The sequence below is a fragment of the Terrabacter aeriphilus genome (genome assembly GCF_039542985.1).
GTDB classification, from domain to species: Bacteria; Actinomycetota; Actinomycetes; order Actinomycetales; family Dermatophilaceae; genus Terrabacter; species Terrabacter aeriphilus.
The window spans coordinates 114426-171948 of the sequence record NZ_BAABIW010000009.1 but is presented as its reverse complement, the minus strand read 5'-3'; the positions used below and the strand labels follow the sequence as shown (position 1 = coordinate 171948).

The window sequence follows — 57523 nt, the reverse complement described above, 5'->3', positions numbered from 1 at the left end:
GTCCGTGCCGGCCGCGATCGGGAACGTCCACCGCATCTCGTTGGCGTCGCCCGGGTCCCACCGCTCGCTGTCGAAGATCGACGACGGGGTCGAGCTCGGCACGGACGGGTCGAGGGCCGCACCGCTGCCCCAGCCGGCCGCGTTGCTGCCGTCGTTGTGCAGCGGGCTCGAGCCGCTGTCGTCGGCCCAGTCGGGACCGTTGTCTAGGGCGGCGATCGCGCCGCCACCGGCGTTGACGCGGTAGAGCACGTTGGTGCTCGTGGCGCCGCCGACCGGACCACCCATGAAGACGCTGCCCGGGAGGGCGCCGACGTTCGTCTGTGCGAGCGCCACGCCGCCGGCATATGGGAACAGGGCGATCTTCTTGCGGAGGTACTTGCGGTTGCCGACCCAGTCGGTGTTGGAGCCGACCCACAGCCCCTCAGCCGTGGCCAGGACGGCGTAGACCGCCTTTCCCGGAGGATTGCGCCCGGGGTTCCACTGCAACGGGCGGCCGCTCACGGGGTCGAGAGCAACGAGGCCGGGGCGCGGCACGGCGCCTGGACCAGCGTAATCGCTGCCGTACGGGTTGTTGCCCCAGCGCTGGTGGCCGCCGACGTACACCGCGTTGTCGGTGACCTCCGTGCCCCACATGGTGTCGCCGCCTGTCTCGCTGACCCACGTCGGCTGGATGTCCGCGCCCGTCGCGTACGTCTCGAAGCGCGCTGCCGCGTCGCAGAGGGTGTCGCGCACACCACCACCCGTCGCCGCGACGACGAAGTACGAGCCATCGGGCGAGTAGGAGACGCCGCGAACGTAGGAGTCGAAGGCTCCGTTGAAGCAGTAGGGGTTATAGCGGTTGGTGTTCCAGTCCGGCGTGACGACGGCGGTCGCGCCGGTCGTCGTGATCTGCGCGACCTGGTCTCGGTCGAGGCCGTCGGCCGTGCGGAAGTTGCCGATCGCGACGATGCGGTCGCCCGATGGGCTGACATCGAGGTTCCACGGTCCGACCGGGCCCTGCGCGCCGCTGCCGGTGTTGTTGTGGTGTCCCGCGAACTGGATGTTCATCCACGTGTGGTCGACGGCGCCGGTAGTGGCGTCGAGGGCAGCGATGCCCGCGTGGGCCCGTCCCGCGACCTTGCCGAACGTGCCGGCGATGACGAGCCGGTTGCCCACCTTGACCATGTCGTTGACGACACCGCTGGGAATGGCAGGCGACGTGAACGAGGTGACGAGGGCACCCGAGCTCAGGTTGACGAGCGCCACGTTCTTGACGGCGGACGTGCCCACCTGCGTGAAGCTGCCGCCGACGTATGCCGTGTCGGTCGTCGGGCCGGGCACGATCGTGTCAACCTCGCCGTTGAAGGCGAGGTTGAAGCCGGAGAGGGCACCGGTGCTCGGGTTGAAGACGGCCACCCGGCTGCGGGCCTGGCCGTTCACGCTCGTGAAGTTGCCGCCCATCACCATCGTGGAGCCCACCTTGGCGATGGCGCGGACGTCACCGTCGTCGACGGACGGCGTGTTGGCCGCCGGGACGGCATTGACCATGGAGCTCGGCGTCGGTGGCGGCGCCGGCGGCTGCACGGCCACCGCGGCCGGACCTCCCGGGGCCACGAGGCCGATGGCCACGCCGACCACGGCAGCGGCCATGTTACGCAGTTTGTGCATCTGTACTCCCCCTCTAGGCGAACCCGGGCGGGACTGATGCCGCCCGGTGTCAGGGGTGGCCACGCGATGTCGCGGCCGACTCCCCCGAGCCGCCCGACGTCCCCCATCCCGCACTTCCCCAAGCGCAATGTAATCCGTCCGGAGCGTCCCTGTTCGGGCTTTGCGCAGTTGGGTCCGCGACGGGGGCAGCTGACGCAAACCGTGCACATCGCCGAGGCCCGCGTGGCACTGTAAGGCGACGAAACAGCTCGCGCCCACGTCGGCGCACGGAGACGGCGGGGGAAGCACACGTGGAGGACAGTCGCTCGAACGAGGCTCTGCAAGAATCGGATTCGGATCGCCGACCGAGTGTCGGTGTCGTCGTCGCCACGCGTGACCGTCCTGGTCCGCTCCGCTCGGCCCTTGCCTCGATCCTCGAGCAGGACTACGCCGGTGACATCGAGGTGGTCGTCGTCTTCGACCAGAGCGAGCCCGACCTGTCGCTCGAACGGGCGGACGGCGCCCGCCGTGTCCGAGTCGTCACGAATGTCCGGACTCCCGGCCTCGCGGGCGGCCGCAACACCGGCATCCTCGAGCTCGACACGCCCTACCTCGCCTTCTGCGACGACGACGACGAGTGGCTGCCCGGCAAGCTCGAGGCACAGGTCGCCCTGCTCGAGTCACGGCCCGACGCGGTCTTCTGCACGACGGCCATGCGGGTGACCTGGCAGGGCCAGACGACCGACCGGCTCGCCGGTGTCGACGAGGTGACCCTCGACCACCTCGCGCGCTCGCGCATGGCGATGCTGCACTCGTCGGCCTTCGTCTTCCGACGCGACGCGGCGCTCGAGCAGTTCGGGCTCGTCGACGAGACCCTGCCCAAGAGCATGGCCGAGGACTGGGACCTGCTCATCCGCGCGGCTCGGGTGTGCCCGGTGCTGCACATCGACGTGCCCTACGTCCTCGTCGTCTGGGGTGCCAGCTCGTACTTCAACGACGCCTGGTTCGACCGCAACGAGGCGCACCAGTGGCTCATCGCCCACCACCCCGAGTTCTCGGCGTCGGCGACCGGTCTCGGGCTCATGCACGGCAAGCTCGCGTTCGGCAACGCGGCCGTCGGGCAGCGTCGCCGTGCCCTGCAGCACGCGGGCGTGGCGCTCCGCGCCAACTGGCACGAGCCGCGCGCCTACCTCGCGCTCGCCGTCGCCGCCGGGGTGCCGGCACGGGTCGTGACCGAGACGCTCAACAAGCGAGGACACGGCATCTGAGCGCCGCCCCCGACACGTGAGGGGTGGCCCGCGACACGTGAGGGGTGGCCCGCGCCTGCCGGCCGCCCCTCACGTGCTGGGCGTCGGGCCGTGCCTCAGTTCGACCGCGTGGCAGTGGTAGTCGCCTTGGCGGCGGCGGCTGCCTTCGCCTGGGCGGCCGCTTTGGCCTTGGCCTTCGCGGCAGCCCTGGCCTTGGCCCTGGCGGCGGCCTTCGCCTGGGCGGCGGCGGCTGCCTTCGCCTTGGCCTGGGCAGCCGCGGCCGCCCGGGCCGCCACCCGGGCGGCCTTGGCGCGGGCGCGCGCCTCCGCCTTGGCCCGAGCGTTCGCCGCGGCCTTGGCCTGGGCCGCCGCCTTGGCCTTCTCGTTGGCGATCTGCTGCGCCGTCTTCTCCTCGCGGCCGCCACCCAGCCGGAACGCGACGCTCTTCGTCGCGAGCTCGTCGCGGCACGGCCGGAGCACCAGCTCGAGGGTGGCGCGCTCGCGGGCATCGACACTCAGGCCGTACTTCGCCTTCACCGTGATCTGGCGGGCGGCGAGGGCGCACCGGAGCGCCGTGGTCGGAGGCTGCCACGTGAGCGGCTCGCTCGCCCGCTTCCGCGCCGCTGCGGCGTCGACCGCCAGCACGGCGAGCGAGTCGTTCGCGAACGCGGCCCGCTTGGTGTCCGACCATCCCGCGGCGCCGGATCGCCAGACCTCGCTCAGGGGCACCGTGTAGTCCACCAGCACCGCCTTCGACGTCTGCGGACCGCGGACGTAGCTGATGGTCCTGCCGGTGTAGGGGTCGCGCAGGCTGCCCCGGAGCACCGCGCACCCGTTGCTCTTGGCGGCCAGGACGAGCTTGGTCATGTCACGCCGCAGCACGTCGTTGCGCGTGTCGCAGCCGTTCCCGTCGACGTCGAGGTCGACCTTGCCGAAGCGGGCGCGTGAGAAGCCGGTGGCAGGCCCCGGCTCGGCGGTCCGAAGGCGTGCGAGCAGCGCGAGCGCCGAGCCGGCCCTGGGCGGAGGCACCGGGGACGTCGACACGTCGCCGGTCACCGTCTGGCTCGGGACCACGGTGGGGGTCCACGACGTCGGTGGGACGTACGTCTGCCCGGACGGGATGTCCGGGGAGGCGCCCGGACTGGCCGCGGTGCAACCGGCGACGGCGACGAGAGACCCGCCCACAGCCGCCAGGACCAGACGGCCGGCCAAGCCCCCGTTGGCAGTTCGTCGCACGTGCTCCCCCACTTCGTCGCAGCGACTTCGAGCGTACGACAAGGCCCGTGGTGTCGAGGGCGAAATGGCGACTACCGCCCACGCTCAGGACGGTTGGCGGGACGTGGTCTCGTCGGCGGGGTCGTCGAGGACGAAGCGCGCCGCCTCCAGCCTCGCGCGCACGTCGCTCGTCACGGCCTCGATCGTCTCCAGCTCTCCGGACGAGAGCTGAGCACGCCAGGAGTCTGCGACCTCGCTCGGTCTGCGGTGCAGGTTGTGCAGCTCCCCCGAGTCGACGGCGCCCGTCTCCTGCTGCAGCTCCGCCTCCGACTGCTCCGACCACTCGAGCCCCAGCTCGGTGAAGAGCCGGCGCGCGGCGCGCTCGCCGCCGGCTGCGAGCTCGGCGTGCGACACGACGAGCAGGCCCGGCACGCGTCCGGCGTCGTTGAGCGCCATCCCGTAGAGGGCGTTCCAGAAGCGACCCATGGCCTCGGGCTCCCCGACCTGGCCCGCACGTGGCTGCTCGTCGACCGGGTGGCTGCGGGTGCGTGCCTCGTTGTGCGCCCTCACCACCGGTGCCAGCTCGTCGAGGTCGGGCTGCCACCCCATCCGCCGGTAGCTCGCCAGGGCCGCCCCCGGGTGTCGGTAGACGAGCACCGCGGAGGCGCCGGTGGTACGCGCCACGGCCGGCAGCGACAGCATGGCGAACGGGTCCTTGAGGATGTTGCGGGTGCGCGGAAGCACTGCGGCCCACTGGCGCCGGCCGTACCTGCTGTAGACCCACGGATTGGTGCCGCGATAGGCCGACCGGAGCGCCCGCGTCTGTCGCGGCGTCAAGGAGTCGAGGCTCGACCAGCCGGTCAGGGTGCGCGCCAGCGCGTACTGGCGTCCGCGGGGGTTCATCGGCTCACGCCCGGTGAGCGCCGTTCCCGGCGCCGTCGCCAGCAACCGGGCCACCCACGTGTTGCCCGATCGTGGCATCCCACTCACGAGGATCGCGGTGTTGCGGCTCATTCGACACCCCCCAGTCCCATGTTCTCGTCACACGCCTCTCCGGCCGGCCCCACGACGTCCTCGCCCTCGGCTACTCGCCCCGCCCTCGTCGACGCCCGCTCGCGTCCCGCCTGCGGGCGCGAGCGCACCGCGGTCCGCATCGCCCGCGACAGGTGCTCGACCGTGAGCTCCTCCGAGCCGCACGAGACGGCGATGGAGCGGTCGGCCAGAGCCTGCGCGATGTAGAGCTGGTGGTCGTCCACGTGCTCGCCCCGAGCCGCGCGGCGGGGCAACAGGACGGGGCACAGCCCTGCATCGAGCGCCGACAGTGCGGACCCGACGCCCGCGTGGGCGATGACGAGGTCGGCTGTCTCGACGGCCTGCCGCATCTCGTCGGCGGGCACCGACGACCGCGCGACGATCGGGAGGTCGGAGACGTCCGTGCACCCCACCTGCCAGAGCACCTCGGCATCGGGGGCCAGCACCTCCGGCAACGTCGCGAGGAGCGCGTCCACCGCAGAGCGGAACTCATAGGTCCGCATCGTCCCCAGGGTCACCACGACGCGCCGAGCCCGGCTTCGTGGCTCACTCACGTCCTCGGCCACGTAGGCGTCGAAGAGCGAGACCCCGGGCTGCCACCGTCGGCCCGACCAGCCGGAGTACTGCGTGTGGAGCCGGACGCCGGGGATCCGCGACACGATCCGCCCGGTGACGCTGGGCCCCTGGGAGCGGGCCGCGCTCTCGACGTAGTGCGAGGTGCGCCCCAGGGCCCGCGCGGCGCCGAGAAAGGGCACGGCGATGGCCGAGCCGGTCGAGACGACGAGGTCGAAACGCCCTCGGCGCACGATGCGCAGGGCGTCACGGCCGACGCTCAGTGTCGCGGCGAGGTCGCGCGGCGCGATGTAGCGCACGTGGTGCACCGTCTCGCCGGCCAGCAGCGACCGTGACTGGGGGTCGTCGAACGTCGCCCACTCGACCGCTCCGAGCGAAGCCATGTGGTGCCGCAGCCGCACGAGCTCCTCGAGGTGGCCACCCGTCGAAGCGACGAGCAGCGTGCGTCGAGGGGCAGGGCGTCGCCGCCACCTCCGGCGGATCGCGCCGTGCCACAGTTCCACGCCCGTCACCGGACTGCCTCTCCCCCGGATGTCATCGCCTCAACGGTAGAGGAGGGCACGTCACAAATCGGCGAAACCGCTGAGAGCGCATGCTCCCTCGCCTATATTTCTCATCACTGGTGGTGGAGCCGGGGGGCCCGCTTCGCGTCGTCCGTCCTCTTCAGACCGACCGACGTCGCGACAGGAACGAACCATGCAGCTGAGAACCCTTGTGCCCGAGCCGCTCCACGAGCTGAGCCGGGCGACCTACTCCCGGGTGAGCCAAGCCACTCGCTCCCTCCGCGCTCTCCCCGACTTCATCGTCATCGGCGGACAACGGTGCGGCACGACGTCGCTCTTCAAGAACATCGCCGAGCACCCGCAGGTGCTACGTCCGGGGATCGAGAAGGGGGTCGACTACTACTCGCTCTATCCCCAGCGCGGAATCGACTGGTACCGCGGCAATTTCCCGATCAGGGCCCTGGCCAGGCTGCGGACGGCGCGACATGGCGAGCCACAGGTGTTCGAGGCCTGCACGTACTACATGTTCCACCCCTTCGCGATCGAGCGGATCGCCCGGGACCTGCCGGACGTCAAGCTCGTCGCGATGCTGCGCGACCCGGTGGAACGCGCCTTCTCCGCCTACAAGCACGAGTTCGCGCGCGGCTTCGAGACCGAACCGGACTTCGTGCGCGCGCTCGACCTCGAGGACAGCCGGCTCGCCGGAGAGGTCGAGCGGATGGCGGCGGACCCGACCTACGAGAGCCACGCCCACCGTCACCACGCCTACCGCGCGCGGGGTCAGTACGCCGAGCAGCTGGAGCGCGTGTTCGCACACTTCCCCCGCGAGCAGGTCTTCGTCTGCGACAGCGAGTCGTACTTCGCGCAGCCCGCAGAGCAGTATCGCGAGCTCACCCGATTCCTCGGCCTCGAGGACTACCTGCCCGCGCGGTTCGACCAGTTCAACGCGCGTCCGAGCAAGCCCATGCCCGAGGAGGCGCGCGCTCGACTGGTCGAGTACTACGCCCCCCACGACCGCGCTCTCACGGAGCTGCTGGGGCGTCAGCCGGGGTGGATCTCCGTCTGACGCCCCGGCGTTCCGGCGAACGCCGTGTCAGCGGGCCACCGGCGCGCTGACCCGGCGTTCGTCGTCACGGGACGCACGCTCGCCCGTGATCCGGCCGGCCCCACCGGGGACGTCTCGGTCCAGGACGTGCACGACACCGACCATCGTCGCGAGCAGCAGGCCGCCGAAGAGCAGGCCAGCGAACACGTCGGTGATCCAGTGCTCGAGGTTGAACGTCCGCGCGTAGGCCTGGATGACGGCACACAGCCCGACGAACGACCAGCCGGCCGCCCACCAGCGGCGGCCCGGTGAGCGCCAGCGAAGGACGAGGAACACGATGAGGCCGTAGATGAGCACGACCCTCGCGCACCCGCCGCTCGGGAAGGAGCCGAGCGTGGTCGGGGGGTGCCCACGGTCCACCACGAGCTTGAGAAGGTCCTGCAGGGTCTTCTCCAGGACGTAGGCCACCGGCAGGACGAGCACGGGCACCCACCACCGGCGGGCCCGCCAGCAGACGGCCAGCACGAGGGCCCCGGCGACGGTGAGGAACTGGGTCTGGCTCAGCCCTCCGATGTTCGTCAGCAACCGCCACGAGCGACTCCACCACGCGGCGGCGGTCTCGTGCTGTGCCTGGAACCACTCGAAGACAGGAACGTCGAAATGCTTCTCGGTGAGCTTGATCGGCCACCCGACGGCCCACAGCACGGCGATGGTGAGACCCACGCCGGCGAAGAGGACCACAGCCGCCGTCGACACCCTGCCCACCTGCTCGACACCCGTGCGCGCCACGACGCTCCATCGCTGCCCGATCCGGGCGACTGCCGCCGGGGCACGCCACCGCTCGGCCGTCCTGATCAGGACCACTCCGACGGCTGACGCGACGAGCAGCAGCCCCACACCCAGACCCATGACCGCATTCACGATCCGTCCCCTCCCACTGATCTGTACCCGCCCCGTGGCCGGCCTCGAGCCGACCGGTCATCGGCCGTGCTCCGTCATCTTCACGACCGTCGACACGACAGACCGCTCAGCGCGGCTCCGCGTCGAACAGCTTCGCCACGGGAGCGACGACCCCCGGGTCGCCGCTGAACCGGTAGTCGCACGCGCCGTTGCCCGTACGATCCCACAACGTCACCGCCTTGATCTCGGGAAACGTCCGAAGGACGTCCGGGATCTCGGCGTACCACTGGACGCGTCGCGTCGGGTCGGTGGGATCGGCCACGCTGCCGACCTCGCTCAGCATCATCGGCTTGGACAGGTCGATGTCCAGGTCCGCCGAGCGCTGCGTCAGCCACGAGCGGAAGACGGACATGGACTCCGCGAACGTGCGCCACCGCTTGGGCTCGAATGTGCCCGTCCGGCATCCGGCGGCGTTGTAGACGTCCCAGCTGATCCAGTCGACGGCGTCGTTGCCCGGCCACATCGTCGCCGCTCTCGGGAGACCGGCCTCGGTGCCGATCATGACCCACACCCACACCGCGTTGGACGCACCCTCCGCACGGTAGAGGTCGCGGACGTGCCTCCAGGCGGCGACGAACTCCGCCCCGGACCCGCGGGCGAGCTCGGCGGGGTTGTCGGCCTCGTGCTCGAACGTGACCCACACCGGCTTCTTAAGGGCGGCGAGCCCACGTGCCTGCGCTCTCAGCTGCACGTCGAACCGCCCGGACACCACGGAGGCCCACGTGTCGTCGGGGCCGAGGTCGATGCTGACGTGCAACAGCCGACCCGCGCGCACCAGGGCCTTCTCGTCCTCGGAGGGCACGACGTCGGTGATCCGGTGGAAGCGATAGATGAAGTCGAAGGGTCGCGCCAGCGCGGCCTCGGACTGGGCCAGCGAGTCGGCGTTGGGCTTCGCGCTCGTCACGCCGACGAGCAGCCCACAGGCCGGCACGAGCAGCGGACCGACCGGGCACGCTGGGCTGGAGGTGCCCGGGGCAGGCACGGACGACACCCGCGCCGTGGTGCGGGGCGCGGGCGGCCCCGACGAGCAGCCGGCGAGGATCCCGACGATGCACGCCATCGCCGCCAGCCGCCCACGGCGCCCACCGCCACGAGGCGTCCGAGGTGTCCGAGGTGTCCGCATCGTCCGCGTCGTCCCGGCCGTCGGGCTCTGTTCGGTCGTCGTGGTCACCACGTCAGCCCCTCCCGTCGAGGCGGGCGGACGGGGCGCCCGTGCCCTCGAGGACACCGAGGCTCGACAGGTCGTAGCCGAAGCCCTGGATGCGTTCGCCGTAGCGCTCCTCCACGACCCGCCGGCGTCGACGACGCAGCACGGACCCGGTGCGCATCTGCTCCCAGGTCCTCACGTAGGAGCCGCTGCGACCCGGCCTGATGCCGGTGGCCGGGATGGGGCCCGTGAGGTCGAGGAAGGCGCGCACCCGCTCCAGCTGCTGCTCGGGTGCCTCGACCAGGTCCTCGTACCTCAGGACGAGGAGGTTGGAGAGGCGGCTCTCGTCCTCCATGAGGATCTCGTGCGCGCGGATCCAGTGGCGTATGTAGCCCTCGAAACCCACCCGCCGGCGTCCCTTGCGGTTGACGACCAACGGGTCCCATTTGGCCATGGCCAGCGCCACCACCACGGGATGGCGCATCACCATGACGAAGCGCGCGGACGGGAAGCTCGCCTGCAGGAACCTGCTCATGACGATGTTGTTGGGGGACTTCTCGACCAGTACCGGGCGACTCAGGTCCCAGTACGGCGACCAGGCAGCCATGAGCCGACCGGCGCTCGCACCGCCCGCCAGCGGCGAGTCCTCGGTGAGGTGCGCGTCGGGGTTGAAGGCGAAGCGGCCCATGCCCCCCAGCGCGCGGAGCTGGGGGTAGACGTCCTGGAGGTAGATGCCCTCGTTCTCGACGACCCCGGTGCCCGTCAGGCCGCTCACGTCGGGGTGCTCGGCGAGCACTGCGGCGAGGGGAGTCGTTCCGCTGCGGTGCAATCCACCCACGAACACCATCTGGTGGTCACCCACAGTGACTCGTCTCCTTCGAGCACAGTCCCCACTCCCCCGGTGAGCGGGTCGACTGATCGTCACTGTAACGACAGCCGTGCACTGCCACGGGTGAATGTCGGTGATGACACCGAATGCGACGAACTTTCTCCAAGCCCGTCCGGGGACGCCCGGGGTCACCTACCATTTCGTCAGAGGCGCAGTCGCGCCGAGTCTGCTTTCACGACGTGCGTCGGGGAATGCCGGACAGGCCCTGGTGGGGACCATGTGGCCGATGGGAAGCGCATCGACGCATGGCTTGGGGGTGGCGTGCAGGACTTGGGGTTCTCGTCGGGTGTGGACGAGATGAGATCGACGAGAACGCGAACGGCCTGGATCCGTCGGCCCGGTAACGCCCTCCTGGCGGTCACCTTCGGGTTCCTCGGCTGGTGGGTGGTCGGCCTCAGCGCCGCCATCTTCCTGCTGGCCGCGGTCCTGATGGGCATCGAGCTGGCGCACCGGCGCCGCATCCTCGTGCCCCGGGGTTTCGGGGCCTGGCTGCTCTTCCTCGCCTGGGTCGTGTGTGGGGTGATCGTCCTCAACGTCGACGCGCCCGGCGCCGTCCCGGGTGACTCGAGCAGTCGCTACATGACGTGGGCCTATCGCCTGGCCTGGTACGTCGCCGCCACGGTGGCCATGCTGTACGTCGGGAACCTGCGACGGGAGCTGTCCCTGCTCCGGGTCTCCCGCATCATGTCGTGGATGTTCATCGCCACCGCCGTCGGCGGATGGCTCGGTGTCCTCGTCCCGCACCTCGAGTTCACCTCCCTGCTCGAGCACGTCCTCCCGGGCGGCCTGCTCCAGTCCGACTTCGTGACCTTCCTCGTCCACCCGCAGGTCGTGCAGCTGTATGCCGGCGCGGCCACCGACACGGCTCGGCCGAGCGCGCCCTTTCCGTACAGCAACATCTGGGGTCTCAACTTCGCCTGCTTCCTGCCCTTCTTCGTCCATGCGTGGATGACCCGCGACGCGGGGTGGCGTCGCCCCGTCGCCCCCGTCGTGCTCGCCCTCGCCCTCGTCCCGGCGATCCAGTCGCTGAACCGTGGACTCTGGGTGGCGCTGATCGCCTCGGCCGTCGTCGTGGTCGTCCGGTCGGTGCTGGCGGGACGCATCAAGCTGCTCGTCGTCAGCGTAGGCGGCGCGGCCCTCCTCGCCGCGGTGCTCGCGGGCACCCACTTCGCCGACCTGATCATCCACCGACTCGACAACCCCACGAGCAACGACACCCGCACCAGCCTCGGCGTCGCCACCGTGGAGAGCGTCGTCGAGGGGTCGCCCATCGTCGGTTTCGGCACGACCCGCGACGTGCAGGGAACCTTCACCTCGATCGCCGGCGGCGCCACGACCGAGTGCCCGCAGTGCAGCCCGCCGGCGCTCGGCACCCAAGGGCATCTCTGGCTCGTGGTCTTCAGCCAGGGCCTCGTCGGCGCCGGGCTGTACCTCAGCTTCTACCTCCGCGCGCTCTGGCGCACACGCAGGATCCTGTCGAGCGAGGTCACCGTCGGGGTCGTCGCCATCGGAGCCCACCTGACCACCATGTTCGTCTACGACTCGATCGGCATGTCGATGGTCGCCGTGGGGGTCGGCATGGCCTACCTGTGGCGCGAGGAGGTCCGTGCGGCGCCGGATGCCGTCGAGGTCACCCTCGGCGCCTACCTCGGCCTCGTGCGGCGGCACTGGGTCGTCGTCACCGTCTGCGTCGCACTCGGACTCGGTGCCGCGTACGGCGTCCAGTCCCGGCAGGGTCGGGCCTCCGGCGCGACGGTGTCCCTCTTCGTCCCGGCCGACCCGCCGGCTCTCGTCGACCGAGGGCTCGGGACGTCGATGGACACCGAGGGCGCGTACGCCCATTCCGCCGAGGTGCTCGCTGCCATGAGCGCAGAGGTGGGACATCCCGTCACGACCGACGAGGTCTTCGTGTCGGCCGACCCCAACTCCCGCATCCTCAACCTCCGCTTCGTCGGACCCGGCGCCCCGCGTACGCGCAGCGCCCTCAATGCCGCCGCCGACGTGGTCATCAGTCAGCGCAACGCGCGTCTCGAGGCAGCCGTGGCCACCGTCAGGAACGAGCTGTCGTCCCGGGCCGCCGCCCGGACGGCTGCCTATCTCGCCGTGGACCGGGTCTACACGCTCGTCGACGTGCTCCGACCCGCCGGGAGCTCGATCCAGCAGACCGCCCTGCGCCAGCAGCGCACCGCCGCCCGCGCCCAGATCACCGACATCGAGATGCACCTGTCGCGGCTCGACGCCACCGAGGTCTCACCCGCGGTCGTCGTGACGCCACCACGGCCCACCCGGCACCGCGACGGGTGGATCATCGGCCTGACCGGGGGCGGCATGCTCGGGCTGCTGGTCGGCCTCGGACTGGCCTACTACCGCGACGCGCTCGGCGCCCGCGCCCGCAGGAGCGACGAGCTGGCGCGACGCGTGCAGGCACCGGTGCTCTGGAGCGGAGACCCGCGGCGGCAGGGCTCGGAGCTCTCCGCCGCGGTACGTGGCTACGGTGCCGCCACCTTCGTCGCCGCGAGTCCCTCGCCGGACGCGCGGGAGCTCGCGCGCACCCTCGGCCGTCAGTCGCACTCCGCCACCGGAACGGTTGGGCCACACGGCGTTCCGGCGGACCACGCCGGCACGGCGACGATCATCGTGGTCGACGGCCGGACTCGGATCCGCGTCGCCGACACCGCGGCGAAGCGGCTGAGAATGGGCGGCCACAGCGTCGCCGGAGTCCTCGTCGACAGTAGGCGGCCGGAGGGGCCGCTGCTCGACCGCATCCAAGCCATCGGCACCGGCCGATCCACGCGAAGTGAAAGGTGAAGACATGGAGACCATTCCCCCCACGGAGGTGACTCCCCATCTCGTCCGTCAGGCGCTGCGGCACCACTGGATCCTCGTCCTGGTCCCCGTCGTGCTGCTGGCGGCGGTCGGCACGCTCCTGTCGCGCGGACAGCAGCCGGACTACACCTCGGTCACCTCGATCATGCTCAAGCCGACGCTAGGCAACCCGCTCTCCCAGGACTCGGCGAAGAGCTCGCCGCAGATCACCGTGGCGATGAGCACGGAGGCCGGCCTGGTCACGTCGCCGCAGGTGACCGACCTGGTGAACGCGAAGCTCGGAACCGACCTGCCCGCGTCGAGCACCGCCATCTCGGCGCAGGTCCCGGCCAATAGCCAGATCCTGCAGATCTCCGCATCGGGTGCGAGCCCGGAAGCCGCCCAGTCGCTGGCCGCGGCCTTCGGCCAGTCCTACCTCGAGTTCCGGGCGGCCCAGTCCAAGAAGCTCGTCGACGCCCAGGTCGCGGATCTGACGGCGCAGGAGAAGGCGGCGTCCGACGGCCTCAAGAAGGCGACCACCGACGCGGACAGCCTCAACCCGCCGGCGGACGCCGTCGCACGGCTCCAGCTCTTCAGCAACCGCGTCGCGACCCTTCAGGACGCGTTGACGTCGATCAAGACGACCGACAGCGGCCCCGGGCTCTTGGTGGCCCCGGCAACGGCACCGACGTCCTCGGACGGCATCCCCGCGTGGGCCTTCACCGTCGCCGGCGGCGCCCTCGGTCTCGGTCTCGGCTTCGTGCTCGCGCTGTGGCGTCAGCGCACCGATCGTCGCATCCGCTTCGACGAGGCCGCGTCGGTCGCCGGCCTCCCCGTGCTCGCCGCGACCACGTCCGGTGACGAGCTCGACCCCGAGGCCGTCCGGATGCTGAGGTCGTCGGTCGCGCGGCTGTCGCCCGCCCCCGCGGTCGTGGGGGTCGTCCCGGTGGACGCCGAGCAGGGGTCCGCCGTCTCCGTCACGGCGGCGGGGCACCTCGCCCGATCGCTCGTCTCGGCGGGCTACCGTGTCGCCCTGCTCGATGCCACGCAGGAGGCGGACGGGTCGCGCCCGGGGCTCAGTGACTGGCTGCTCGACCTCACCGCGTCGTCCACCCTGCGTGAGCTGACCGAGGACACCGAGGGCGTGCTGCGCGTGGGGGCCGGCACCCGCCCGGCCGACGCCCAGGACCTGCTCGCCGGCCACCGATTCGTCGCGGCCGTCGAGGTCCTCGCGAGCAGCGTCGACTACGTCATCGTCGCCGGGTCGTCCGTGCTCGGCGGGGGTTCGGGCGGGGACCTCGCTCTCGTCACGACCGGCGCCCTGGCAGTCTGCACCGACCGGTTGACGACGATCGAGCAGGTCGAGTGGATGGCGCGCGCTGCCGCGCGGACGGGGCCGGCGCTGCTGGGGCTCGTGGCGCTGCCGCGAGGAAGTGCCACGGTCGCACGACGCGCCGCGCGCGGTTCCGGCAGCTCCGGGAGCTCCGGAGGCTCTGAGGCGCACCGCGACCCGGGCCGTGGTGACGGCGCGCCCCGCCGGACGAGGACGGCCGACGGGGGGCCCCCGCGGCGCCCGGTCGTGTCCGCACCCGAAGAGCTGCGCTCACCGACCGAGAGCCTCCTCGCCGAGACGTCCGATGATGCCGTCGTGCGCACCGCCACATGAGCTCGCCCGACGTGGCGGCTCCCCCCGAGCGCCGCACGGCCCAGGAGGTCGCCGACCAGCTGCACCAGCTGTGGCCGGACGCCGCAGGCGTCGTCGTCCGGTCACGGCGGGCGGCGCGGTCGCACGCCGTGAGCTTCGTCCCGCTGCCGAGCGCGTCCCGACCCAGGCTGTTGACGCCCGCGACGCCGCACCGCGTGGCTGCCGCCGCGGTGCGCAGCACCACGACGCCGACGGGCCTGCGTGACCGAGCCGTGCTGGCCGTGGCCGGTGCCGCGGCGCGCTGGGGCCTGCTCCGCCTGCACCCGCACCGGGTCGTCGTCGACGGCAACGACGCCGCGCTGGCCGGCTCGCTGCCGAGCCGACTCGGTCGCCAGCTCGGCGCCGACCTCGTGCCGTCGTTCTACGTCGGGCCCGTCCGGGCCGTGCAGAAGCCGGTCATCCGCCTGCACCGCGCCGACGGGTCGAGCGCGGCGTTCGCCAAGGTCGGGTCGAGCGACTTCACCGACGCCCTCGTCGCTCGTGAGGCTGCTGCCCTCCGCGTCCTGGGGGATGTCCCGTGGACGACGTTGAGGGTCCCCCGCCTGCTGGCCCACCAGCGCTGGAACGGCCACGACGTCCTCGTGCAGACGGCGTTGAGCAGCGACGGACCGGCTGACCTCGACCTCTCCCTGCGCGCCCTGCGGGAGCTGGTGCAGGCCGGGGAGGTCGTGCGGACGTCGCTGGCCGACTCGGTCTGGTGGCACGAGCTCGGCCGCCGCACGGCCTGCCTGCCCGACCACCCCGCGGCCGACGTCCTGCGCCGGGCGGTCGAGGCCCTCGAGGCCCTGGCCCCCACGCTGCACGTCTCGCAGGGACGGGCCCACCTCGACTGGGCCCCGTGGAACATGGGCAGGTCAGGTGACGTCCTCTCGGTGTGGGACTGGGAACAGTTCAGCGAGGGAGTCCCGGTCGGCTACGACGCCGTCCACTACGCGGTCCAGGACCTCGTCGTGCTGGAGCAGGCGCATCCGGTGGCCGCGTTCGCGACCGTGCGGCGCCAGGCACCGCGCCTGGTGGAGCGCCTCGGCCTGTCGCCGGCGGAGGGCGACCTGGTGGTCCTCCTCTACGTCCTCGACCTGGCCAGCAGGTACCTCGAGGACGGTGAGACCGGGACCCGGCTCAGCCGGCTGGACGGCTGGCTGGCGACGGTCCTCTCATCGTTCCCCCTGACGGCGGCCGCCGCGTCATGAGCAGTCCACCGAAACAGCTGACCGGGCCCGGCTCGAACGCGGTCGGCGCGGTCGCCCGTGGTGGCATGGCCAACCTCGGTGGCGCCGTCGTGTCGGCAGCCGCACAGTTCGCGCTCACCCTGATCGTGACCCGGTCGCTCGAGCGCGCCGACGCCGGCGTGTTCTTCACCACCACCTCGATCTTCCTGGTGCTCGTGGTCATCGCCAACTTCGGCGCCAACACCGGACTGGTCTACTTCCTCGCGCGCCTCAGGGCCGGCGACGACCAGTGGTCGGCCCACCGGGTGCTGCGGGCGGCCTTCGGTCCCACATCGATCTTCTCGGTGCTACTGGCATCCGCGGCGTTCGTCCTCGCCGACCCCATCGCGCGGCAGGTGGCCCCCGACCAGCACGCGACGGCGCAGCTCTACGTCCAGGGCCTGGCCCTCTTCATCCCGCTCGCCTCGTGCGAGAGCCTCGCCGTCGCCGCCAGCCGGGGCGCGGGCTCGATGCGTCCCACGGTGCTGCTGACGATGGTCGGCCGCCCCGTGGTCCAGGTCGTCTGCGTGGCCGTCGCCCTCCTCGTCGGGACGTCCGGGCTGCTCACGCCGGGGTGGGCGCTGCCGTACCTGCCGGCCGCGCTCGCCGCGCTCTGGTGGATGAACCGGCACGTGAACGCGCGTCTGGCGTCCCGGCGGGGTGCTGGTGCCTCCCAGCACGACGCCCCGACGCGTGTCGAGCCGACGCGCGCGGAGCCGACCCGACACGGGCTGCTGCGCTCGTTCTGGGCGTTCAGCTCGGCCCGCGCGGCGACGAGCATCATGCAGATCGCCATGCAGCGGCTCGACATCGTCCTCGTCGCGGTGCTGGCCTCACCCGCTGACGCAGCGCTCTACACCGCGGCGACGCGCTTCGTCGTCGTCGGTCAGATGGCGACGAACGCGCTGATGCTGGCGACGCAGCCGCGCCTCGCCGTGGCGCTCACCCGCGGTGACCTCCACCAGGTCCGTGACCTCTACCAGGTGTCCACCTCGTGGCTGATCGCCCTGGCCTGGCCGCTCTACCTACTGCTCATGGTCTTCGGTTCGAGCCTGCTCGCGGTCTTCGGGCCCGGCTACTCCGAGGGCGGCGTGGTCCTCACGGTCGTCGCCCTCGCCATGCTGCTCTCGACCGCCTTCGGCATGGTCGACACCGTGCTGACGATGTCCGGGCGGGCCAGCCTCAACATGGCCAACACCGCCGTCGGCCTCGGGGTCCAGGTGGCGCTCGACCTCGCCCTCATCCCGCGCCTCGGGATCGCCGGCGCGGCGATCGGGTGGGCCGCGTCGATCCTCGTCCGCAACGTCCTGGGCCTGACCATGGTGTTCCGCGTGGTGCACGTCCTGCCCTTCTCGCGGGCGGGCGTCGCGACGATGGCCGTGGCCGTCGTGACGTGCGGTTCCCTGCCACTCGCCGTCGAACAGGTGGCGGGTGGCGGCTGGCTCACGCTCACCACGGTCGCACTCGTCGCCGGCGCGCTGCACCTGCTCGGGCTGCTCCGGCTGCGTCGTGCGCTGCGCCTGGACGAGCTCTGGGCGTCGGTGCGACGGGGCCGGGCGACCACCTGACCGCACGTCGGCGCGAGGCCGACGACGAGAGGTCCCGCCCGTCGTCGTGACGGGCGGGACCTCTCGCGGGGTGGCTGTCGACGTCGTCGACGGTCAGACGGCCTCGGTGATCATGCCGGCGGCGACCGTGCGGTTCGTCGCCTCGTCGATCAGCACGAAGCCTCCGGTGCTCCGGTTGCGGCTGTACTCGTCGCACATGAGCGGCACGGTCGTACGCAGACGCACGCGGCCGATCTCGTTGAGCGTCAAGGTGGTTGCCGCCTCGTCGCGGTGCAGCGAGTTGATGTCGAGCCGGTAGTTGAGGTCCTTGACGATCGTACGGGCCGTGCGCGTCGTGTGCTTGATCGCATACTTCGCGCCGACCCGGAACGGCGTCGTCTCGTCCATCCAGCAGATCATCGCGTCGACGTCCTGGGCGACGTGGGGACGGTTCTGCGGGCGGCAGATCATGTCGCCGCGCGAGACGTCGATGTCGTCCTCGAGACGGATGGTCACCGACATCGGTGGGTACGCCTCGTCGATCTCGCCGTCGGCCGTCTCGACCGCCTTGACCTTGGTCGTGAAGCCCGAGGGCAGCACCATGACGTCGTCGCCCTTGCGGATCGAGCCGCCGGCCACCGTCCCGGCGTAGCCGCGGTAGTCGTGCCACTCGTCGGACTGCGGCCGGATGACGTACTGGACGGGGAACCGCACGTCGATGAGGTTGCGGTCGCTCGCCACGTGGACGTTCTCCAGGTGGTGCAGCAGGCTCGGGCCGTCGTACCACGGCATGTTCTCCGAGCGCGTCACGACGTTCTCGCCGTGGATCGCCGAGACGGGGATCACCGTGAGGTCGGGCACCCGGAGCTTGGCCGCGAACGCGGTGAACTCCTCGTGGATGCGCTGGTAGACCTCTTCGGAGTAGTCGACGAGGTCCATCTTGTTGACGCACAGCACGATGTGCGGCACCTGGAGCAGGGTCGCGAGGAACGCGTGCCGCCGGCTCTGCTCGACGATGCCCTTGCGGGCGTCGACGAGCACGAGGGCCAGGTCGGCCGTCGAGGCCCCCGTCACCATGTTGCGCGTGTACTGCACGTGCCCCGGGGTGTCGGCGATGATGAACTTGCGCTTGGGCGTCGCGAAGTAGCGGTAGGCGACGTCGATGGTGATGCCCTGCTCCCGCTCGGCCCGGAGGCCGTCGGTCAGCAGCGCGAGGTTGACGTGCTCGTCGCCGCGCTCACGGCTGACCTTCTCGACCGCGTCGATCTGGTCGGAGAACGCCGTCTTGGTGTCGTAGAGCAGGCGCCCGATGAGCGTGGACTTGCCGTCGTCGACCGAGCCGGCCGTGGCGAAACGCAGGATGTCCATCAGAAGTACCCCTCACGCTTGCGATCTTCCATCGCAGCCTCGCTGAACTTGTCGTCGCCGCGGGTCGCGCCGCGCTCGGTCACCCGGGTGGTCGCGATCTCCTCGATGACCTTCTCCACCGTGTCCGCGTCGGAGACGACGGCGGCGGTGAGGCTCGCGTCGCCGACCGTGCGGTAGCGCACGCGGACGGTGGAGACCTCCTCGCCCGGGCGGGGCTGCTTGTGCTCGTGGACGGCGTAGAGCATGCCGTCCCGCTCGAAGCACTCGCGGTCGTGGGCGAAGTAGATCGAGGGCAGGTCGATACCCTCCTCGCGGATGTAGTGCCAGATGTCGAGCTCGGTCCAGTTCGAGAGCGGGAAGACCCGGATGCTCTCCCCCGAGCCGATGCGCCCGTTGAAGAGGTTCCACAGCTCGGGCCGCTGGTTCTTCGGGTCCCACTGGCCGAACTCGTCGCGGAAGGAGAAGATCCGCTCCTTGGCCCGCGCCTTGTCCTCGTCGCGCCGGGCGCCGCCGAAGATCGCCGTGAAGGCGTGCTTCTCGAGGGCCTCCAGCAGCACGGGGGTCTGGATGCGGTTGCGCGTGCCGTCGCGCGGTGCGACGACGCTGCCGTTCTCGATGGCCTCCTCGACGCTCGCGACGATGAGCTGGATCCCGAGCTCGCTGACGCGTCGGTCGCGGAACTCGAGCACCTCGTCGAAGTTGTGTCCCGTGTCGACGTGCATGACCGGGAAGGGGATCCGCGCCGGGTAGAACGCCTTCTGCGCGAGGCGCAGCATGACGATGGAGTCCTTGCCCCCCGAGAAGAGCAGGACCGGCCGCTCGAACTCGGCGACCACCTCCCGCATGATGTGGATGGCCTCGGCCTCGAGGACCCTCAGCTGGCTCAGCTGGTAGTCGGGTGTCTCCCGAATCACTGCTCTTCCCCCTTGGTCAGCTCGTCGATGACGGTCAGCAGGTGCTCCGCGTGCTCCGGCCGGCAGACGACCAGGTCGGGCAGTCGCGGGTCGGACTGGTTGTAGCGCAGGGGCGACCCGTCGATGCGGCTCGTGTGCAGGCCCGCGCTGCGGGCCACGGCGACCGGAGCCGCCGAGTCCCACTCGAACTGGCCGCCCGCGTGGACGTAGGCATCGACCGTGCCGTCGAGGACGGCCGTGGCCTTGACGCCCGCCGAACCCATGGGTACGAGCTCCGCACCGAGCCGCTCGGCCAGGGCGGTCACGAACGCCGGCGGACGGGTTCGACTGACGGCCAGGCGGATCGGGCCGTCAACCGGTGCGGGCACCGTCGGTGGCTCGTCGGTGGCCAGGGTGTCGCCCATCGCGGGCCGCGACACGGCGCCGGCGACGAGCTCGCCGTCCTGCCAGAGCGCGACGTGCACGGCCCAGTCCTCACGCGGGATCTCCGAGAACTCCCGGGTGCCGTCGAGCGGGTCGATGATCCAGACGCGGTCGGCCCCCAGCCGGCTCGCGTCGTCGGCCGCCTCCTCGCTCAGCACCGCGTCCGTGGGACGGTGGCGCTCGAGCTCGGCGGCCAGGTGCTGCTGCGACCGCTCGTCACCGGCCGCCTTGAGCGCGGCCGGCTCGAGGTCGGCCTGCTCACGCCGAAGCTCGAGCAGCACTCGCCCGGCCGACTCGGCGAGTCGACGAGCGAGCCTCGCGTCGTCGAGCCGTTCGGCGACCCCGCCCCCCGGCGACGTCGTGTCTGGTGGCGCGCTGTCCGTGCGCCCTTCCGTGAACCCCATCTGTGCCCCCCGCACGTCCGAATCTGGACACGGAGGATCGACGACACCGGCACCGTCGGCTGTGACGGTGTCCACGTGTTCGGCGGCCCCCCCGCGCATGGTCCGGCGGCACTCCGTGATGGCGCCCCGCCGTGCATTGGCTTCATGCTACGGCGGCCCCGCAGGCGTGTCCGGCGAATGGGCAAAGGTGCGGTTTGCGCGGTTGCGAACCGCGTCCGGCCCCAGATCGCCTGTCGCCCAGACGAATCCCGCGGACCCGGCCGCCGCGCACGAGGAGGCCGGTCAGCGAGGGGCGTGGAAGCGCTGCTGGGCGTCGAGCAGACCGACGTCGACGAGCGCCTCGACGGCGTCGGCGCCCTCGTCGAGCAGGAACGGGAGCACGTCGGCGCGCTCGGCCTTGGAGAAGTCCTTGAGCACGAAGTCGGCGGGGTCCTGGCGACCCGGCGGCCGGCCGATGCCGAGGCGCACCCGGAGGTAGTCACGGGTGCCGATCGAGCGGGAGACCGACCGCAGGCCGTTGTGGCCGCCCTCGCCGCCGCCCAGCTTGAGCCGCACCAGACCCGCGTCGATGTCGAGCTCGTCGTGCAGCACGATGACGCGCTCCGGCGGCACGTCGTAGTACTTCGAGAGGCCGGCGACCGCCGAGCCGGACTCGTTCATGTAGAGCGAGGGCACCGCGAGCACGACCTTGGGGCCGCCGACGCGCAGGCGGGTCTCGGCGACCCGAGCCCGGGCGGCCTTGTGCGCCTTGAACGACGCGCGTCCACCGAGGGCACGGCCCGCGAGCTCGTCGACGGCCATGGCGCCGACGTTGTGCCGGTTGCCGGCATACCCCGGCCCCGGGTTGCCGAGCCCGATGACGAGCCAGGTGTCCATGGGGTGTCCGATCGGTGGGAGGTGTCGGTGGTCGGCCGGCGCAGAGGGCCGGAGCGGGCACGGGCCCCGCCGAGCCGGAGCTCGGGCGGGACCCGTGGACGCAGGAGGTGGCGCGGGGCGCCACCGCCGGGGTGGTGCGAGCGCTCAGGCGTCGTCGCCCTCGGCCTTGGCCTCGTCGCCCTCGGACTCGCCCTCGGCGGCCTCGGCGGCGTCCTCGTCGGACTCCTCGCGCTCGATGCCGGCCTCGGCCTCGGCCTCGGCGAGCTCGGCCTCGAGCTCCTCGGCGGAGATGGCCTGCGTCACGTTGACGACGAGCGCCTCCTCGTCGGTGACGAGCGTCGCGCCCTCGGGCAGCTCGACGGCGCCGGCGAGGATCTGGGTGCCGGCCTGCAGGCCCTCGACCGAGATGACGACGTTCTCGGGGATGTTCGTGGCGAGCGCCTCGACCTGGAGGGTGTTGTTGTCGAGCGTGACGACCGTCTCGGGAGCGGCCTCGCCCTCGAGGTGCACGGCGACGTCGACGACGACCTTCTCGCCCTTGCGGACGACGACGAGGTCGACGTGGTCGATGACCGGCTTGATGGCGTCGCGCTGCACGTCCTTGGCGAGCGCGAGCTGCTCCTTGCCGTCGATGACGATCGTCAGCAGGGCGTTGGCCTGCTTGAGCGCCATCATCGTGTCGTGGCCGGGGAGCGAGATGTGCACGGGCTCGGTGCCGTGGCCGTACATGACGGCGGGGATGTTGCCGGAGCGGCGGATCTTGCGGGCGGCGCCCTTGCCGAAGTCGGTGCGCTTCTCGGCGACGAGCGTGGTCTTGTCGGACACGGGATCTCCTGGGGTCGAAGAGGATGAGGCGGTCGGTGGCGGCCTCGACGCGGGACACCGCACGGGTGTCGGCAGGAGTGGTCCGGGTGACCAGGGGGTCCGCGCGCAGAGGCGGACCCGTCGGCGGAGATCTCCACCGTCGGTCCACCGCGTCGATCACGGACCCCGTCACGTCCACCGAAGCGGCCGTGCACCGTCCCTCGCCGAGGCAACTTCTCGATCCTACGCGACGAGCACCCGGCGGGTGAAATCGCGCGCGCCGCGCGGACGGCGCCCAGCCCGCCGACCACTCCACCGTCTACCCCGCCGACCGCCCCGCCGTCTACCCCGCCGACTGCCCCACCGTCGGCTCCGCCACCGGCAGCGCCTCGGGCCCGGGCAGCGCGCGGGACTCGTCGGCCCGCACCGCGATCAGCCCGGCCACGATGAGCGCGCCGCCGACGAGCTGCACCGGGGTCGGCAGCTCGGCGAGGACGAGCCAGGCGAAGACGACGGCGAAGAGCACCTCCGTGAGGGCGACGAACGAGGCCACCTTGGCCCCGAGCAGCCGCACGGCCGCGATGCCCGTGACGTAGGCGAACGCCGCCGCGACGAGGGCGATGACGAGCAGCGGCACCCACCAGGGCACGACGTGCCCGCCGAGCGGGACGTCCGCGGCGCCCCGCGACATCCGGAGCACCCCCACGCCCGCGGCGAGCCAGAGCGAGACGGCGCCGACGACGAGGCCGCCACCGGCGAGCGCGAGCGGCGGCACGTCCTCCCCGACGTGCTCGGCGAGGAGGAAGTAGAGCACGAGGCACACCGCGGCTGCGAGGCCCCAGAGCACCCCGACGAGGCTGACGCTCGCGCCGCCGACGACGTCGAGCACGAGGAAGAGCCCCACGAGCGCGAGGACGACCCCGGCGACCGTGAGCCGCCGCGGGGCCCGGCGGTGGCGCAGCCACAGCCAGCCCACGATGAGCACGGGCGCGAGGTACTCGAGCAGCAGCGCCACCCCGACCGACAGGTGCGTCACCGCGTTGAAGTAGGCGAGCTGGCAGCCCGCGACCCCGGTGAGCCCGTAGCCGACCACCACCCAGGCGCGGCGGCGCAGCGCGCCCCACCGGCCCCGAAGCGACCAGAGGGCCGGGACGAGCAGCACGAGGGCCGCGACGGTGATCCGCAGCGTCACGACGAGGCCGGGCGACCACTCGCCGACGAGCAGCGCCTTGCCGAACGCGCCGGACGTGGCGAAGGCCGCGGCCGACACGAGCGCCACGCCGAGACCGACGAGCGGGTGCCGCCCCGGGCGAGGCACCCGCGGCGTCCCTGGCCGCGGGCCCGGTCCGGGCACCGCCGGGGCGACCACGCCCGTGTCCGTCGAGGCGCCGCCGTCCTGCACGTCCTGACCCACCGGCTCACCCATCCGCTCCACCACCCTGCCGGGCGCCCTGTCAGCACCCATCACGACTTAGACTCCTGACGGTAGCGATCACTCGCGTCAGGAGTCAACGTGCTTTTCACCCATGACACCGATCTCGCGCTGGCCGGCGCCGCCGCCCTCGTCAACACGCTGCCCGGCTCACGTCCCGGCGACCACGACCCCGACACGCTGACGACGCCCGACGACCTCGCCCGGCTCTTCGCCGAGCACGGGTGGACCGGGCGCTTCGACCGCGACCCGGCCGAGCTCGAAGCCGTGCGGGCCCTGCGGCCACGCCTGCGCGCACTCTGGGAGCTCGACGAGCCCGGCGTCGTCGAGCTCGTCAACCGGCTGCTCGCCGAGTCCCGCGCCGTGCCACAGCTCGTCGACCACGACGGGGTCGGCTGGCACGTGCACGCGACCGCGCCCGACGCACCCCTCGCCACCCGGATGGCCGTCGAGGCGGCCATCGCCGTCATCGACGTCGTGCGCGCCGGGGAGCTGCGCCGCCTGCGGCTCTGCGAGGCGGACGACTGCGACGACGTCGTCGTCGACCTGTCGCGCAACCGCTCGCGCCGGTTCTGCGACGGCGGCTGCGCGGCGCGAGCGCACACGGCCGCCTACCGCGAGCGCAGCCGGAGGGCCTCGACGCGGGTATGACCCAGCCGTGACACGACGGTGGCTGTTCGCCGACCAGCTCGGACCGCACTTCTCCCCCGCGGGCGAGCGGCGCGAGGGCGTGCTGCTCGTCGAGAGCCGCGCGGCCCTCGGCCGCCGCCGCTACCACCGCCAGAAGCTGCACCTCGTGCTCTCGGCGCTGCGGCACCGCGCCGCGGACCTCGGCGACTCCGCCGTGCTGCTGCGCACCGACACCTACGGCGAGGCGCTCGCCGAGCTCGGTGAGCCCGTCCGCGTGCACGAGCCGACCTCGTATGCCGCCGACGCCTTCGTGCGCCGCCGGCTGGCGACCGGTGAGGTCGAGGGCATCGACCCCACCCCGGGCTACAGCCTCCCCCGGGCCGAGTTCGCGCAGTGGGCGGGCTCGCGGCGCCGGCTGCGGATGGACGACTTCTACCGCTTCCAGCGCCAGCGACTCGACCTGCTCGTCGAGGGCGAGCACCCGGTGGGCGGGCGCTGGTCGTTCGACGACGAGAACCGCGAGCCACCGCCGAAGGGCGCGCGCACGCTCGAGGTGCCCCCGGCATACGCCCCCCGGGAGAGCGACGTCGACGCCGAGGTGCGCGACGACCTCGACCGCTGGACCCGCGACGAGGGGCTCGAGACCGTCGGGGAGGACGGGCCGCGGCTCTTCGCGGTGACCCGGCGCGAGGCGCTCGCGGCGCTGGAGCGGTTCGTCACGCACCGCCTCGGGGCCTTCGGGCCGCACGAGGACGCGATGCTGCGCGGCGACTGGGCGATGGCGCACAGCCTCCTCTCGGTGCCGCTCAACCTCGGGCTGCTCAGCCCCGTCGAGGTGGCCGAGCGTGCCGTGCAGGCCCTGCACGACGGCGACGCGCCGCTCGCCTCGGTCGAGGGGTTCGTGCGCCAGGTGATCGGTTGGCGCGAGTACGTCTGGCACACCTACTGGCACTTCGGCCCGGCCTACCGGCGGCGCAACGGCTTGGGCGCCGACGCGCCGCTGCCCGCGTGGTTCGACGACCTCGACGCCGACCGGGTCGACGCCGCGTGCCTCTCCGACGTGCTCGCCGGCGTGCGCGACCGCGGCTGGGTGCACCACATCCCGCGCCTCATGGTGCTCGGGAACTGGGCCGCCCAGCGCGGCTACCAGCCCGAGGCCCTCACCGAGTGGTTCCAGACCCGCTTCGTCGACGGCTACGACTGGGTCATGCCGCCCAACGTCGTCGGCATGAGCCAGCACGCCGACGGCGGCGCCATGGCGACCAAGCCCTACGTCTCCGGCGGGGCGTACGTCAACCGGATGAGTGACTACTGCGGCGGCTGCCGGTACGACCCGAAGAAGCGGGTGGGCGAGGACGCCTGCCCCTTCACCGCCGGCTACTGGGCCTACCTCGATCGCAACGCCGAGCGCCTCGAGGGCAACCACCGGATGGCGCGCCCGCTGCAGGGGCGCCACCGGCTCGCCGACCTCGAGCAGCTCGTCGAGCAGGAGCGGGCCCGCGGCGACGACCCGCCGTGAGGCCCGCTCTCAGGCCTTGCCGTCGAAGAGGCTCGTGACCGACCCGTCCTCGAAGACCTCACGGATCGCCATCGACACGAGCGGCGCGATGGAGAGCACCTCGAGCTTGTCGAACCGGCGGTCGTCGGGGATGGGCAGCGTGTTGGTGACGATGACCTCCTCGACGCGGCAGGCCTTGAGCCGGTCGACGGCCGGGCCGGAGAGGATGGCGTGCGTGGCCGCGATGATGACGGCGGCGGCCCCCTGCTCCATGAGCGCGTCCGCGGCCTTCGTGATGGTGCCCGCGGTGTCGATCATGTCGTCGACGAGCACGCAGACGCGGCCCTTGATCTCGCCCACGACGCGGTTGGCGACGACCTCGTTGGGCCGGTTGATGTCGCGCGTCTTGTGGATGAAGGCGAGCGGCGCGCCGCCGAGGCGCGAGCTCCAGTCCTCGGCGACCTTGATGCGGCCGGCGTCGGGCGAGACGACCGCGAGGTCGAGGTGGCCGTACTTCTGCCCGACGTAGTCGGCGAGGATCGGCATCGCCATGAGGTGGTCGACCGGGCCGTCGAAGAAGCCCTGGATCTGCGCCGTGTGCAGGTCGATCGCCATGAGCCGGTCGGCGCCGGCCGTCTTGAAGAGGTCGGCCATGAGGCGGGCCGAGATCGGCTCGCGACCGCGGTGCTTCTTGTCCTGGCGGGCGTAGCCGTAGAAGGGCAGCACCACCGTGATGCGCTTGGCCGAGGCGCGCTTCAGCGCGTCGATCATGATGAGCTGCTCCATGATCCACTCGTTGATCGGCGCGGTGTGGCTCTGGATGACGAAGGCGTCCGAGCCGCGCACCGACTCCTCGTAGCGCACGTAGATCTCGCCGTTGGCGAAGTCGTAGGCGCTCGTCGGGACGAGGTCGGTGCCGAGCGCGGCGGCGACCTCCTGCGCGAGCTGCGGGTGGGCCCGGCCGGAGAAGACCATGAGGTGCTTCTCGGTCGTCTTGTTGATGCCGCTCATCGCTGGGCGTCCTTCGTCTCGGAGGTCGCGGCCTGCGCCGCCTCGTCGGTCTTCGTGCCGGCGCGTCGGCGCGCGACCCACCCGTCGATGTTGCGCTGCTGGGCGCGGGTCACCGCGAGCTGGCCGGGGGCCACGTCGCTGACGACCGCCGAGCCGGCCGCGACGTAGGCGCCGTCGGCGATGGTGCGCGGCGCCACGATGACCGAGTTGCTGCCGACGAAGCTGTGCGCCCCGACGTTCGTGTGGCCCTTGGTGACGCCGTCGTAGTTGGCGAAGATCGTGCCCGCCCCGATGTTCGCGCCGGCGCCGATCGTGGCGTCGCCGCAGTAGGTCAGGTGCGGCACCTTGGCACCCTCGCCGATGTCGGCGTTCTTCGTCTCGACGAAGCCGCCGATCTTGCCCCGCGCGCCGAGTCGCGTGCCGGGCCGCAGGTAGGAGAAGGGGCCGACGGTGGCCTCCGGGCCGATGACGGCGAGCTCGGCCTGGGTGCGCACGACGCTCGCGCCGTCGCCGACCTCGACGTCGGTCAGGGTCGTGTCGGGCCCGATGACGCAGTCGCGCCCGATCGTGCTCGCCCCGAGCAGCTGGGTGCCGGGCCGCACGACGGTGTCGGGCCCGATCGTCACGTCGGCGTCGATCCACGTGGTCGCGGGGTCGATGACGATGGCGCCCTCACGCATGGCGGCCTCGACGGTGCGCCGGTTGAGCTCGGCGCCGAGGCGCGCGAGCTGCACCTTGTCGTTGACGCCCTCGGTCTGCCACAGGTCGGCGACGAGGTGCGCGCGCACCGCGAGGCCGCGACCGCGGGCGATGGCGATGACGTCGGTCAGGTACTTCTCGCCCTGCGCGTTGTCGGTGCCCACCTCGGCGAGCGCCTCGCGCAGGACCGCGGCGTCGAACGCATACAGCCCGCTGTTGACCTCGCGGATGGCGCGCTGGGCCTCGTCGGCGTCCTTCTGCTCGACGATGGCGACGACGGCACCCTGATCGTCGCGCACGACGCGGCCGTAGCCGGTGGGGTCGGCCAGCGTCGCCGTGATGACGGTGACCGCGTTGTCCTCGCCCTCGTGCGCGGCGACGAGCCCGTGCAGGGTCTCGGTCGTCAGCAGCGGCACGTCGCCGTACGTGACGACGACGGTGCCCGCGAGGTCGGCGGGCAGCACCTCGAGCGCGCACTCGACGGCGCGCCCCGTGCCCTTGACGTCGTCCTGGTCGGCGACGAGCGCCTCCGGGTCGACCTCGGCGACGTGCGCGGCCACCCGGTCGCGCTCGTGCCGGACGACGACGGCGAGGTGCTGCGGGCGGGTGCCCCGGGCGGCCCGGATCGCGTGGCCCACGAGACTGCGGCCGCCGATCGTGTGCAGGACCTTGGGGGTCGTGGACTTCATGCGTGTGCCCTCACCGGCGGCGAGGACGATCACGGCGGTCGGCCGTCGATCGCTCACGGGGTGCAGCTCCTTTTCGGATCGGGGTGCACTCGGGTGCGTAGGACCCCGGCCCGCACGGGCGCCGGGGTGCGCCGCAGCCATGCTACTCGCGGCCGGGGGTGCCGCCTCGCCGCCCGTGGGGCGACCGTGACCCCGCTCACAGCCCGGGCCCCCGAGGCCGTATGCCGGGTGCTCCCGACCGCTCCCACCCTCGGCCCCGGCATGGTGGTCACGGGTGGCCGGTCGCGACGAGCGAGCTCCCCGGGCAGGAGTCGAACCTGCGTCGCTTGTCCTGATTCAAAGTCAGGCGGGCCCTACCGGCAGACCAACCGGGGATCGTCGTCGGACGGGTCACAGGGTAGTGCAGCCGGCCGGCGCGGCCGAACGGCGACCGCAGGGCCGACGGGCGGCGTCGACGGTCGGCCGGGGCCTCAGGATGACGGGGTCGCGGCCGGGTCCGCGGACCCGCCCGTCGGCTCGGTCGTCGGCTCGGTCGTCGGGCTCGCGTCCGAGGCCACCACCGTCGTCGTGCCCGTCGTCGTGCCCGTCGTCGTGTCCGTCGTCGTGGTGGTCGTCGTGGTGGACGACCCGCCCGAGTCCGACGTGCCGGCCGGCTGGGCGGGCACCGTGTCCACGGGCGCGTCCGTGGGGACGGGGTCGGGGCTGGTCCGGGACGAGGAGCCGGAGGTCGGGTCGGCGTCCGTGCCCGGGTCGGTCGACACGGGGTCGGGCACGGAGCCGTCGGAGCCGGTCGGGGAAGGGTCGGTCGTGGAGCTGTCCGTCGGCTGCGGGTCGACCGGCTGCGGGTCCACCGGCTGCGGGTCGACCGGCTGCGGGTCCACGGGCTGCGGGTCCACGGGCTGCGGGTCCACGGGCTGCGGGTCGACCGGCTGCGGGTCGACCGGCTGCGGGTCCACCGGCTGCGGGTCCACCGGCTGCGCGACGCCCGGCTGCGGGTCGGGGGTCGTGACCGGGACGTCCGGCGTGGCGCCGCCCGAGGAGGGGCCGGCATCCGTGCCCGCGGTCGATCCCGTCGTCGATCCCGTCGTGGCACCGGCCGCCGGACCGATGTCCGTGGCGCCCGACCCCGTGGACGGCCCGAGCTGGACCGGCACGACGGCGGGCGCGCCACCGGGCACCGGGAGCACGAGGGCCTGCGCGAGGGAGGCCGCGGTCGGGTCCGCGGTCGCCGACGGGGACAGCCCGGAGAGGCCGCTCGCGGCACCCGCGACGCCCGGCCGTCCCGAACCGGCGTCGACCCCGAGCCGCGCCCCGACGGTCTGCACCGCGGGCACGGGCGGGAGCGGTGCAGCCGTCGCCGGCGCGGCCGAGACACCCAGGCCCACGACGAGTCCGGCCATGGCGGTCGCGAGGGGCGGGCCGAGCGCGGAGCCCGCGAGCAGGGCCGACCCGCCGGCCGCGGCGGCCACGGGCACCGCGGCGGCGAGGGGCGCGGCGGCCGCCACGACGAGCGGCGCACCGACGGCGGAGACGCCGACCGCACCGGCTGCGGCACCACCGGCCGAGGCGCCGACGGCGGTCGCCCCGGCTGCCGACGCGCCCGCGGTGGCCCCGAGGGCCGTGGCACCGGCGGCCGACGTGCCGGCCGCGGAGACACCCGCGACCGTCACCCCACCCGCCGAGACGGCGGCGGTCGCGCCGACGGGCGCGGCGGTCGCGACCGTCGCCGTGGTGACCGTGGTCGCCGCGGACGTCGCCGCGCTCGTCGCGGTCGCCGTGGTCACTCCGGCGGTGGTGGCCGTCGCGGCAGTGGTGGCGGTGGCAGTGGTGGCGGTGGCAGTGGTGGCGGTGGCAGTGGTGGCGGTGGCAGTGGTGGCGGTGGCAGTGGTCGCGGTGGTTGCCGTCACGGTCGCCGTGGTGCCGGCGGCGCTGCCGGCGCCGGCGGCGGACGACGTGAGTCCCGGCGCGGCCGAGGACCCGAGGAGGCCGGCCAGCGAGCCGTGGCCCACGGCGGCGGCGGTGCCGGCGACGAGGACGAGCGGGCCGGTGAACCCGCGGAACCCCTCGTGCACCCGGACGAGGTCGGCCGCGAGGCGCGCATCACTCGCGCACGTCTCGAGGTGCGTCACGGCGCGCAGCTGCTGGCGGGCCGTGAGTCGGCCGCGGACGTAGCCACTGAGGTGGTCGAGCACCCAGCGGCACTCCGGGCCGGCGCAGGTGTGGGGCCGGCGCTGCAGCCAGGCGTCGAGGTAGGCGGTGCGCAGCGCGTCGCGCGCCCGCATGGCCCGTGCGCTCACGACGTTGGCCGAGACCCCGAGCTCCGGGGCGACGGCACGCGGTGCGGCACCTTCGACCATGGTGCGCCAGAGCAGGTCCTGGTCGCTCTGGGGCAGCCCGAGGAAGGCCTCGCGCACGATCTCGGCGTCGATGCCCAGCTCGCCGACGGTCACCGCTTCGGGGCCGGGCTGGGTGCCGGGCAGCAGGTCGAGGTCCTCGGTCGTGGTCGGCAGCACGGTGATCGCACCGCGCACGGCGTCGACCCCGATCGAGCGCACGGCCGAGACGAAGTAGGCGCGGAAGTTCTCGGTGGGGCCCTGGCCCTGGCGCACGAGGCGGAGCACCCGGGCGGAGGCCTCGGCGACGAGGTCCTCGGCCGACACCCGACCACGGAACCGGGCCGCGGCGGCATACGCGGCCGGCAGGTGACGGTGCCAGAGCGCGGCGAACGCGACGTCGTCGCCGTCACGGGCCCGGTCGAGCAGCCCGGCGTCGCTCATCCCGTCGAGCTCGAGCTCGAGGGCCTCCTCGCGGTCGATGCGGTCGATGTGCTCGGGGTGCTCGAGGTGCTGAGTGGGCTCGAGGTGGACGGGCTCGACCGGCGCGCGAGGCGCTAGAGACTGAGCAGACACCGCTGGCCCTCCCGGATGGCATGGGACACCAGTGTGCGCCAGCGACGGCGTCGATGGGGCCCGATTCGCGCACTCGCCCGCCCGAGCGGTGGAGCGGCTCGGTGGGCGGAGGGTGGGCGAGGGGTGGACGGGGTGAAGAGGTCGGCCGCGGCAACCTCCCCAGGTACTCGCCGCGACCGACCCCGCTCTCGGTTCCGTGCCCCTCGTGTCCCCCAGACCGAGCGGCCGAACCGGATCCCCCCAACACGACGTAGACGAGCAGGGAGGCGTTTCATGACGGGATTCTCGAGATCGATCGACACGGATCCGCCAGGGCGGGGCGGCGGCCGCACGTCGGCGCCGCCGCGCCCGGCACAATGGCGACGTGACCGCTGACCGCGCCGACCGCGCCGACCGTTCCCGACCACGGGCCCGCATGACGGGACCGGAGCGGCGCGAGCAGCTCATCGACGTGGGGCGCAAGCTCTTCGCGGACAAGGGTTTCGAGGCCACCACCGTCGAAGAGGTGGCCTCGCGGGCGAACGTCAGCAAGCCGGTCGTCTACGAGCACTTCGGCGGCAAGGAGGGCCTCTACGCCGTCGTCGTCGACCGCGAGATCCAAGCCCTGCTCGGCGGCATCTCGGCCGCGCTCGAGGAGCCGGAGGGCGCACGGGTCATGCTCGAGCGGGCCACGCTGGCGCTGCTCGACTACGTCGAGAGCGACCCCGCAGGCTTCCGCATCCTCGTGCGCGACTCACCGCCGGGGCAGGCCACCGGGTCGTTCGCCAGCGTGCTCGGCGACGTCGCCGGCCAGGTCGAGCACCTGCTCGCGGCGGAGTTCAAGCAGCGCGGCCTCGACCCGAAGTCGGCCCCCATCCACGCGCAGATGCTCGTCGGCATGGTGGCGCTCACGGGCCAGTGGTGGCTCGACCGGCGCAAGTTCAAGAAGGACCAGGTCGCGGCGCACCTGGTGAACCTGGCCTGGAACGGCCTCTCCGGCCTCGACCGGTCACCGCGGCTCGTCACCGTGCCTCGCTCGTGAGCGGGCCGGTTGGCAGGTTTCGTCCTTCCACTTGATCCCCTCCACGAAACCACGCGGAAGGACGAAACCTGGCGACAGCACCGGCGGCGGCCAACGGGCAGCCACTCCCTCCCCTGACCTAGCGGGAGACTGCCCACGCACCGACCGTCGATGACGTGCCATGACCTATTTCATGACACTTTTTCCCGGAACGGGGGGAAATGCGGCAAATAGCCATACTTATTTTTCCGGGCACCGCGCTCAGGCAGGCATCCGGGCCACGGCGAAGGTCCGCGTGAAGGGGAAGAGCACCCCGAAGTCACGCCGAGGATAGGCCATCTCGAGCGCCTGCTCGTAGTCGGACAGGAAGATCTCCCGTTCCGCCCCCTCGAGCACCCCGAGGACCGGCCGCAGGCCGGTCCCGCGCACCCACTCGAGCACCGGGTGCGGCCCGTCCGGGTCGGCCGCCAGCACGTGCTCGTAGGTCGTCTGCCACACGTCGACGTGTGGCGTCCGCTCGAGGAGCAGGGCGGCATACGTCTCGGGCCGTGCCACCGCCTGGGCGCGGTCGAGTCCCGGCGCGAGGTCGGCGGCACGCGGGTGACGGGCGGCGACCTCGCGCATCAGCCGGTGCGAGGGCGCGTCGAAGTTCGCGGGCACCTGCAGGGCGAAGGTGCCGCCCGGGGCGAGCGCGGCGAGCCAGGTCGGCACGAGGCGCAGGTGGCTCGGCACCCACTGGAGCGTCGCATTCGTGACGAGCACGTCGATGCCGGCCGGGCCGGCCGGGCCGGCCGGGCCGGCCGACGTCGCGTCCCAGTCCTCGGCGGCCGCCTGCTGCCACCGCACGCGGCCCCCGGTGTCGAGGGTCCGGGCCCGCTCGAGCATCTGCGGAGAGCTGTCGATGCCGACGACCTGCGCGTCGGGCCACCGGTCCGCGAGGCCCAGGGTCAGCTCGCCGGGACCGCAGCCGAGGTCGACGACGAGGCCCGGCCGGTCGGCCTCGACGCGCGCGAGCAGGTCGGCGAAGGGACGGCCGCGCGGGCCGGCGAACACGGCATACTGCCTCGGGTCCCACGCCGCGTCGGACGGACGGCCGGGTGCGGCGCCGGGAGGTGGTGCGTCGGTCATGTGACCCTCGCTTTCATTCGATGTCAAGACTCTTGACGGCGACTACAGTTGCCGCATGACCGCGCCCCGCCCACCGGCCGACGACGTCGACGCCATCGTCGCGGCCTGGCGCCGTGAGCGGCCCGACCTCGACGTGTCGCCACTCGAGGTGCTCTCGCGGGTCTCGCGCCTCGCCCGCCGCCTCGACCTCGCGCGCGGCTCGGCCTTCTCGGTGCACCAGCTCGAGGGCTGGGCGTTCGACGTGCTGTCGGCGCTGCGCCGCGCCGGTGAGCCCTACGAGCTCTCCCCCGGCCAGCTCGTGCAGCAGACGCTCGTCACCTCGGGCACCATGACCAACCGCGTCGACCGCCTCGTGCGCACGGGGCTCGTCGAGCGACGTCCTGACCCGGGCGACCGCCGCGGCGTGCTCGTGCGCCTCACCACCGCCGGTCGCGACGTCGTCGACTCCGCCATGGCCGACCTCATCGAGCAGGAGAAGTCGCTGCTGTCGGAGCTCTCGCCGACTGAGCGGTCCGAGCTCGCGACGCTGCTGCGCCGGATGCTCGCGCCGCTCGAGACCCGACCCGACACCCGCACCGACACCCGCACCGACACCCGCACCGAGACACGGGGCGAGACCCGCCCCGCCGCCGCGGCGGACTGAGCACCGGCGGCGCCCCACCCGGGCCGTCACGCGGTCGCGGCCTGCTGGAACTCGAGCCGGTTGCCCACCGGGTCATTCGTGTGGAAGCGGCGCAGCCCGGGGATCGCGTCGTCCCAGGCCACCGGGGCGCCGGCCGCCTCGACCGCGCGCGCGAGCGCGTCGACGTCGGTGACCGCGATGCCCGGGTGCGCCTTGCGGGCCGGGACGAAGCCGTCCTCGATGCCGACGTGCAGCTCGGCCGCGCCGGCCCGGAACCACGCGCCACCCCGGGCGCGCAGCCGCTCGGGCTTGGTGACCTCGACCATGCCGAGGACGCCGACGTAGAAGCCGCGCATGGCCTCCTCGCAGCCCGCGGGACCCGACACCTGGACGTGGTGCAGCGACATCTCCATGTCGGCCAAAGTATCTCGACATCAAGATACTTTCAAGAGTCTTCCGCCTCCGAACAGAGAGAGGGTGTCAGCCGACGAGCTCGGCGGCCTCGAGCCACTCGAGCTCGAGCTCCTCGCGCTCGGCGACGACGGCCTGCAGCTTCGCGCTGAGGTCGGCCAGGGCGGCGGGGTCGGTGGCCTTCTCCGCCATGTCGCCGTGCAGGCGCTCCTCCCGGTCGGCCAGCCGGGACAGCTGCTTCTCGATGCGCGCCATCGCCTTGCGCGCCTCGCGCAGCTGTGCCGGGTTCACGACCTCCCGAGCCGGTGTGCCGTCCGGCGCGCCGGTCGTGCCCCCGGAGCTGCCGCTCGGGGTCGCGGCCGACGACGCAGCCGCGCCCTTCGCGCTCGGAGCGCTCGTGGCGTGGGCCGCCCGCAGCCGGAGGTACTCCTCGACCCCGCCGGGCAGCTCGCGCACCTTGCCGTCGCCGAGCAGCGCCAGCTGCTTGTCGGCCACGCGTTCGAGCAGGTAGCGGTCGTGCGAGACGACGACGAGGGTGCCGGCCCAGCCGTCGAGCACGTCCTCGAGGGAGGTGAGCGTCTCGATGTCGAGGTCGTTGGTGGGCTCGTCGAGGATGAGCACGTTCGGCTCGGTCAGCAGCAGCCGCGTCAGCTGCAGCCGCCGGCGCTCGCCACCGCTGAGGTCGCCGACGCGCGACTGCTGGCGGCCGCCGGGGAAGCCGAGCCGCGTCGCGAGCTGGCCGGCGCTGATCTCCTTGTCGCCCAGCATGGTCCACTGCTTGACGTCCTCGATGGCCTCGATGACGCGCCACTGCTCGAAACGCTCGAGCTCGCGGACCTCTTGGGTGAGGTGGGCGATCGCGACGGTCTTGCCGATCTTCCGCCGTCCGCCGTCGAGCGCGACGTCACCGGTGAGCGCGCGCAGCAACGTCGACTTGCCGGCGCCGTTGACGCCGACGATGCCGATGCGCTCGCCCGGCGCGAGGCGCCACGTCACGTGGTCGAGCAGGCGGCGCTCGTGCGGCGGCTCTCCGACGCTCACGCTGACGTCCTCGAGGTCGAGCACGTCCTTGCCGAGACGCCGGCTCGCGAACGACGCGAGCTCGACGCTGTTGCGGGGTGCCGGCTCGTCGGCGATGAGCGCGTTCGCCGCGTCGATGCGGAACTTCGGCTTGCTCGTGCGGGCGGGCGCACCGCGCCGGAGCCACGCGAGCTCCTTGCGCATGAGGTTCGAGCGGCGGTCGGCGACGACGCCGGCGAGGCGGTCGCGCTCGGCCTTGGCGAGGACGTAGGCGGCATATCCACCCTCGAAGGCGCTGACGGCGCCGCCCTCGACCTCCCACGTGTTCGTCGCGTAGGCGTCGAGGAACCACCGGTCGTGCGTGATCGCGACGGTGGCGTTGCCGGGGCGCGGCCGCTTCGTCGCGAGGTGGTCGGCGAGCCAGGCCACGCCCTCGACGTCGAGGTGGTTGGTCGGCTCGTCGAGGAGCAGCAGCTCGGGGTCGGACACGAGCAGGCGGGCCAGGGCGAGGCGTCGACGCTCGCCACCCGACTTGGGCCCGACGAGGCTGTCGAGACCGCCGACGTTCTCGGCGGCGATGCCGCCGAGCAGGCCGGTGAGGACGTCGCGGATGCGGGGGTCGCCGGCCCACACGTGCTCCGGCAGGTCGCCGAGGACGGCCTCGCGGATCGTCCAGTCGGGGTCGAGCGCGTCGTCCTGCGCGAGCATGCCGATGCGGATGCCGTCGTCGCCGCCCTGCTTCGTGATGCGGCCGGAGTCGGCCTCCTGCAGGCCCGCCATGACGCGCAGCAGGGTCGACTTGCCGCCACCGTTGACGCCGACGACACCGATGCGGTCGCCGGTGAGCACGCCGAGGCTGACGTCGTCGAGGACGCTGGACGTGCCGAAGACGAGCGACACGCGCTCGAGGGAGATCAGGTTTGCCATCGCCCACTGACCCTACGGCCTGCGCGGGCGCCCGCCGAATCGCGCTCGGCGACGCCGGCCCCGGTCGCCGAGCGGGAGCGGGGGCAGGTCAGTCGCGCGGGGCGGGGACGACCTGGGCGCCGTGGACCGGGCCCTTGGCGCGGCGCAGGTCGCGGCAGAGGTCCGACGCGGCGAGCGAGACGGAGAGGTCGAGCGAGGCCTCGTGGCTCTCGGTGAGGAACGCGACCGTCGGGCCGGAGCCGGAGACCACGCCACCGAGGGCGCCGAACTCCACCCCGGCGTCGCGCAGCTCGCGCAGCTGGGGTCGCAGTGAGAAGGCGGCCGGCTCGAGGTCGTTGTGCAGGGCGGCACCGAGCGCCGCCGGCTCCCCCGACCGCAGCGCGGCCATGAGCTCGGCGCTCACGTGCGGCTCGGGCACGTCGACGCCGTCACGCTCGCGCAGGCGGTCGCACTCGGCATACACCTGCGGCGTCGACAGGCCGGTGTCACTGATCGCGAAGACCCAGTGGAACGTGCCGCGCGCGAGCACGGGCGCGAGCTGCTCGCCGCGCCCGGAGCCCATCGCGTTGCCACCGGCGAGCGAGAACGGGACGTCGCTGCCGAGGGACGCGGCGAGCTCGGCCAGCTCGTCGCGGTCGAGGCCGAGACCCCAGAGGTGGTCGCAGGCGAGGAGGGTGGCCGCGGCGTCGGCCGAGCCGCCCGCCATGCCGCCCGCCACGGGGATGTCCTTGTCGATGCGGATCGAGACCCGCTCGTCGACCTGCCAGCGGTCGGCGACGAGGCGCGCCGCCCGCACGGCGAGGTTGTCGCCGTCGAGCGGGATGCGCTCGGCGTAGGGGCCGGCGGCGACGACCTCCCAGTCGTCCCAGCGCGCGACGGAGACCTCGTCGTGGAGCGAAACGGCCTGGTAGACGGTCGCGAGCGCGTGGTAGCCGTCGGGCCGACGGGGACCCACCCGCAGCTCGAGGTTGACCTTGGCCGGGACCCGAACGGTCACGGCACCCGGCAGCGTCGGAGCGACAGTCATGCGCCCACCCTAGGGGCCGGGAACGGGCGACCGGGTCTCGCGACCCCGCCGTCGTGCGCGCGGCGGCGTGTCCACCTGCCCCTCGGGCCGCGCCTCGGCGATCCGCGCGAAGGCCGCGACGTCGAGCTGCTCGCCGCGCGTCAGCGGGTCGATGCCGGCCGCGACGAGGGCCGCCTCGGCCCGGTCGGGCGAGCCGGCCCACGACGCGAGCGCCCCGCGCAGGGCCTTGCGGCGCTGGAGGAAGGCGGCGTCGATGCAGCGGAAGACGTCCTCGCGCGAGGCCGTCGTCTCGGGCGGCGTGCGCCGGCGGAGCGACACGAGGCCGGAGTCGACGTTCGGCGCCGGCCAGAAGACGTTGCGCCCGACCCTGCCGGCGAGCTCGACGTCGGCGTACCACGCCGCCTTGACGCTCGGCACGCCGTAGGTCTTGTTGCCCGGGCGCGCCGCGAGCCGCTCCGCGACCTCGAGCTGGACCATGACGAGGACCCGCTCGATCGACGGGAAGTGCTGCAGGAACGACAGGACGACCGGCACGGAGATGTTGTACGGGAGGTTGGCCACGAGCGCCGTCGGGTCGGGCCCGGGCAGCTTCGTCACGGTGAGGGCGTCGGCCGCGACGAGCCGCAGCTTCGCCGCGTTCTCGGGCTGGAGCGAGCGCACGGTCTCCTCGAGCGCCCCCGCCAGGCGGGGGTCGACCTCGACGGCCGTCACGCGCCGCACGACGGGTAGCAGGGCGAGGGTCAGCGACCCGAGCCCGGGACCCACCTCGACGACGACGTCGTCGGGCCCGACGCCGGCCACGCGCACGATCTTGCGCACGGTGTTGGCGTCGACGACGAAGTTCTGCCCCCACTGCTTGGTCGGGCGCACCTCGAGCCGCTCGGCGAGCTCGCGCACCTGCGCGGCGCCGAGCAGCGCGGCGTCGTCGGCCTGCGGCGCGGGGTCCTTCTTCGACATGCGTTCACCCTATGGCCCCGGCGCGCACCCGCCGCCGTATGCCGTCCCAGACCGTCCCGCACGCGGGCGCGGGCTGCGCCGACCGGGCGGCGCACGGCACACGGGAACGGCCCCCGACCGAGAGGGTCGGGGGCCGTGCTCGCGTGCGTGTGACCGGCGGTCAGCCGCAGCTCCACTGCGACGTGCCGTTGTCGGCGTAGAGCCGGTTGGCCACGGTGATCTGCTCCTCGCGCGAGGCGAGGTCGGCGCGGGGGGCGAACTGGCCGCCGCCGTAGCCGAGCCACGTCGAGGTGAGGAACTGCAGGCCGCCGTAGTAGCCGTTGCCGGTGTTGATGTGCCAGTTCCCCGTCGACTCGCACTGGGCGATGGAGTCCCACATGCCGGCGCGGGCGAGGTTGAGGCCGCCACCCGAGCTCGAGCCGCCCGAGCTGCGGCTGCTCGAGCTGCTGGAGCTGCTCGAGGTGGTCGGCTTCGGCGCGGGGCGGTCCTTGGTGCCGACGAGCAGCACGCGCTCGACCGGGGCCTTGGTGACCTTGGAGGAGATCGTCCTGCTCGCCACGGCCTTGCCGTCGACGAACGTGGTGCGCACGACCGTGGTGCGCGAGCCCGCCCTGCCGTCGCGCGAGACGCGGGTCTGGTCGGTGTAGAGCGCGCTGCTCTTCTTCTTCGTCGTGCCGTAGCCGATCGTGGTGGTCTTCGTCACGTCCTTGGTGCGCACGCGCTGGACGACGACCGTCTGGCCGGCGCGCAGGGGCGTCGAGAGGGCCGGGGTCACCTTGTCGGTGCCGCCGACGCGGACGCCGAGCTGCGTCAGGGCCTCCCCGACCGAGGCCGCGGCGACGGTCTTGACCGTCTTCTTGCCGTCGTGGGCCACCGTGACGGCCTTGGGGGTGACGACCGTGAGGGCCAGGCCCTGGCGGCCGATCGTCTTGGAACGCGATGCCGAGAGGCGCGCACCCTCGCCGCGCACACCGAGGGCGAGCAGGGCGCCGTCGACCGTGGTCTCGGTCGTGCGGATCTGGCGGGTCTTGCCGTCGACCGTGAGGGTCAGCGTGCGGGCGTAGCGGACGGTGACCGTGTCGCCGTCCTGGACGGGCTGGTCGACCGCGGGAACGACGACGTCGCCGGGGCGGACGTCGACGTGCTGGCTCTGCAGGACGTCACCGACCGTGCTGCCGAAGACGTGGGCGGCCGTGGACGTGCCGTCCACCGAGACGGTGACCGACTTGTCGAGCTGGGCGGCGCCGACGGCTCCACCGGTGAGGACGAGGGCTGCGCCGGCGGCGGCCACGATCTTGGCGTTGCGAGAAATCAAGACACTCCGAACGTCGAACGATCCGGGTGCGACGCGCTCTCGACGGAGTCTCCTCGCTCCGTCGGGAGGAGGTCGATGCGGGGTGGCAACCGGCCAACAGTCGTCCACAGTGACCGATGGTCAACAGAAGGTCAAATTTCGGTAACGGCGACCGGTGTCGCTGGACGCGCCCTTTTGAGGTGCGCTATGCGGTTTGTCCGCTTCGCGGCGCGCCCCACGGGCCGTACACCCGCTCGCTGTTCTCGGACACCGCGCGGCACAGCGTCGGCACGTCGACAGTGAGGACGCCGGCCATGGCCCGGAGGGTGGCCGGCACGAGGTAGGAGGCGTTCGTCGCACCCCGGTACGGCGTCGGCGCGAGGTAGGGCGCGTCGGTCTCGACGAGCAGCTGGTCGAGCGGCACGGCGGTCAGCGCGTCGCGCAGGCCGCGGGCGTTCTTGAACGTCACGGTGCCGGCGAAGCTGAGGTGGTAGCCGCGTTCGACGCACTCGCGGGCCATCGCGAGGTCGCCGGAGAAGCAGTGCAGCACCGTGCGCTCCGGGGCCCCCTCCTCGTCGAGGATGCGCAGCACGTCGGCGTGGGCGTCGCGGTCGTGGATCTGCAGCGCCTTGCCGAGTCGCTTGGCGAGGTCGATGTGCCAGCGGAAGCCGTCCTGCTGGACGGCGATCCCCTCGGGCCCGGTGCGGTAGTAGTCGAGGCCGGTCTCGCCGATCACGCGGACCCGCTCGTGGGCCGCCCCGCGCTCGAGCTCGGCGTAGGCCTCGTCGAGCCGCCCCTCGGCGTGGAGCCGAGGAACTTCGTTGGGGTGCAAGGCGATTCCGCCCAGCAGCTCGGGGTGCTCGTCGATCGCGGCGAGGGTGAAGCGGATGCCGTCGAGGTCGCAACCGACCTGCACGAGCCGGGTGACCCCGACCGCCGCGGCCCGCTCGATCGCGTCGGCGACGGCGAACGGCTCGTCGCCCTCGCGGGTGATGTCGAGGTGGACGTGGTTGTCGACGACGTCGACCGGCAACGGGTCGGGCAGCTCCTCCGGGAGGCCGCGCGGCCCGGAACCCTTCTGGCTCATGCGTCCTCGGGCGCGGCGCCGCCGAGGCGGGCGCGCTCGTCCTCGACGACCTGTTCCGGGTCGAGCTTGACGAAGACACCGGAGGGCTTGGCGATCGGCGTGCCGACGACGACCGGGCGCGACTCCCAGCGCGGCGTCCCCGAGTACTCACCGGTGATGACCGGGTAGCTGCGGGTGTCGTCGTCGAGGTCGCGCACGACCTCGAGGCGCGGCATCGGCATGAACTGGCCCTCGCCGCCGAGCACCGCGTGCACGCGGTTGGCGGCGTGCGGCAGGAACGGCGAGATGAGCGTGTTGATGTCCGAGACGGCCTGGACCAGCGTGTGCAGCACCGTGGCCAGCCGCTCACGCTGGTCGTCACCCTTGAGCTTGAACGGCTCGGTGCGGCTCACGTAGGCGTTGGCCTCCCCCACGACGCGCATGACCTCCGCGAGCGCGGCCTTCTGGCGGTGCCGCTCGAGCGACGCGCCGACGGTCGCGAACGCACCGCGCACGGTGGCGAGCAGCTCCTCGTCGACGGCCTCGACGGCATACGGCTGCGGGATCTCGCCGAAGCTCTTGGCGATCATGGCCGCCGTGCGGTTGACGAGGTTGCCCCAGCCGGCGACGAGCTCGCTGTTGTTGCGCTGCACGAACTCGGCCCAGCTGAAGTCGGCGTCCTGGTTCTCGGGGCCGGCTGCGCAGATGAAGTAGCGGATCGGGTCGGGGCCGTAGCGCGCGACGATGTCCTGCACGTAGATGACGTGCTTGCGGCTCGTGCTGAACTGCTTGCCCTCGAGGGTGAGGAACTCGCTCGCGACGACCTCGGTCGGCAGGTTGAGCGCGCCGAGTTCGCCCGGCTGCCCGCCCTTGTCGCCCCGGCCGGAGTAGGCCAGCAGCTCGGCGGGCCAGATCTGGCTGTGGAAGGTGATGTTGTCCTTGCCCTGGAAGTAGTAGGACACGGCCGACGGGTCGTTCCACCACTCCCGCCAGCGCTCGGCGTCGCCGACCCGCCGGGCCCACTCGATCGAGGCCGAGAGGTAGCCGATGACGGCGTCGAACCACACGTAGAGGCGCTTGCTCGGGTTGTCCTCCCAGCCCTCGAGCGGGACGGGGATGCCCCAGTCGATGTCGCGCGTCATGGCGCGGGGGCGCACGTCCTTGAGGAGGTTCTTGCTGAACTTGATGACGTTGGGGCGCCACGTGCCCGACGCCTCGCGCCCGTCGAGCCACTCGCCGAGGGCGGCGGCGAGCGCCGGGAGGTCGAGGAAGAAGTGCTGGGTCTCGATGAACTCCGGCGTCTCGCCGTTGATCTTGCTGCGCGGGTCGATGAGCTCGTCGGCGTCGAGCTGGTTGCCGCAGTTGTCGCACTGGTCGCCGCGGGCCTCGGGGAAGCTGCAGATGGGGCAGGTGCCCTCGATGTAGCGGTCGGGCAGGGTGCGCCCGGTCGACGGGCTGATCGCGCCACGCGTCGTCTGCTCGACCATGTAGCCGTTGGCGTGCACCTGGCGGAACATCTCCTGCACGACGGCGTAGTGGTTGCGCGTCGTCGTGCGCGTGAAGAGGTCGTAGGACAGGCCGAGGTCGGTGAGGTCCTGGGCGATGACGGCGTTGTACTTGTCGACGAGCTCCTGCGGTGTCAGGCCCTCCTCCTCGGCGAGCACGAGGATCGGCGTGCCGTGCTCGTCGGTGCCGCTCACCATGAGCACGTCGTGGCCGGCCATCCGCATGTACCTGCTGAAGACGTCGGAGGGCACACCGAAACCGGCGACGTGGCCGATGTGGCGCGGGCCGTTGGTGTACGGCCAGGCGACGGCAGACAGGACGTGACTCATGCCGTGAATCCTAGGCGCGCCGCGGTGGTCGCCGCCGCGGGGGCGAGGGGACGCCCCCGTGGACTCCTGCGCCGGCGCCGCCCGGACGCACGCCGGCGCCGACCCGTCGGGCGGGTCGGCGCCGGCATCGAGCGGTGCTGTATCTCAGCCGAGCTTGGCCTCGAGGCTGATCGGCACGGCCTTGAGGGCCTGGCTCACGGGGCAGTTCGCCTTGGCGTCCTCGGCCGCCTTCTGGAAGTCCTCGGCGGAGAGCCCCGGCACGTCGGCGACGACGGAGAGCTTGATCTCGGTGATGCCCGTGCCGGGCACGAAGGTCACGTCGGCCGTCGTGTCGAGGGTCGTCGGCGGGGTGCCGGCCTGGGCGAGCCCGTTCGACAGCGCCATCGAGTAGCACGACGAGTGCGCGGCCGCGATGAGCTCCTCGGGGCTCGTCCTGCCGTTCGAGGACTCGGCGCGCGAGGGCCAGTTGACGTCGAACGTGCCGACGCCCGAGCTCTCGAGGCTGACCTGGCCGGATCCTTCGAAGAGCGAGCCCTCCCAGTGCGTGCTGGCGGTGCGCGTGGTGCCCATCCTGTGCTCCTTCGCTGTGCTGTCGACGCGGCCGGTCGGTCGCCGGCCCGCGGAAGGTGAACGACGCCGGACGCGCCGGGTGTTCCCGTGGGGCAGCGGGCGTTCCACCCCGCAAGACGCGAGCCGGTCCGCGCCGGTCCGCGCCGCGCCGCCCGGGAGGATGGGCGCCCGGGTCAGCGGGCGGCGAGCGAGGCGTCGTAGAGCGCCTTCTTCGACAGCCCGGTGCGGGCGGCGACGTCGGCGGCGACGTCCTTGAGCCGCTCCCCCGCATCGACCCGCTGCCGGATGCCGGCGACGGCGTCGTCGATCGAGGGCACCACGCGCTCCGCCCCCGCCACGACGACGGTGATCTCGCCCTTGACACCCCCTTCGGCCCAGCCGACGAGCTCGGCGAGGGTGCCGCGGCGCACCTCCTCGTAGGTCTTCGTCAGCTCGCGGCACACCGCCGCCCGGCGCTCGGGGCCGAACGCGTCCCGCATCGCGGCGAGCGTCTCCGCCAGGCGGTGCGGCGCCTCGAAGAAGACGACGGTGCGTCGCTCGTCCGCCACCTCGGCGAGCACGCGGGCGCGCTCACCGGGCTTGCGGGGCAGGAAGCCGTCGAAGCAGAAGCGGTCGACGGGCAGCCCCGAGACCGCGAGGGCCATGAGCACGGCGCTCGGCCCGGGCACGCACGTCACCCGGACGCCGGCCTCGACCGAGGCGGCGACGAGGCGGTACCCCGGGTCGGACACGGACGGCATACCGGCGTCGGTGACGACGACGACGCGCTCCCCCGCGACGAGGCGGGCGACGAGGTCGGGGGTGCGGGCGGCCTCGTTGTGCTCGTGGTAGCTGACGACCGAGCCCGACGGCGTCACGCCGAGCTCGGTGAGCAGCCGACGCAGCCTCCGGGTGTCCTCGGCGGCCACGACGTCGGCGGTCGCGAGCTCCTCGGCGAGCCGGGGCGCGGCGTCGCGCGGGTCGCCGATCGGGGTGGCCGCGAGGACGAGGGTGCCGGTGCTCATGGGCTCATCCTCGCAGTGCGGGGAGCGCACCTTCGCCCGAGCGGGGTGAGCCGGTCCGGGGCCGCGGCGCGGGACCGTGAGGACGCCCGCAGTGACAGCCGGCACCTCGAGGGGGCATCCCGTGGCCGAGCCCCCGCACGCGCACCCGCACGCGCCGACCGCGGTCCGCGCCGTCGTCGCACTCGTCGCGGCCGCCGTGCTCGGCGGCGCCATCGGCTCGCTCACGACGGCACGCACGTCGGCCTCGCTCGCGGAGCGGGTCTGCCCGGCCGTCGACGTCGCGGCCACGACGCTCCCGAGCGTCGTCACGGTGCTCACGGCGTCGGGCGGCGGCTCGGGCAACGGCACGGGCGAGCTGCTGCGAGCCGGCGGCTACGTGCTGACGAACGACCACGTCATCTCCTCGGCCGCGGCGCCGGGCGGGTCGGTGGCGGTCCGCTACGGCGACGGCACGACCGCGACGGCCACCGTCGTGGGGCGCGACACCGTCACCGACCTCGCGGTCATCAAGGCCGCGGACGGCGCTGAGGGCCGTCCCCTCATCCGGATCGGCGACTCCGACGCCCTGCGGGTCGGGCAGCCCGTCGTCGCGCTCGGCGCGCCGCTCGGCCTGTCGAGCACCGTCACGGTCGGCATCGTCAGCGCCCTCGGCCGCTACGTGCCGCTGCCCAAGGGCGGTGGCACGACGGCCCACCTCCTCGACGCGGTCCAGACCGACGCCTCGATCAACCCCGGCAACAGCGGCGGCCCGCTCGTCGACTGCACGGGCGCGATGGTCGGGGTCAACACGGCCATCGCGACCGTGCCGAACGAGGCCGGGGTGAGCGGCGGCGGCAGCGTCGGGGTCGGCTTCGCCATCCCGATGACCGTGGCGATCCCCGTCGCCGACGCGCTCATCCGCACCGGCCGGGCCGCCCACCCCGACCTCGGGCTCAGCGCGCAGGCCGTCATCGTCGCCGGGCCCGGTGCCGCGCCGCCCGGCCTCTACGTCACGGACGTCACGCGCGACGGTCCTGCGGCGGGCGCCGGCATCGCCACGGGCGACGTGCTCGTCACCGTCGACGGCGATCCCGCGCGCTCGGTCGACCAGCTCGTGCTCGCCACCCTGCGGCGGTCGGCCGGCGACACCGTGCCCTTCACGCTCTGGCGGACCGGGCAGACGAAGGACGTGGCGGTGACCCTCGGCCCGGCGCCCTGACCGGGCCTCATCGGGCGCTGACCGGGCACTCACCGGGGCCTCACCGGACGGCGGACGGCACCCGTCGGGGTCGACGGCGTCTCGCGGGCGTGTCCCGATGATGGGACAGGAAACGCATTCGAAACCTCTTCGCGGTACGACTGGTGCATGACGACTCAGGGCGAGGCCACCACCGCGCAGCTCCTCGAGGCCGACCGGCGCGAGCCGAACGCCGCGACGTTCGCCTCCGGCGTCTCCTCGGCCTCGCAGCACGCGGCGCTGCGGGCCTCCGTGCGCCAGCTCGGCACCCTGCTCGGCGAGGCCCTCGAACGTCACGAGGGGGCCGAGCTGCTCGCCCTCGTCGAGAAGGTGCGCGCGCTCGCCCGCGAGCCCGAGGACGACGAGCTGCGGGCGCTGCTCGAGGGCGTCGACGCGCGCACCGCGGTCGTGCTCGCGCGGGCCTTCACGGCCTACTTCCAGCTCGTCAACGTCACCGAGCAGCTGCACCGGTGGCAGGAGCTGAGCGCGGTCGAGCAGACCCCGCTCGCCGCGACGGTCGGGCGCATCGGCGTCGCGCTGGAGGAGGGCACCCTCGAGCGCCACGAGCTCGACGACGTGCTCGCGCGGCTGGAGTACCGACCGGTCTTCACGGCGCACCCGACCGAGGCCACCCGGCGCACCGTGCTCAACCTGCTGCGCCGCATCGCCGTCACCGTCGACGAGCTCGAGGACCCCCGCCGGCCGGCATCCGACGGCCCGCGCGCGGAGCGACGCCTCGCCGAGCTGGTCGACATGCTGTGGCAGACCGACGAGCTGCGCATCGTGCGGCCCGAGCCGACCGACGAGGCCCGCACCGCCCTGCACACCCTGCGCTTCCTCGCCGACCAGGTGGTGCCCGACCTGCTCGCCGAGCTCGACCGCACCCTCGAGGGCATCGGGGTCACGTTGCCGACGTCGGCGCGCCCGCTGCGCTTCGGCGCGTGGGCCGGCGGCGACCGCGACGGCAACCCCAACGTCACGCCCGCCGTCACCCTCGAGGTCATCGGCATGCAGCACGACGCCGGTCTCGCGGAGCTCGTCGAGAAGCTCGACCACATGCTGCACGAGCTCTCGTCGTCGACCCGGTTCATCGCGGTGACCGACGCGATGCGCGAGAGCATCGAGCGGGACGCCGCCGCGCTGCCCGTCACGTATGCCGCCGTGCGCCGTCTCAACGCCGAGGAGCCCTACCGCCTCAAGCTCAGCTTCATCCGGGTGCGCCTGCTGCGCACCCGCGACCGCCTCACCCACGGCACGGCGCACGAGCCCGGCCGCGACTACGCGAGCTTCGACGAGCTGCTCGCCGACCTCGTGCTCATCCGCGACTCGATGATCGCCGGCGGCGACCGGCTGACCGCCGACGGCGCGATCCTGCGCCTCGTCCGGTCCGTCGTTGCTACCGGCACCGGCCTCGCCACCCTCGACATCCGCGAGCACAGCGCCAAGCACCACGCCGCGCTCGGCGAGCTCTACGACCGCATCGGCGAGCTGCCCACGCCCTACGCGGAGCTCGACGCTCCCGAGCGGATCGCCCTGCTGTCCAAGGAGATGGCGGCGCGACGGCCGCTCACCGGGCTGGCCGTCCACGGGGCGCACGACGTGGGCGAGGCGGCCACCGCGTCGCTCTCGCTGCTCGGCGCCATCGGCCGGGCACTCGACACCTACGGGCCCGAGGCGATCGAGACCTACATCGTGTCGATGACCCACGACGTCGACGACCTCTTCGCCGTCGTCGTGCTCGCCCGCGAGGCCGGGCTCGTGACGTTCGGCACCGAGACGACGGAGGCCACGGCACGCATCGGCTTCGCCCCGCTCTTCGAGACGGTGGCCGAGCTCGAGGCGGCCGGCCCGCTGCTCGAGGCGCTGCTCTCCGACCCGTCGTACCGCCGCATCGTCGCGGCGCGCGGCGACGTGCAGGAGATCATGCTCGGCTACTCCGACTCCTCGAAGGACGCGGGGATCGCCGCGTCGCAGTGGCAGATCCACCGGGCACAGCGCGCGCTGCGCGACATCGCGCGGGCCCACGGCGTCGTGCTCCGGCTCTTCCACGGTCGCGGCGGCTCGGTCGGCCGGGGTGGCGGCCCCACCGGCGAGGCGATCCTCTCCCAGCCCTACGGAAGCCTCGACGGCCCGATCAAGATCACCGAGCAGGGCGAGGTCATCAGCGACAAGTACACCCTGCCGGGCCTCGCCCGGTTCAACCTCGAGGTCGCACTCGCGGCGGTCCTCGAGGCGTCGGTGCTGCACCGGAAGTCGTTGCTGCCCAAGGACGTCCTCGACGGTTGGAACGGCACGATGGACCTCGTCGCCGGCCGCGGCCAGGACGCCTACCGGTCTCTCGTGCGCGACCCGAGCCTCGTGCCGTTCTTCGTCTCGGCGACGCCCGTCGACGAGCTCGGCAAGATGAACATCGGCTCACGCCCGTCGAAGCGGCCGGGCGGCGAGGGCGGCCTCGACGACCTGCGCGCCATCCCGTGGGTCTTCGGCTGGACGCAGTCGCGGATCATCCTGCCGGGTTGGTTCGGCGTCGGCTCGGGCCTGGCCGCCGCCCGCGAGGACGGGCGCGAGAAGACGCTGCGCGAGATGTACGGCTCGTGGGCGTTCTTCCGCACCTTCCTGTCGAACGTGCAGATGACCCTCGCCAAGACCGACCTCGACATCGCCGCCGGCTACGTGCGCGCGCTCGTGCCCGACGACGCGTCCGGGCTGTTCGACACCATCCGCGAGGAGCACGCCCGCACCGTCGAGGAGGTGCTGCGGGTGACCGGCCAGAAGGAGCTGCTCGAGTCGGCGCCCGTGCTGCGGCGCACCCTGGACCTGCGCGACAGCTACCTCGCCCCGCTCCACGCGCTGCAGACCTCGCTGCTCGCGCGGTCGCGCGCCGTGCCCGACGACGTCGAGCCCGACCCCGAGGTGCAGCGCGCGCTCCTGCTGACGATCAACGGCATCGCCGCCGGCCTGCGCAACACCGGCTGACCGGCCACACCCCCGCCGAGCCGGGGCGGATCTGGCCCGGCTGCAACTGCGCCACGGCGCGGTTGCAGCCCCGAACCGGGCCCGAACCCGGCTGGAACTGCGCCACGGCGCGGTTCCAGCCCCGAACCGAGCCCGAACCCGGCTGCAACTGCGCCACGGCGCAGTTCGGGCGGGCGGGTCAGGGCTGGGCGTCGCCGGTCGACGCCGCGCGGAGCATCCGTTCGCCCTGCTCGCGCATGACGTCGCGTAGCTCCGGCGGGTCGAGCACGTCGATCTCCCACGGCAGGGCACCGAGGTGCATCGCCATGGCGCCGAGGTGGTTGCCGCCGGCCTCGAAGGTGCACGCGTCGGCGCCGTCCGCCGTCACGGTGCCGACCGAGACGGGAATCTCCTTGTCCACCAGCTCCTTCGGGGCATGGATGCGGACGCGGGCGACGTGGTCGTAGCCACCGCTCGTGATGGAGCGGTGCACGTGCTGGGCCGCGTCGGGGGCGTCCGGACGGGGGGTGAAGCGCCAGCCGCGTGCGGAGGCGTCGGCGATCCGGTCGAGCCGGAAGGTGCGCCAGTCGTCGCGGTCGAGGTCGTAGGCGAGCAGGTACCAGCGGCGTCCCGTGGCGACGAGCCGGTAGGGCTCGACGCGGCGTTCGCGTGACCCCCGCGGACCGGCATACGTGAACGTGACGCGCTCGTTCTCGCGGCAGGCGCGGGCGAGGAGCAGGAGCGTGGCGGCGTCGACCGGCGTCGCGTTGCTGTCGAGCGTGACGGTCGCCTCGTGGATGGCCTCGACCTGGGCGCGCAGCCGGCCCGGCAGCACCTGGTCGAGCTTGGCGAGCGTGCGCACCGCGGCCTCGCCGAGGCCCTCGACCGTGCCGCCTGCGGCGAGGCGCAGGCACACCGCGACCGCCACCGCCTCGGTGTCGTCGAGCAGCAGCGGTGGGAGCCGGCGCCCGGCGCCGAGCTGGTAGCCGCCACCGGCGCCGTGCGCGGCGTTGACGGGGTAGCCGAGGTCGCGGAGGCGCTCGACGTCGCGGCGTACGCTGCGCGTCGTCACCCCGAGCCGCACGGCGAGCTCGGTGCCGCTCCACACCGGTCGACTCTGCAGCAGGTCGAGCAGTCGCAGCACGCGGGCGGTCGTGCCGGCGCCGTCACCCGGGGTCATGGGTCCAGCCTGCCACGCTCTGCGGACAGAAACTGTCCTATATGGGGAGCAGGGTGGAGCCATGACCTCGACACCCACCTCGACACCCACCTCGACACCGGCCTCGATCGACTGGGCCACCACCCTCACCGAGCAGGCCACCTGGCACTGGACGCACCAGCTGCGGCCGCGCCTCGAGGGGCTGACCGACGCGGAGTACCTCTGGGAGCCGACCCCCGGCGCGTGGAACGTGCACCCCCGCGGCCAGGGCAACACCGAGCTGCAGGGAGGTAGCGGCGCGCTCACCATCGACTTCGCCCACCCCGAGCCCGCACCGGCGCCCGTCACGACGATCGCCTGGCGGCTCGCGCACGTCATCGTCGGGGTGCTCGGCATGCGCGTGCACGGCCACTTCGGCGGCCCGGAGGTCGACTACCTCACCTTCGACTACGCCGGCACCGCCGACGCCGCGCTCGCCCAGCTCGACACCGCGTATGCCGCCTGGTTCGACGGCGTGCACGGCTGGGGCGCGGACGAGCTCGCGCAGCCGTGCGGCGCCGCGGAGGGCCCGTGGGCCGACGCCTCCCGCGCCACCCTGGTGCTCCACATCAACCGCGAGCTGATCCACCACGGCGCCGAGATCGCGCTGCTGCGCGACCTCTACGCGCACCGCGACGACGCCTGACCGCAGCCCACCAGCCCCACCCCAGCAGAGAGCGAGCCCACCATGGCAGCACACGTCCCGCCCGTCGCCGACGAGCGCGAGAGCCTCATCGCCTACCTCGACCAGCAGCGCGACGCCTTCGCCACCGTCGCCTTCGGCCTCACCGAGGAGCAGATCCGCCTCGCGCCGACCGCCGGCACGCTCAGCATCGGCGGCCTCGTCAAGCACGTGACGACGTGCGAGCGCGGGTGGACCGAGCGGATGGCCGCCGCCCCCGAGGCGCCGGCTCCGCCCGACCAGACGATGGAGGAGCAGACCGCGGCCTGGGGCGACGACTTCCGCGTCACCGACGACGACACCCTGGAGTCGCTCCTCGCGGGACTCGCCGCGCAGGGCGACGTGACGCGCGAGGTGCTGCGCACGGCCGACCTCGGTGCCGCGGTGCCGGTGCCGCGCGACGCGCCGTGGTTCCCCCACGACGTCGAGGCGTGGTCGGTGCGCTGGGTCGCCATGCACCTCGTGGAGGAGCTGGCCCGCCACGCCGGGCACGCCGACATCGTCCGCGAGTCCGTCGACGGCGCGACGACGTACGCGCTGCTCGCCGCCCGGGAGGGCTGGCCGGAGACCCCGTGGCTCACGCCCTGGCGCCCCGCGGCGACGGCCTGAAGCGACGTCCTGCGCACTCGTCCCGGGACGGGCGAAGGGCCCTTGGGAGTATGAGTCTCAAGGGCCCTTCTGGGTGATCGGTCGATGGTGACGCTCCCGATCGACTCCTCGCCGTCTCGGGTCCCGGCCGCCTCGTCACCCGGCTGCCGCGGTGGGTCGCCCCACCGGATGGACCCTCGCTCTGCGAGTCGTCCCGCTCTCCCCGAGGGGAGGGCGTGAGACAGTTCTACGCCCCTGCAGCAGTCGCCGTCACGGGTTTCGCAGAACTTCTCCAAGGTCCACAGGCGGGCGGCGTGTCGTCCACAGCCCGGCGCCGGTTCTGCACAGGCAGAAGGCCAGTCGTGCACACGTTGTCCACCGGTCCTGTGGACACCGGCGTCACGACCTGCCGGTCGGGAGCTCGGCGAGGACGCCCTCGAGCAGGGCGACTCCGGCGGCCGCCCGCTGGGCGCGGTCACGGTCCCCGGTGCCGGCATACAGCTGCTGCGCCTCGACGAGCGAGCGCACCTCGGCCTCGACCACGGAGCGCTCGGCCGCGTCGTCGAGCGTGCGCCGGCGCGTCTCCCCCGCGCCCAGCCCGAGGGCCGCGCCCGCGCCGTCGCCGGAGGTGGCGGGCACCGGCGCCTCCCCCACCGGCACCGCCTCGGCGTTCTCGATGGCGGCCACCGCGGTGCGCAGCACGCTGACCGCCTCGCGGTCGCGGGCGCGCATCGCCGTCGTCAGCCGGGAGCGCAGGGCGGTGCGGAGCGGGGAGTCCATGCCGCGACCGTATGCCGCCCCCGACCGCGCGCTCCACTGCTTTCTCCCCGTCGGGCTCAGGGCGAGGGGGAGAAGGACGTGGGGCCGAGGCGTTCGGTGAGGAAGGCGACGACGGCCTCGACCGCGTCGGGGTGGCGCTCGGCGGTGAGCGTCGCGTGCCCGGGCCCGTCGAGCTCGACCCGACGGAAGCCGTCACCCAGCACCTCGGCGAGGGTCTCGAAGCGCGTCCCCGTCGACCAGTCCGCGCGGTAGCGCACGCCGAGCACCGGGCAACCGGCGCGCACCCGGTCCTGCACCGCGAGCAGGTCGTCGGTGCCGAGGCCGATGTCGGCCGCCCGCCGCGGCCCGAGCGGCACGGGCACGGCCGGCTGGGCGACGACGGGGGCGGCCACGACCGGGTCGACCATCATCGCGAGCGCGAACCCGCCGGTGAAGCACATCCCGACGGCGCCGACCCCGACCCCGCCGACGTCGGCGTGCAGCTGCCGGGCGAGGCTGCGCAGCCAGCCCGCGACCGGCGTCGTGCGACCGGTGGCCACGACCGTGAACTCCCGCCCGACGCAGAGCCGGGGCAGCACCCGGGCGGCCTCGAGCCGGCGCGGGTCCTCGTCGGCGCCGCCGAAGAAGTGCGGCAGGACGACGGTGAAGCCGGCCGCGACGAGCTCCTCGCCGAAGGCGACCACCTCGTGGGTCAGGCCCGGGCTCTCGTGCATGACGACGACGCCGGGCCCCGTCCCCCGCCGGTACGTGGGGTAGGCGAAGCCGTCGGCGGCGTGCGTGCCGCGCTGCCAGTCCTCGAGCGGCGCCATGAGCCCGACGGTACGCCGCGGGCCTGTCGCTACGCTGACGTCATGTCGACCTCCGCGACCGCGGCCGGTGGCCGGTTCACCGGCCTGCTCGCGCCCTCCGAGCGCGACCCGCTGCCCGTCGGCCCCGGCGCGCCCCGCCGGGCCCTGCGCTGGGAGACGGTGCTCGTGCTCGGGGTCAGCCTCGGGGCCTCGGCCGTCTACGCCGTGCTCAGCATCATCGAGAAGCTGACCCGGCCGGTCCCGCTCTCGCAGCAGACGACCGCCATGAACCAGTCCGCGACGCCGGGTCGCCCGTGGCTCGACCTCGCCTACCAGCTCGCCGGCATCGTGCTGCCCCTGACGGCGGTCGCCCTCGCGCTCTACCTGCTGAACCACGTGCGGCGACCGGCCGGCGACGTGCCCGCCCGCCACGTCGTCGGGCTCGACCGCCGCGAGCCGCGCCGCGACCTGCTGCGCGGCCTCGGGCTCGCCGCGCTCATCGGCATCCCGGGTCTCGGCTTCTACCTGCTCGCCAAGGCCATCGGCATCAACACCCAGGTCTCCGCCGCAAACCTCGAGGCGGTGTGGTGGTCGGCGCCCGTGCTCGTCCTCGCAGCCATCGAGAACGCCCTCCTCGAGGAGGTCGTCATGGTCGGCTACCTCTTCACGCGGTGGCGCCAGACGGGCTGGTCCTGGCCGCTCGTCATCGGCGTGTCCGCCGTCATCCGCGGCAGCTACCACCTCTACCAGGGCTTCGGAGGCTTCGCCGGCAACATCGTCATGGGCCTCGTGCTCGGCCTCGTCTTCGTGCGCACCCGTCGCGTCATGCCGCTCGTCGTCTGCCACTCGATCCTCGACATCGTCGCCTTCGTCGGCTACTCCGTGCTGCGCGCCCGCGGCGTCTCGCTCTAGACGCCCCTCCGCCCGACCACCGACCCCACGACGAGCCCACGACGAGCCCACGGCGGCGCTCGGCGGCGCGTCCACGACGCGCCCGCGACGCGCCCGGTGGGCCGTCCGGCGCACCCAGCCGGACTGCATACGATGGCGCCCATGAACTCCGCCCGGCAGGTGCGCGTCCGCCTGCTCGGGGACCCGGCCGACGACCACCGCCCCACCCGGCGCACCGCCGGCCGCATCGCGTGGCTCGGCTGGGCCGGGCCGCTCTTCTTCATGCTCGTCGGCGGCTTCATGCGGTTCTGGCACGTCGGCGCGCCCCACCAGCTGATCTTCGACGAGACGTACTACGTCAAGCAGGGCTGGTCGATGGTCCTCTACTGGTTCGAGATGAAGAACGACCAGGTGCTGCAGGACGCCAAGCAGGTCGACCAGCACTTCACGGCGAACGACCCGATGATCTACGGCACCGAGGGCGACTTCGTCGTGCACCCGCCCGTCGGCAAGTGGCTGATCGGGTGGGGCGAGGCGCCCTTCGGCATCCTCAACTCGTTCGGCTGGCGCTTCGCCGTCGCCCTCGCCGGCACCATCTCGATCTTCATGCTCGGGCGCATCGCGCGCCGGCTCTTCCGCAGCGACCTGCTCGGCACGGCCGCCGCCGCGCTCCTCGCGTTCGAGGGCCACCACTTCGTGCACTCGCGCACCGGCCTGCTCGACATCTTCGTCATGTTCTTCGGCCTCGCCGGGTTCGGCGCCCTGCTCATCGACCGCGACCGGGCCCGCGAGGTGCTGGCGCGCCGCGTCGGTGACCGCCCGCGGGCGGCCGTCGCCTGGCTCGGCCCGTGGCTCGGCTGGCGACCCTGGCGCTGGGTCGCGGGGGTGATGCTCGGCCTGTCGGCCGGCACGAAGTGGTCGGGCCTCTACTTCCTCGTCTTCTTCGGCCTGCTGACCGTGCTCTGGGACCTCGGCGCGCGGCGGGCCGCAGGGGTGCGCGGCTGGGCCGTCGGCGGCGTCGTCAAGGACGGGCCGTATGCCTTCGTCCAGCTCGTCGGCACCGCACTCGTCACGTACGTGGCGAGCTGGACCGGCTGGATCCTCACCCAGGGCGGCTCGTTCCGCACGTGGGCGCGCAACAACCCCGAGACCACGCACGCGTGGCTGCCGGACTGGTGGCGCTCGCTGTGGGCGTACCACCAGCAGATGTACGCCTCGACGCAGGCGATCACGAGCTCGCACCCGTACCAGACCAACCCGTGGTCGTGGCTCATCCAGGGACGGCCCACCTCGTTCTTCTACGAGGGGCCGAAGAAGGGCGCGGACGGCTGCCTCGTCGACCAGTGCAGCCGGGCGATCACCTCGATCGGCACGCTCTCGATCTGGTGGGGCGGCACCCTCGCGATCTTCGTGCTCCTCTTCATGTGGGCCCTCCGCCGCGACTGGCGGGCCGGGGCGATCCTCTGCGGGCTCTTCGCCGGCTACCTGCCGTGGTTCCTCCTCGGCAACCGGACCATCTACTCCTTCTACGAGGTCGCCCTCGTGCCGTGGGTGGTGCTGGCCTGCGTCTACGTGCTCGGCCTCATCATCGGCGGCCGGGACGCCTCGCCGACCCGCCGCCGCGTCGGCTACGCCGTGCTCGGCGCCTTCGTCCTGCTCTCCATGGGGCTCTTCGCCTTCTTCCACCCGGTCTACGTCGCCGACGTCATCCCGCTGCAGGAGTGGCAGCGCCGGATGTGGTTCCCCAGCTGGGTCTGAGGCCCCGCCCGGCCCGCATCACCCGCGCGCCCGGTTCCGCCGGCCGGCGACCGGCGACCGGCGGCTGCCGGCCGGCGGTACGCAAAGTCTTGGTCAAGAGCCGGGGCCCAAGCCACCATCGGCGCGGCCACGCCCGTACGGTCGACGGGCGCCTCGGGCCGGCCAGCGGTCCCGTCCCGCGCGACCGCGACGTAGAGGAGACCACCCATGGACCACCCGGCGAACGGCGCCGCAGCCGCTACGGCCACCCCGGCCGGGACGAACCCCGTGTCGACCCGACGAGCCGTGCTCAACACGATCCGCGGCTCGCTCGGCAACCTCGTCGAGTGGTACGACGTCTACGTCTACACCGTCTTCGCGAAGTACTTCGAGGCCCACTTCTTCGGCGGGGACGAGCCGAACGCCGGGATCTACACGATGGCGATCTTCGCCGTCACCTTCCTCATGCGCCCCATCGGCTCGTGGTTCTTCGGCCGGTTCGCCGACCGGCACGGCCGTCGGCCCGCCCTCGTCGCGAGCGTCAGCCTGATGGCCCTCGCCTCGCTCGCCATCGCCGTCGCGCCGACCGCCTCGTCCATCGGCAGCTGGGCGGTCGTCGTGCTCGTGCTCTGCCGCCTCGTCCAGGGCTTCGCGACGGGCGGCGAGTACGGCACGTCGGCGACCTACATGTCGGAGGCCGCGACCCCCGAGCGGCGTGGCTTCTTCTCGTCGTTCCAGTACGTCACCCTCGTCGGCGGGCACGTGCTCGCGCAGTGCATGCTCCTGCTCCAGCAGGCGGTGCTCACCGACGAGCAGATCAGCGACTACGGGTGGCGCATCGCCTTCGGCTTCGGCGCCGTCGCGGCGGTGGTCGTGCTGTGGCTGCGCTCGTCGATGGACGAGTCGCTGCAGCGCGGTGCCGCGCACGAGTCCGGCCGGTCCGGCTCGATGGGCGAGCTCGTGAAGCGCTACCCGCGCCAGCTGACGACGTGCTTCCTCGTGACGATCGGCGGCACGCTCGCCTTCTACACCTACAGCGTCAACGGGCCGACCACCGTCAAGGCGGCGTATGCCGGCCAGGGCATGACCGCGACGTGGGTCAACCTCGCCGCCCTCGTCGTGCTCATGCTGCTCCAGCCGGTCGGCGGGGCGATCAGCGACCGGGTCGGCCGCAAGCCGCTGCTCATCTTCTTCGGCATCGGCGGCCTGCTCCTCAGCTACGTCTTCATCACCACGCTGCCCGACGTGCGCAGCCCGTGGGCCAGCTTCGGGCTGCTCGTGGCGGCCTACGTCGTGCTCACCGGCTACACCTCGATCAACGCCGTCGTGAAGGCGGAGCTGTTCCCCGCGCACGTGCGGGCGCTCGGCGTCGGCTTCGGCTACGCGGTCGGCAACTCCCTCTTCGGCGGCACCGCGCCGCTGCTGTACGAGGCGGCCAAGAAGAACGACGCGGTCGGCACCTTCGCGATCTACGTGACGGTCACCATCGCGGCCTCGCTCGTCGTCTACGTCTTCGCGCTCGGCGGCCGGCGCGAGGCCACTCATCTCGACCGCGAGCAGGCCACCCGCGACGGCCGCCCCGAGGCGGCCGAGGAGCTCGAGCCCGCCGACGCCCGCCGCTGACGGGCCGATTGCGTATGCCGCCCGGCGTGGTGTTATCGTTCCTTCGCACCTTGGGGCTGTGGCGCAGTTGGTAGCGCGTCTCGTTCGCAATGAGAAGGTCAGGGGTTCGAATCCCCTCAGCTCCACCAGCACGACGAAGGGACCCGGCGGCTCGCCGGGTCCCTTCGTCGTCGACGGGGTCGGTGGCCCGACGGTGGAGGTCTGTCGGCACCTGGCGCCGACAGAACTCCCTCGTCGCCTCGACGACGGCGACGGCGGGGGTCCGGCGGCCGTCCGGTCGTGGGCGCCCCTGCCCGCCGGGCCGCGCGACCGCTAGGTTCGTGCCGTGAGCCGCAGCGTCTACGTCGCCTCGCCGGAGGGCCTGACGGGCAAGTCCGCCGTCGCCCTCGGGCTGCTCGACGCCCTCCTGCGCGAGGTCGGCTCGGTCGGGGTCTACCGGCCGCTGACGACCCTCGGCGGCACCGGCTCGGGCGAGGAGGTCGACCACATCGCCCTGATGCTCGTCAGCCAGCCCGGCGTCGAGCAGACCTACGAGGAGGCCCTCGGCGTCACGTACGCCCAGGCGCACGACGACCCCGACGAGGCGCTGCACGTCATCGTCGAGCGCTTCTCGGCCCTGAGCGCGCGGTTCGACGTCGTGCTCGTGCTCGGCTCGGACTACACCGACGTCTCCACCGGCACGGAGCTGTCGTTCAACGCGCGCGTCGCGGCCAACCTCGGCTCGGCCGTCGTGCTCGTCGTGCACGGCCGCGAGCGCACCCCCGAGCAGGTGCGCGTGGCCGCCGAGGGCGCCATCGCCGAGCTGCGGGCCCAGCACGCGCAGCCGGTGGCCGTCGTCGCCAACCGGGTCGAGCCCGACGACCTCGACGCCGTCCGCACGGCCCTCGCCACGCTCCCCTTCCCGGTCACGGCCGCGATGCCCGAGCACCCGCTCCTGTCGGCGCCGAGCTTCCGGGCGCTCGCCGACGCGATCGGCGCCGAGCTCGTGCTCGGCAGCGAGGCGTGGATGGAGCGTGACAGCCTCGGGCTCGTCGTGGCGGCCATGA

47 protein-coding genes and 2 tRNA genes (2 of these 49 only partly in view) are annotated in these 57523 nt (G+C 73.0%); 19 read left to right on the top strand and 30 right to left on the bottom strand.

Annotated elements, in window-relative coordinates; all coding sequences use genetic code 11:
* On the bottom strand, positions 1-1629 hold the start of the coding sequence (locus ABD979_RS05875; protein ID WP_345506513.1) for a PKD domain-containing protein. The gene continues 2295 nt to the left of window position 1, outside the view; the window shows 1629 of its 3924 coding nt (coding positions 1-1629); its start codon is at positions 1627-1629; the stop codon falls past the left edge of the window.
* A gap of 308 nt (positions 1630-1937) precedes the next feature.
* Here ABD979_RS05875 and ABD979_RS05870 point away from each other — a divergent pair, with 308 nt between their 5' ends.
* Positions 1938-2894: a glycosyltransferase family 2 protein gene (locus ABD979_RS05870; protein ID WP_345506512.1), complete on the top strand. Its 957-nt coding sequence runs from the start codon at positions 1938-1940 to the stop codon at positions 2892-2894.
* Between the two features lie 95 nt (positions 2895-2989).
* Here ABD979_RS05870 and ABD979_RS05865 read toward each other — a convergent pair whose 3' ends face one another.
* The 3 genes from ABD979_RS05865 to ABD979_RS05855 form a co-directional block, all read right to left on the bottom strand.
* On the bottom strand, positions 2990-3946 hold the full coding sequence (locus ABD979_RS05865) for a GmrSD restriction endonuclease domain-containing protein (protein WP_345506511.1): 957 nt from the start codon (positions 3944-3946) through the stop codon (positions 2990-2992).
* A 246-nt stretch (positions 3947-4192) separates the two neighbouring features.
* Positions 4193-5101 carry a sulfotransferase gene (locus ABD979_RS05860; RefSeq protein ID WP_345506510.1) on the bottom strand — a complete coding sequence of 303 codons (909 nt, stop codon included), beginning with the start codon at positions 5099-5101 and terminating at the stop codon, positions 4193-4195.
* Entirely contained in the window at positions 5098-6195 is a 1098-nt protein-coding gene (locus tag ABD979_RS05855; RefSeq protein WP_345506509.1) for a glycosyltransferase, read from the bottom strand. The genes ABD979_RS05860 and ABD979_RS05855 overlap by 4 nt, the downstream gene beginning before the upstream one ends.
* A 193-nt stretch (positions 6196-6388) precedes the next feature.
* Between ABD979_RS05855 and ABD979_RS05850 the strand changes: the two genes are divergently transcribed.
* A complete protein-coding gene (locus ABD979_RS05850; protein WP_345506508.1) occupies positions 6389-7261 on the top strand; it encodes a sulfotransferase in 873 nt (290 codons plus the stop codon).
* 27 nt (positions 7262-7288) lie between these two features.
* On the opposite strand, the gene ABD979_RS05845 is transcribed toward ABD979_RS05850, so the two are convergent.
* The 3 genes from ABD979_RS05845 to ABD979_RS05835 all read right to left on the bottom strand — a co-directional run bounded on the left by ABD979_RS05845 (position 7289) and on the right by ABD979_RS05835 (position 10194).
* Positions 7289-8149, bottom strand: coding sequence for a phosphatase PAP2 family protein (locus ABD979_RS05845; protein ID WP_345506507.1), 861 nt, complete (start codon positions 8147-8149; stop codon positions 7289-7291).
* A gap of 118 nt (positions 8150-8267) precedes the next feature.
* Entirely contained in the window at positions 8268-9260 is a 993-nt protein-coding gene (locus ABD979_RS05840; RefSeq protein WP_345506506.1) for a glycoside hydrolase family 26 protein, read from the bottom strand.
* Between the two features lie 115 nt (positions 9261-9375).
* On the bottom strand, positions 9376-10194 hold the full coding sequence (locus tag ABD979_RS05835; RefSeq protein ID WP_345506730.1) for a sulfotransferase family protein: 819 nt from the start codon (positions 10192-10194) through the stop codon (positions 9376-9378).
* A 339-nt stretch (positions 10195-10533) separates the two neighbouring features.
* Between ABD979_RS05835 and ABD979_RS05830 the strand changes: the two genes are divergently transcribed.
* From ABD979_RS05830 to ABD979_RS05815, 4 genes are read left to right on the top strand one after another with little or no spacing between them, the layout of a single operon-like run.
* Positions 10534-13044, top strand: a complete 2511-nt coding sequence (locus ABD979_RS05830; protein ID WP_345506505.1) for a hypothetical protein — start codon at positions 10534-10536, stop codon at positions 13042-13044.
* Between the two features lie 4 nt (positions 13045-13048).
* Positions 13049-14707, top strand: coding sequence for a hypothetical protein (locus tag ABD979_RS05825; protein WP_345506504.1), 1659 nt, complete (start codon positions 13049-13051; stop codon positions 14705-14707).
* Positions 14704-15936, top strand: coding sequence for a serine/threonine-protein kinase (locus tag ABD979_RS05820; protein WP_345506503.1), 1233 nt, complete (start codon positions 14704-14706; stop codon positions 15934-15936). The genes ABD979_RS05825 and ABD979_RS05820 overlap by 4 nt, the downstream gene beginning before the upstream one ends.
* The gene (locus ABD979_RS05815; RefSeq protein WP_345506502.1) at positions 15933-17522 is read left to right on the top strand and encodes an oligosaccharide flippase family protein; all 1590 of its coding nucleotides are present in this window, start codon (positions 15933-15935) and stop codon (positions 17520-17522) included. Before ABD979_RS05820 ends, ABD979_RS05815 begins: the two co-directional genes overlap by 4 nt.
* Positions 17523-17615: 93 nt before the next feature.
* Here ABD979_RS05815 and cysN read toward each other — a convergent pair whose 3' ends face one another.
* The 6 genes from cysN to ABD979_RS05785 all read right to left on the bottom strand — a co-directional run bounded on the left by cysN (position 17616) and on the right by ABD979_RS05785 (position 23755).
* The gene (gene cysN, locus ABD979_RS05810; protein WP_345506501.1) at positions 17616-18869 is read right to left on the bottom strand and encodes a sulfate adenylyltransferase subunit CysN; all 1254 of its coding nucleotides are present in this window, start codon (positions 18867-18869) and stop codon (positions 17616-17618) included.
* Positions 18869-19714 carry a sulfate adenylyltransferase subunit CysD gene (gene cysD / locus ABD979_RS05805; RefSeq protein ID WP_345506729.1) on the bottom strand — a complete coding sequence of 282 codons (846 nt, stop codon included), beginning with the start codon at positions 19712-19714 and terminating at the stop codon, positions 18869-18871. Before cysD ends, cysN begins: the two co-directional genes overlap by 1 nt.
* 65 nt (positions 19715-19779) lie before the next feature.
* Entirely contained in the window at positions 19780-20487 is a 708-nt protein-coding gene (locus ABD979_RS05800) for a 3'(2'),5'-bisphosphate nucleotidase CysQ (protein ID WP_345506500.1), read from the bottom strand.
* Between the two features lie 405 nt (positions 20488-20892).
* Complete coding sequence (gene pth / locus ABD979_RS05795; RefSeq protein WP_345506499.1) at positions 20893-21486, bottom strand: aminoacyl-tRNA hydrolase; 594 nt, start codon at positions 21484-21486, stop codon at positions 20893-20895.
* A gap of 144 nt (positions 21487-21630) precedes the next feature.
* Positions 21631-22311, bottom strand: a complete 681-nt coding sequence (locus ABD979_RS05790; protein ID WP_345506498.1) for a 50S ribosomal protein L25/general stress protein Ctc — start codon at positions 22309-22311, stop codon at positions 21631-21633.
* 322 nt (positions 22312-22633) lie between these two features.
* A complete protein-coding gene (locus ABD979_RS05785; RefSeq protein ID WP_345506497.1) occupies positions 22634-23755 on the bottom strand; it encodes an EamA family transporter in 1122 nt (373 codons plus the stop codon).
* Positions 23756-23803: 48 nt separating this feature from the next.
* On the opposite strand from ABD979_RS05785, the gene ABD979_RS05780 reads away from it, so the two are divergent.
* Together ABD979_RS05780 and ABD979_RS05775 are read left to right on the top strand one after the other, a co-directional pair.
* Positions 23804-24373, top strand: a complete 570-nt coding sequence (locus ABD979_RS05780; RefSeq protein WP_345506496.1) for a CGNR zinc finger domain-containing protein — start codon at positions 23804-23806, stop codon at positions 24371-24373.
* Between the two features lie 7 nt (positions 24374-24380).
* Positions 24381-25871: a cryptochrome/photolyase family protein gene (locus ABD979_RS05775; RefSeq protein WP_345506495.1), complete on the top strand. Its 1491-nt coding sequence runs from the start codon at positions 24381-24383 to the stop codon at positions 25869-25871.
* A 9-nt stretch (positions 25872-25880) separates the two neighbouring features.
* On the opposite strand, the gene ABD979_RS05770 is transcribed toward ABD979_RS05775, so the two are convergent.
* The 4 genes from ABD979_RS05770 to ABD979_RS05755 form a co-directional block, all read right to left on the bottom strand.
* Positions 25881-26861 carry a ribose-phosphate diphosphokinase gene (locus tag ABD979_RS05770; RefSeq protein WP_345506494.1) on the bottom strand — a complete coding sequence of 327 codons (981 nt, stop codon included), beginning with the start codon at positions 26859-26861 and terminating at the stop codon, positions 25881-25883.
* A complete protein-coding gene (gene glmU / locus ABD979_RS05765; RefSeq protein ID WP_345506493.1) occupies positions 26858-28306 on the bottom strand; it encodes a bifunctional UDP-N-acetylglucosamine diphosphorylase/glucosamine-1-phosphate N-acetyltransferase GlmU in 1449 nt (482 codons plus the stop codon). Before glmU ends, ABD979_RS05770 begins: the two co-directional genes overlap by 4 nt.
* Positions 28307-28545: 239 nt before the next feature.
* Positions 28546-28624, bottom strand: a tRNA-Gln gene (locus tag ABD979_RS05760).
* A gap of 95 nt (positions 28625-28719) precedes the next feature.
* Complete coding sequence (locus ABD979_RS05755; protein WP_345506492.1) at positions 28720-31158, bottom strand: sigma-70 family RNA polymerase sigma factor; 2439 nt, start codon at positions 31156-31158, stop codon at positions 28720-28722.
* A 415-nt stretch (positions 31159-31573) separates the two neighbouring features.
* On the opposite strand from ABD979_RS05755, the gene ABD979_RS05750 reads away from it, so the two are divergent.
* Positions 31574-32179, top strand: coding sequence for a TetR/AcrR family transcriptional regulator (locus ABD979_RS05750; RefSeq protein ID WP_345506728.1), 606 nt, complete (start codon positions 31574-31576; stop codon positions 32177-32179).
* A gap of 240 nt (positions 32180-32419) precedes the next feature.
* Here the strand turns inward: ABD979_RS05750 and ABD979_RS05745 are convergent, their stop codons facing one another.
* Entirely contained in the window at positions 32420-33286 is an 867-nt protein-coding gene (locus tag ABD979_RS05745) for a methyltransferase domain-containing protein (RefSeq protein WP_345506491.1), read from the bottom strand.
* 55 nt (positions 33287-33341) lie between these two features.
* Here ABD979_RS05745 and ABD979_RS05740 point away from each other — a divergent pair, with 55 nt between their 5' ends.
* Positions 33342-33929: a MarR family winged helix-turn-helix transcriptional regulator gene (locus ABD979_RS05740; RefSeq protein WP_345506490.1), complete on the top strand. Its 588-nt coding sequence runs from the start codon at positions 33342-33344 to the stop codon at positions 33927-33929.
* 26 nt (positions 33930-33955) lie between these two features.
* Here the strand turns inward: ABD979_RS05740 and ABD979_RS05735 are convergent, their stop codons facing one another.
* From ABD979_RS05735 to rsmI, 9 genes are all read right to left on the bottom strand, one after another.
* Positions 33956-34321: a VOC family protein gene (locus ABD979_RS05735; RefSeq protein WP_345506489.1), complete on the bottom strand. Its 366-nt coding sequence runs from the start codon at positions 34319-34321 to the stop codon at positions 33956-33958.
* 67 nt (positions 34322-34388) lie between these two features.
* Positions 34389-36266: an ABC-F family ATP-binding cassette domain-containing protein gene (locus tag ABD979_RS05730; RefSeq protein ID WP_345506488.1), complete on the bottom strand. Its 1878-nt coding sequence runs from the start codon at positions 36264-36266 to the stop codon at positions 34389-34391.
* Positions 36267-36354: 88 nt separating this feature from the next.
* Complete coding sequence (locus tag ABD979_RS05725) at positions 36355-37293, bottom strand: 4-(cytidine 5'-diphospho)-2-C-methyl-D-erythritol kinase (protein ID WP_345506487.1); 939 nt, start codon at positions 37291-37293, stop codon at positions 36355-36357.
* 9 nt (positions 37294-37302) lie between these two features.
* Positions 37303-38250, bottom strand: a complete 948-nt coding sequence (rsmA, locus tag ABD979_RS05720) for a 16S rRNA (adenine(1518)-N(6)/adenine(1519)-N(6))-dimethyltransferase RsmA (RefSeq protein WP_345506486.1) — start codon at positions 38248-38250, stop codon at positions 37303-37305.
* Between the two features lie 160 nt (positions 38251-38410).
* Complete coding sequence (locus tag ABD979_RS05715; protein ID WP_345506485.1) at positions 38411-39565, bottom strand: resuscitation-promoting factor; 1155 nt, start codon at positions 39563-39565, stop codon at positions 38411-38413.
* A gap of 184 nt (positions 39566-39749) precedes the next feature.
* A complete protein-coding gene (locus ABD979_RS05710) occupies positions 39750-40631 on the bottom strand; it encodes a TatD family hydrolase (protein WP_345506484.1) in 882 nt (293 codons plus the stop codon).
* Positions 40628-42445, bottom strand: a complete 1818-nt coding sequence (metG, locus tag ABD979_RS05705) for a methionine--tRNA ligase (RefSeq protein WP_345506483.1) — start codon at positions 42443-42445, stop codon at positions 40628-40630. Before metG ends, ABD979_RS05710 begins: the two co-directional genes overlap by 4 nt.
* Positions 42446-42589: 144 nt before the next feature.
* On the bottom strand, positions 42590-43015 hold the full coding sequence (locus ABD979_RS05700; protein WP_345506482.1) for an OsmC family protein: 426 nt from the start codon (positions 43013-43015) through the stop codon (positions 42590-42592).
* 173 nt (positions 43016-43188) lie between these two features.
* A complete protein-coding gene (gene rsmI, locus ABD979_RS05695; RefSeq protein WP_345506481.1) occupies positions 43189-44019 on the bottom strand; it encodes a 16S rRNA (cytidine(1402)-2'-O)-methyltransferase in 831 nt (276 codons plus the stop codon).
* A 121-nt stretch (positions 44020-44140) separates the two neighbouring features.
* Between rsmI and ABD979_RS05690 the strand changes: the two genes are divergently transcribed.
* Both ABD979_RS05690 and ppc read left to right on the top strand, forming a co-directional pair.
* Positions 44141-45217 carry a S1C family serine protease gene (locus tag ABD979_RS05690; protein WP_345506480.1) on the top strand — a complete coding sequence of 359 codons (1077 nt, stop codon included), beginning with the start codon at positions 44141-44143 and terminating at the stop codon, positions 45215-45217.
* A 147-nt stretch (positions 45218-45364) separates the two neighbouring features.
* Positions 45365-48211 carry a phosphoenolpyruvate carboxylase gene (gene ppc, locus ABD979_RS05685; protein ID WP_345506479.1) on the top strand — a complete coding sequence of 949 codons (2847 nt, stop codon included), beginning with the start codon at positions 45365-45367 and terminating at the stop codon, positions 48209-48211.
* Positions 48212-48389: 178 nt separating this feature from the next.
* Here the strand turns inward: ppc and ABD979_RS05680 are convergent, their stop codons facing one another.
* Positions 48390-49370: a helix-turn-helix transcriptional regulator gene (locus ABD979_RS05680; protein WP_345506478.1), complete on the bottom strand. Its 981-nt coding sequence runs from the start codon at positions 49368-49370 to the stop codon at positions 48390-48392.
* 61 nt (positions 49371-49431) lie between these two features.
* Between ABD979_RS05680 and ABD979_RS05675 the strand changes: the two genes are divergently transcribed.
* Together ABD979_RS05675 and ABD979_RS05670 are read left to right on the top strand one after the other, a co-directional pair.
* Positions 49432-50034 (top strand): DinB family protein, encoded by a 603-nt coding sequence (locus ABD979_RS05675; protein ID WP_345506477.1) that lies wholly within the window; start codon positions 49432-49434, stop codon positions 50032-50034.
* A gap of 42 nt (positions 50035-50076) precedes the next feature.
* Positions 50077-50679, top strand: a complete 603-nt coding sequence (locus tag ABD979_RS05670) for a DinB family protein (protein ID WP_345506476.1) — start codon at positions 50077-50079, stop codon at positions 50677-50679.
* Positions 50680-51057: 378 nt separating this feature from the next.
* On the opposite strand, the gene ABD979_RS05665 is transcribed toward ABD979_RS05670, so the two are convergent.
* Together ABD979_RS05665 and ABD979_RS05660 are read right to left on the bottom strand one after the other, a co-directional pair.
* Positions 51058-51438, bottom strand: a complete 381-nt coding sequence (locus tag ABD979_RS05665; protein WP_345506475.1) for a GatB/YqeY domain-containing protein — start codon at positions 51436-51438, stop codon at positions 51058-51060.
* 56 nt (positions 51439-51494) lie between these two features.
* A complete protein-coding gene (locus ABD979_RS05660) occupies positions 51495-52247 on the bottom strand; it encodes a dienelactone hydrolase family protein (protein ID WP_345506474.1) in 753 nt (250 codons plus the stop codon).
* A 42-nt stretch (positions 52248-52289) separates the two neighbouring features.
* On the opposite strand from ABD979_RS05660, the gene ABD979_RS05655 reads away from it, so the two are divergent.
* From ABD979_RS05655 to pta, 5 genes are all read left to right on the top strand, one after another.
* A complete protein-coding gene (locus ABD979_RS05655; protein ID WP_345506473.1) occupies positions 52290-53138 on the top strand; it encodes a CPBP family intramembrane glutamic endopeptidase in 849 nt (282 codons plus the stop codon).
* Positions 53139-53279: 141 nt separating this feature from the next.
* A complete protein-coding gene (locus ABD979_RS05650) occupies positions 53280-54875 on the top strand; it encodes a dolichyl-phosphate-mannose--protein mannosyltransferase (protein ID WP_345506472.1) in 1596 nt (531 codons plus the stop codon).
* Between the two features lie 207 nt (positions 54876-55082).
* A complete protein-coding gene (locus ABD979_RS05645) occupies positions 55083-56477 on the top strand; it encodes an MFS transporter (protein WP_345506471.1) in 1395 nt (464 codons plus the stop codon).
* A gap of 52 nt (positions 56478-56529) precedes the next feature.
* Positions 56530-56605: transfer RNA gene (locus ABD979_RS05640), tRNA-Ala, on the top strand.
* Positions 56606-56802: 197 nt separating this feature from the next.
* Positions 56803-57523, top strand: the beginning of a protein-coding gene (pta, locus tag ABD979_RS05635; protein WP_345506470.1) for a phosphate acetyltransferase. The gene runs 1385 nt beyond the window's last position; the window shows 721 of its 2106 coding nt (coding positions 1-721); it begins with the start codon at positions 56803-56805; its stop codon lies beyond the right edge, outside the window.

Coding starts and splice junctions, on each gene's coding strand:
- ABD979_RS05825 (WP_345506504.1), top strand. CDS start 13,049: ATGGAGACCATTCCCCCCACGGAGGTGACTCCCCATCTCGTCCGTCAG.
- pth (WP_345506499.1), bottom strand. CDS start 21,486: ATGGACACCTGGCTCGTCATCGGGCTCGGCAACCCGGGGCCGGGGTAT.
- metG (WP_345506483.1), bottom strand. CDS start 42,445: ATGAGTCACGTCCTGTCTGCCGTCGCCTGGCCGTACACCAACGGCCCG.
- ABD979_RS05680 (WP_345506478.1), bottom strand. CDS start 49,370: ATGACCCCGGGTGACGGCGCCGGCACGACCGCCCGCGTGCTGCGACTG.
- ABD979_RS05660 (WP_345506474.1), bottom strand. CDS start 52,247: ATGGCGCCGCTCGAGGACTGGCAGCGCGGCACGCACGCCGCCGACGGC.
- ABD979_RS05700 (WP_345506482.1), bottom strand. CDS start 43,015: ATGGGCACCACGCGCACCGCCAGCACGCACTGGGAGGGCTCGCTCTTC.
- ABD979_RS05745 (WP_345506491.1), bottom strand. CDS start 33,286: ATGACCGACGCACCACCTCCCGGCGCCGCACCCGGCCGTCCGTCCGAC.
- ABD979_RS05860 (WP_345506510.1), bottom strand. CDS start 5,101: ATGAGCCGCAACACCGCGATCCTCGTGAGTGGGATGCCACGATCGGGC.
- ppc (WP_345506479.1), top strand. CDS start 45,365: ATGACGACTCAGGGCGAGGCCACCACCGCGCAGCTCCTCGAGGCCGAC.
- ABD979_RS05830 (WP_345506505.1), top strand. CDS start 10,534: ATGAGATCGACGAGAACGCGAACGGCCTGGATCCGTCGGCCCGGTAAC.
- ABD979_RS05675 (WP_345506477.1), top strand. CDS start 49,432: ATGACCTCGACACCCACCTCGACACCCACCTCGACACCGGCCTCGATC.
- ABD979_RS05735 (WP_345506489.1), bottom strand. CDS start 34,321: ATGGAGATGTCGCTGCACCACGTCCAGGTGTCGGGTCCCGCGGGCTGC.
- cysD (WP_345506729.1), bottom strand. CDS start 19,714: ATGCGGGAGGTGGTCGCCGAGTTCGAGCGGCCGGTCCTGCTCTTCTCG.
- ABD979_RS05840 (WP_345506506.1), bottom strand. CDS start 9,260: ATGGCGTGCATCGTCGGGATCCTCGCCGGCTGCTCGTCGGGGCCGCCC.
- ABD979_RS05645 (WP_345506471.1), top strand. CDS start 55,083: ATGGACCACCCGGCGAACGGCGCCGCAGCCGCTACGGCCACCCCGGCC.
- ABD979_RS05820 (WP_345506503.1), top strand. CDS start 14,704: ATGAGCTCGCCCGACGTGGCGGCTCCCCCCGAGCGCCGCACGGCCCAG.
- ABD979_RS05750 (WP_345506728.1), top strand. CDS start 31,574: ATGACGGGACCGGAGCGGCGCGAGCAGCTCATCGACGTGGGGCGCAAG.
- cysN (WP_345506501.1), bottom strand. CDS start 18,869: ATGGACATCCTGCGTTTCGCCACGGCCGGCTCGGTCGACGACGGCAAG.
- ABD979_RS05730 (WP_345506488.1), bottom strand. CDS start 36,266: ATGGCAAACCTGATCTCCCTCGAGCGCGTGTCGCTCGTCTTCGGCACG.
- rsmI (WP_345506481.1), bottom strand. CDS start 44,019: ATGAGCACCGGCACCCTCGTCCTCGCGGCCACCCCGATCGGCGACCCG.
- rsmA (WP_345506486.1), bottom strand. CDS start 38,250: ATGTCGAAGAAGGACCCCGCGCCGCAGGCCGACGACGCCGCGCTGCTC.
- ABD979_RS05815 (WP_345506502.1), top strand. CDS start 15,933: ATGAGCAGTCCACCGAAACAGCTGACCGGGCCCGGCTCGAACGCGGTC.
- ABD979_RS05835 (WP_345506730.1), bottom strand. CDS start 10,194: ATGGTGTTCGTGGGTGGATTGCACCGCAGCGGAACGACTCCCCTCGCC.
- ABD979_RS05665 (WP_345506475.1), bottom strand. CDS start 51,438: ATGGACTCCCCGCTCCGCACCGCCCTGCGCTCCCGGCTGACGACGGCG.
- ABD979_RS05655 (WP_345506473.1), top strand. CDS start 52,290: ATGTCGACCTCCGCGACCGCGGCCGGTGGCCGGTTCACCGGCCTGCTC.
- ABD979_RS05725 (WP_345506487.1), bottom strand. CDS start 37,293: ATGACTGTCGCTCCGACGCTGCCGGGTGCCGTGACCGTTCGGGTCCCG.
- ABD979_RS05770 (WP_345506494.1), bottom strand. CDS start 26,861: ATGAGCGGCATCAACAAGACGACCGAGAAGCACCTCATGGTCTTCTCC.
- ABD979_RS05740 (WP_345506490.1), top strand. CDS start 33,342: ATGACCGCGCCCCGCCCACCGGCCGACGACGTCGACGCCATCGTCGCG.
- ABD979_RS05710 (WP_345506484.1), bottom strand. CDS start 40,631: ATGAGCCAGAAGGGTTCCGGGCCGCGCGGCCTCCCGGAGGAGCTGCCC.
- ABD979_RS05785 (WP_345506497.1), bottom strand. CDS start 23,755: ATGGGTGCTGACAGGGCGCCCGGCAGGGTGGTGGAGCGGATGGGTGAG.
- ABD979_RS05670 (WP_345506476.1), top strand. CDS start 50,077: ATGGCAGCACACGTCCCGCCCGTCGCCGACGAGCGCGAGAGCCTCATC.
- ABD979_RS05650 (WP_345506472.1), top strand. CDS start 53,280: ATGAACTCCGCCCGGCAGGTGCGCGTCCGCCTGCTCGGGGACCCGGCC.
- ABD979_RS05850 (WP_345506508.1), top strand. CDS start 6,389: ATGCAGCTGAGAACCCTTGTGCCCGAGCCGCTCCACGAGCTGAGCCGG.
- ABD979_RS05845 (WP_345506507.1), bottom strand. CDS start 8,149: ATGGGTCTGGGTGTGGGGCTGCTGCTCGTCGCGTCAGCCGTCGGAGTG.